Raw genomic sequence first — 56,605 nt, 5'->3', positions numbered from 1 at the left:
ATGCGGCTCATGAAATTAGGACGCAGCCCGGTGGAGCGCAATTGGCCGATCACCTTGCCCTCTTCAAAGCCGCTCTGCTCGAACTGGAAGATGTCAGTCAGGGTGATCACATCGCCCTCCATGCCCACCACTTCGGTGATGTTGACCACCTTACGGGTGCCATCCCGCTGGCGGTCCACATGCACCACCAGGTCAATCGCCGATGAGATCTGCTCACGAATGGCGCGCACCGGCAGGTCATAGCCCGCCATCAGCGTCATCGTTTCGATGCGCGAGATGGTGTCGCGCGGCCCGTTGGCATGCGCCGTGGTCATTGAGCCTTCATGGCCGGTGTTCATGGCCTGCAGCATGTCGAGCGCCTCGCCGGCGCGAATCTCACCCACAATGATGCGGTCGGGGCGCATACGCAAGGCATTCACCACCAGTTGCTGGGCGTTGATCTCGCCCTTACCTTCAATGTTGGCTGGGCGCGTTTCCAGCGTCACCACATGTTCCTGGCGCAGCTGAAGCTCTGCCGCGTTTTCGATCGTTACAATGCGCTGGTCGCTGGGGACAAAGCTTGAAAGCACGTTCAACAACGTAGTTTTACCGGAACCGGTACCTCCGGAGATCACAATATTGAGGTTGGCTTCCACACATGCCTTCAAAAAAATGACTGACTCAGACGTCAGCGAGCCGTACTCTATCAATTGGTCCACCGTAATGGGATCCTTGGAGAACATACGGATTGTCAGCGTCGGCCCCACCAGCGAGATCGGCGGGATAACCGCGTTCACACGCGAGCCGTCGGGTAGACGCGCGTCCACATACGGGCTGGCTTCGTCAACACGGCGCCCCAGCGGCGCCACAATGCGGTCAATGATGCGCATGACATGCTCATCACTTTCGAAAGTGATCGGGGTGCGATGCAGCTTACCGGCGCGCTCCACATACACATTCTTGTAGCCGTTCACCATGATTTCGGTCACGCTGCGGTCATCCAGCAGAGGCTGCAACGGGCCAAAGCCAAGAATTTCGGCAACGATCTGCTCGAACAGGCGCTGGCGTTCGGGGCGTGACAGCACCGTGTTCTCTTCCAGCAGGATCTGCTCAAAGAGTTCCTGGATCGTGCGCCGCACCTCATCACGTTTGATATCCAGCGTGGGGTCCAGCTCGGACAGCAGCTTGTTTTGCACACGCGTCTTGAGGTCCATGTAGCTGCCGCGGCCGCCTCCGGCCGCGGCCGGTTGGCTAATGCGACGGGCGCGCAGGTTGCTCGGGCGCGCCTGGTTACCGCCCAGATCACCTGTGGGGTCTTTTTTCTCAGGGGGTGCGGCAGGGGCTTGGCGCTGCGCTTCTTCTGCAGACTGGCCGCGCTCCAAACGTCTCATCAAGGACATGCTTCAGTTCTCCTGCCTACCTAGCCAACCTCAAGCTGGTTGGGCACTTTCGCTTTCAGCCTGGTCACCAGCATGCTGGCCAGATCGGCAACAGCCTTTGCTACGGGAGTACTGCTGTTGCGCAGCACGAAGGGTTCGCCACGGTCCATGGCGGGCACCACGATCTTTTCTTCCAGGGGGATGATCGCAGCCACTTCTTTTTTGAAGTTATCACGCACGCGCTCTGCCGTAATGCTACGGCGTTTATCAAAGCGATTCATCACCAGAACGATCTGGTCCTTGGAAATTCCCAGCCCCTCGGCCAGGTCAAGGAAGAGCCGCGCGTTCTTGATGGAAGGTATGTCTTGAGTGATCAAGAGCACCACCATGCTGGCTGCATCCAGGGCAGCCAAGGTCAGGTCATTTAATGTCGAGCCGGTGTCCACCAGGACATACGGGTACATGCGGCTCAGGTAGCTCACCACCGCTCCAAACTGTTCGCCGCCCACGGCGTCCGCTTGCTCAGGGCGCATGGGCGCGGCCAGAATGTGCACGCCGGATGCCTCATGGTGCACCAGCACCTCGCTGACCACTTCGCGGTCCAGCTCATCGGCACGCGGCGCCAGGTCAGCCACATTGTTACGTCCCTGTTCATTGAAAAAGAACGAGAGATCGCCAAACTGCAGATTGCCGTCAACCGCCACCACTGTCTGACCCTGCTGGCGCATGCTCACCGCCAGATTGGCCGTCAGCGTGGTTTTGCCGGTGCCACCCTTGGGGCTGAATACGGTGATGACATGGCCCTGGTCGCCCGGTAGCAGCGTGCCGCTGCCGCCCGCACCGCCCGCCTGTCCACTGAAGCCGCTCGAAGTGAGCTTCTCTTTCTCGTTCCAGGCCACCCGGCCGGCGCGGCGGATGGCGGCGGTGAGCTCGTCTACATCTATCGGCTTGGTGAGGAAGTCACGCGCCCCGGCCAGCATGGCGCGGCGCATATAGTTGGAATCACCCTGCACCGACAAGATGACGATCTGGGTATGCGGGACTTTTTTGCGAATGGCTTCTGTGGCACTGATGCCGTCCATATCCGGCATGTTGATATCCATCAACACAACATCCGGCTGGGTTTCGATCGCCAGGTCTACGCCTTCAAGCCCGTTGCGCGAGGCACCAACCACTTCGATCTGAGCATCGAACTGCAAAAGTTTGCGAATGTTCTCGCGTGTCTCGGCGACATCATCCACAATAAGGACGCGTATTTTTTCTTCAGCCATCCTTTTTGTCCTACATGCCTCTGCCTAGCGTTAGGGCTGAGCAGGCAGAGTTTGCTGTTGCCGCTCGTCTTGCTGGGAGGGTGAAATTAGCAAATCAATACGCGGGCTCAACCCAAAGGGCAGCTTGGTGGGCACAGGAATATTGTAGGTATTCAACAGGAATTCTAGTGTTACAGCCTCCGTGGTGATTAGGCTGTCATCGCCCGTTGCTCGCAGCGCCAGGTTCAGTTGGGCGCCGGTGTAAATCAGATAGTTCAAGGTCACCGCATCCTGAGGCGTAACGACCAATGTAATGATGTCAGGCGGGGCCGCCGCGGCCGGCACTTCAACTTCGGCGCCAGTATTAGGGTCAATAGTCGTGGTAGTTGGCTGCTCAACTTCATTGCCAGCGCTATCCGTATACAGATGATTGCCCACATGAAGGACCACAATGTCCTGCAACAGGGTTTGGCTTACCAAGCGCGGACGCTGCGGCTCAGAGGGTACCGAATAGAAGGGCTGACCAGTCTGTTCATCCACAAAGCCGGTACCCAATTGTGCGCTGGGACCGCCATTCACAACCTGTGCCGTCAAAACATTAAGCAGTTCATCAACCTGCAGGCTCGAGCTGGCTTCTTCGCCAGTGTTTTGCCCACCGGTCACCAATGCACTGCCCGGCTCAATAATTCCCGCCGTGTTGTTTGGCGTCTGAGTCTGAAAAGACTGATCCAGTTCAACCAGCAGCAGGGTGGCGATCACGTTGACGTGGTCGCCGGCCCGCAAACCATAGGCGAGGCTGGAGAAGCGATCGATCGGGATCGGGAAAGCCACCATGCCCGAAGGGATGAGCAGCGCAGTGTCAGAGCCGCCCGCCTCCACCACTTCATTGTCCTCAGCCAGCATACTGGCGTTGAGCGGCGTGCCGGGTGTCAGGTCATAGCGCGAACGGCGGCCGGCCACATCCGTAATGCTGGTGAACATACCTTCAATGGTCTGGTCAGCCGGATAAGCCAGCAGGCCCAGGTGCTCGGCCGTGATCAGTGCGCCGCGGGCGATGGGCTGCACGACGATGACAATGTCTACGGTGCTGGCAGGTTGCTCCTGGCCGCCGTTGGCGTTATCCAGATTCAGTACTGCATATAGTGCCACCAAAGCCAGGATCACCAGGATGGCCAGCACGATCAACAGTCTTCCTACACGCATAGTTAAACCCTTTCGCCGCCTCTAAATAAGCCCGCAGGCCAGGCGCAGAAGTAGTCTACATGATAACAAGCCAATTTGCCAATCCCGCCCTGGGGCTATGCATTTAAGCCGCGCCATGGGCGAGAGACGAATGCAGCCCTGGCAATCGCCAGGGCTGCATTACAAATGAAAGGTCTCCGAAACGATTAGATGTTGGAGATGATGTTGCTGAATACGTTACCAATAGATCCGCCGAGCAGGGACACGATCACGATGACCACAATGGCGACCAGCACCAAGATCAGCGCGTATTCTACGAGCCCTTGACCCTTTTGAGAGTTGAACATTAGGAGTTCCTCCTTTCCTCACAGCTACCCTGCCAATGCAGGGTGAATAAATTATAGAAATGAGGGCTTTTTTACGCAATAGAATTTGAGTACTAATGCGCTTTTTCTAAGGAACGGGCGCCTTGGCCTCAGCCGGCACTACAAAAGCAAAGCGGGCACCCTGCCCTGGGGCGCTATCCATGTCAAAAGTGCCACCCAACAGATCCATACGCTCACGGATGGCTTTTAGCGTCAGTTCAGCCTCCGCCGGCACGGCATGGGCGTCAAAACCGCGGCCGTTGTCTTCAACACTTGCACGCACCTGGTGCTGGCTAATGTCCAACTGAACTTTGATGCTGGTGGCCTGGCTGTGCAGGGCATTGTTGCTCAGCAACTCCTGCACAGCGCGGAACACGACGACTTCAATATAGGGCTCCAGGCGGCGCTCAGACCCGGTGACGCTCACCGCAATCTCCGTACCCAGCTTCTCAGCCAAATAATCCGCATAGCGCTTGATCGTCGGAACCAGACCCAGATCATCCAGCATCATCGGGCGTAGGTCAAAAATAAAGTCGCGCACCTTTTGGAAGGTGCTGGAGGCAGCCGACTTCAGGCTGTTGAGCTCCTGGCGGGCCTGTTCCTGGTCCACCTCGAACAAGCGCAGCGCGATCTCAGTCTGCAAAATGAAGTTAGAGAGCGCCTGAGCCGGCCCATCATGCATCTGGCGTGACAGGCGCTGGCGCTCCTGCTCCTGCGCCTGGATCATGACTTCGATCGAGCTTTGGGTATTGCGTGCGCTCTCCTGCGGCTTGGTTTCTGTAGCGCCGGTGTCCTTGACCTTCTTCAGCACCTGTAACTGGCGTTCCAGGCGCGCTTTGTCGCTGTGTAATTTTTCAAACTGGCCGCGCATCACCACCAGGCGCTGCTGCGCCTCCAGCGCGGCATCGTATGCCACGCGGATATCCGGCGCGGGCACATCATCGATCTGGTTCTGGATCTGTTGCAGGTGGGCTGTGATGGTGGCGTTGCGCTGGGTGAGCTTGTCCAGCTCGCCCTTGCTTTGCGTCAGAAGCAGGTCGATCTCAGCCAGCTCGCGCTGGGTCTGGGTGATCTCCAGGTCCAGCTCTTCCATGGCAGAGCCGCTGCTCATGGAGCCTGCAAACGCTCCATCTTTCTCAGATATGGCCACACTCGCTCCAGGGTGAGGTCTTCATGCCTACAATCTTACCCAGCCACGCCGCAGTGCGTACACGGCGGCCTGCGTGCGGTCCTCTACATTCAGTTTGCGCAATACCGCGGTCACATGGTTCTTGACGGTCTGGTGGCTGATATCCAGATGAGTGGCGATCTCCTTGTTGCTCATGCCTCGCGTCACGCATTCCAAGACTTCCATCTCCCGGCTGGAGAGCGGCTCGAACGGATCGCCCGGGTCGCTATAGGCGCGGCCGGAGACTTCGCTGCGTTCCCCCAGCCAGCGCTGCAACGCGCCCTGGTCCATCACCTGCTCGCCCACCACGAAGCTGCCGTTGGCCACCGCCCGTACGATCTCGACCAGTTTGGCCGGGTCAATATCCTTGACGCAGTAGGCCGCCGCCCCTGCCGCCATGGCATGAATGACCTGTGAGCTGTCGTCATAGGCGGTAAGCAGAACCACGCGCGTGCTGACTTTCTTATCACCTTTGAGTTGGCGGGTCAGTTGCTGGCCGTTGATGTTGGGCAGGTTTACATCCAACACCGCCACATCCGGCATCAGCTTCTTGATGAGCGTCAGCCCTTCGTGGCCCTCGGCGGCTTGCCCAATCACATGCAGGTCCTTCTCAAGCGAGAAAGAATCGATAAGCCCCTGCCGGAAGATGGGATGGTCTTCAACAACCACGACATTGATTTTTGACATTGTGCTGTTTCGTTCGCTCACAAGTATCGATTCAAGCGCAGTATAGCATAGGCATGATTTGCAGCCTTAAGGCGCTCCAACCCAACGGTAGACGCTCAGCCGCCCCAACCCAGCTTCATCTGCATAGGCTTGCGCTCGATACAACAGTTCCTGCCCTGCGGGAAGTTGGTCGTACCAGTGAGGGAACGCCACCAGATACTCCACGCCGGCCTGATCAAGATAAGCGGCCAGTTGGGTCTCATCCTGCATGAACGGCACAAGCTCTGGCGTAACGAGGCCAGCCAGGTCCATCAAAAGCCGCGGCGCAAAGTAGCCCAGCGCGCCAATATCATGCGCGGCCAGGCGCGCGTCGGTGGCGGTGTTGGCCGCCACCCAGCGGGCCGTGGCCACCATCTGGGTTTCGATGAAGGCAACATCGCGCTGGAAGGCTCGCGCCCCCAGCGCGTAGAAGGCTACCGCCACCAGGGCCGCGCTTGCCAGCCACGCGGCGGCCAGCCTGCGCCGCCAGGCTGGGTTGCGCATATGTGTCAGCGCGCTGGCCGCTCCGGCCACCGACAGCACAAGGTAGACGGGCAACACCGGCATGGCGTAGCGGCCGTACTGGTACACCACCGGCAGGCGCAGCGCAAACAAGAGCAGGAAGCCCAACACCCAGGCTACCCAGGCCAGTCGCAGCCAGGTACGCTGCCTGATCGCATCCACTACGAGCAACACAAAACCCGGCAACGCCACCAGGCCCAAGCCGGTCAGCGGTGCGGCAGCCTGCGCCGCCCAACGTAGCCACACGGGCTGTGCCAGTAAGGCCGCATACTCGGCTTGCTTGGCATACAGCGTGCTAGGCCACCAGGTGCCAGACAAGCTGTGATTGAAAAATAAATACGGAACAAGAAAGAGAAGAAGGCCCACCGCCAATTGCAGCAAGCTCCTCAACCTGTTTCGCCGCATAGCCAGCACGGCAACCGCCAGCGGCACCAGCAGGGTCAGCCCTTCGGGCCGCACCAGCATGGCCAGCCCAGCCAGCGCGCCTGCAGCCACCGCGTGCGCTACGGGTCGCAGCGCCAGGTGTAGTGCCGTCAAGCACAACGCGGCAAACAGCACCGTCTCCATGCCTGACAGCGCCGCCCACACCAGGTGGTATTCAAGCACCAGCAGTGCGCCAACCCACGGAGCCCAGCGTGCCTGCTGCGGCGCCAGTTGTGCAATCACCGCCATGCCCATCACGCCAGTCAACCACAGCGCCAGCCAGCCCAGCAACCAAGCCCACAGGGTCGGCGCCAGGCCAAGCCAAGCGCCCGGCGCCAGCAGCAGCACCCACACGACGCTGGTCGCCGCGCTCGAAGGCTGCCCAGGGATAAAAGCCCACTCGCCATACTGCGCCAAATTGCGCGCATAGGTCGCATGGATCCAGGCATCATCCAAGGGAAAGCCCGGCCCATGTTGCAGATTGCTATACAGGGCGTACCCCGCCATGCTCAGCGCGGCCAACACGCTAAGAATGAGCGCCTGCCTACGGAAGGCGGAAGATGCGCGTGCCATCCACTTCATCCAAGTATTGCAGGCTACTCAAGAGCGGTCCAGCTTCATAGATATCGCTCCAACCGGGCTGCCCCGCCTTCAGCAACAGGATGCTGGCGCCGTATTGCCGCGCCGCCTGCATGCCGGCCTGCAGCCCGCCATGCGGGATGACGATCGCAGGCCTGCCACTAACCAGGCTAAAACCTGGCGGGTTATTCACCATGACAATCTCATCTTCTCCCACGCCCAGCGCACTCAAACGTGCGTGCAAAGCTGCGGCATTCTGCGCACTCGCATCCCAACCACCGGCCAGCACGCGCTGCTGCACCGCATACGCGCTAAGCGCCAACGCCACTATCAATATGCCGATCGAGAAGATGTGCCCGGCCCGCGTTACCTGCCAACCGCGCGCCGCGCTGCCCCACTCCAAGGCCGCGTGCAAACCCGCCGCCGCCAATGCCCACACCAGCGGCTGCAAAACCGCCGCAGCGTGGAAGAAGCCGCCCCGCGCCCCAGAGAACGGGAACACAAAACTGAACACCAGCAGCAAGGCCAGCCAGGCCGCCGCGCCCAGGCGTACGGCGAAGTGACCGCGCAAGCGCCATGCACCCCATACCACCAGCGGGGCCAGCGCCACCAGCCCGCTCACCACCACCGCGCTGGCCAGGTTCTGGCCCAACGCGGAAAGCCGCGCCGCCAGGATAGCGCCGATGCCGCTGGCTACCCACGCGTCGAAGGTCAGCAGGCTGGCCGGGAAGCTGAACAGCTCGTCATATTCGGTTAGCCACAGGCTGCTGCCCGCGCCGTGCGCCAGCGGGCTGCTGAAGGCCAGCCAGTTGCGCACGAACCACGGCAGCATCACCAGCAAATAGCCCAACCCAGCCTGGCTGGCAGCCCCGCGGCCTTTCATCCGCCAGGCTGCGACGAAAGCCAGCAGCAGCCACAGCGGGCCTTCGGCGCGCGCCAAGTGCAGAAGGCCAGCCAGCACACCCAGCATCACACTCCACCAGGCAGGCTTGTCCTCGCGCGTCATGCATATAAAGAAGGCTGCGCCCAGGAGCATGCAAATGGCAAAGCTATCCGTGGTGGTGAGGAAGGGCAGATAGAAACCAGGCAACAAAGCCAGCGCGCCCGCCAGCCGCGCCGAGCCGCGCCGCCCGGTCAGCTGCATGCACAGCTTGGCGGTCAACGGCGGCAGCAGGGCGGCGACCAAAATGAACAGCACCCGCCCGGCGCTGAAGCTCTCACCAAACAGCGCTGCGCCCAGCGCCGCCAATAGCGACGGCAGCGGCATCCAGTACGCGTGCGATGGATGCGGCAAGCCGGCCGGCGCATCCAGATAGTTCCACAGCACCGGCTCGGTGAAGCCGCGGCCGGCGGCCAGCTGCTGCCCGGTCAGCAAGTAATATTCCGCATCCATATAGCCGGGGCTGCGCTGCAGGCTCGCCGCAACCACAAAGACCAGCAGCCCAGCCAGCCCCAACGTGAGATAGCTCTTCGTCTTCATGGCTTCAGCGCGTAGAGCACGTAGTCGCCGTTGTAATTCTGCACTACGGGTAATTGTGCCAACGCGGCCTCCAACTGGCCCATATCAAACGCATGAAAGCGCTCAGCATCGTTGTATACGAACTCTGCGCCAAGGCGGTAATACAGCACGAATTCGTAGCCTGCTGTGCGCCAACTGTCGATCACCGCTTCGGGAGAACCAAGCAGTGCGAGGTCGTGTTGCCAGCGATCGATCACCTCGTCGGGGTCACACAACGGTGCGCAGGCCAGGCCGCGCGCCTCCCACAGCATCAGCGTGCGCCCCTCTTTCGGCAGGGCATCCATCACCAGCGCATACAGACCCAGATTGCGTTCCGAATAGCCTTGCTCGTTCAACCCTCCGCCCCACAGTTCAGCCACGCCGCGCTCGGCCAGCTCCAGGCTGCTTTGCACTGCGCTCAGCCCCAGCGCCAGCACGGCCAGCGCGGCAGCAATGCGCGGCAGGCGCACCGCGCCCAGGCGCAGCCCGCCCACCGCGCCAAAGCCATACGCCGCCAGTATCGCGAACGAGGGGAACAGACTGAAATACAAATGCGTGTGAATGGCATGCCCGTTCACACGGCCAAGCAGCCCCCATACCAGCATGCCACCCAGAGCAAACCAGGCCGCGGTCTTGCGCAGGTGGGCATGCGCCCGCGTCCATGGCACCAGCGCCAGCAGGCCGAACAGCAGCAGCAACGGCCCCACCGAGACGTCATAAGCGGCCGCATTGCCCACGCGGCCGTACTCCACGCCCAGCCAGGTGGCCCGCCAGGGCAGCAATATTACGTCCAGCCAGTTGCCCTGCGGCGTAGCCGTCTGCACCAATGCAATCCGCAGCGCGTCCATTTCGCCGCCAGGCAGCAGCAAGGGATAGAAGGGGTTTCCGGTGGCGAAGAAGTTTCGCGCCAACCAGGGCAACGCCAAGGCCAGCGCAGCTGCCAGATAGCGCAACCCTTCACGCCAACTTGCCCCGCCGGCGAACATGATCGCCAGTAAACCTAACGGAGCCAGGATGCCGGCGGTGTACTTGGTCCCAAATGCCAGCCCGCAAAAGACGCCGGCCCAAACCAGCCAACGCGGCTGGCGCGTCTCTTGCCATAGGTCCAGGAACAGGAGCACGCCCCAGCCGAACAAGACTCCGGCCCAATCCATATACGCTGAGCTCAACGATGCAGCCAGCGAGGCGCCGCTTAACAGCGCTGCCACCGCCACCCAACCCAGCCGCGCCCCCCAGCGCTCAGCCACATGGCCCAATAAGCCCAGCAGCGCTAGCACGCCCAGCCCCCACGCCACCAGTGCACCATGCCCCACCCCCAGCGCGCCAGCCCAGGTCACCAGCATGTGTACCAACTGCGGCTGGCCCCAGTGCATGATCTCGGGCACATAGCCCACCTGGCCCTGCAACAGATAGATCTTTGGCAGGGTCAGGTGATAGACCAGCGCATCAAATACCAAGGGCGGTGCCAGCGCTACCGGCAGCGCGGCCAGCACCACCGCGCCGCTCAGCCAAGCAAGTATGCGGCCCAGCCGCCCGCTGGCTTGCCACAGCACTCCCAGCCCGGCCGCATCATGCCACCAGGCCAGCACCTCGCGGCGCAGCCACACCAGCAGGCCCAGCAACAACAACCAGGCCAGCCCTGTTCCTGTGCCCAATGTGGAACCCAGCAGTAGATAAGCCAGGCTCAGCAGCCCCAGGCCAGCTGCGGCCCGCACCGCCAACCGCGCCAGCGGCGCAAGCGGCAAGCTGGGCAGCAAGCGCAGCCCCAGGCCACCCGCAGCTGCAAACAGCAGCGCGGTGCACGCAAGGTCACGCGCCGCCAGCACAGCCCGCAGCGCGAACTCGGGCGTGAACGGGCGATGGAAGGCGTAGTAATACGCCAACCCAGTGGCAAACCACAGCAACACCGCGGCAGCCAGCAGCGGGCGCGCTTTCACGCTTTCACTCCCTGCGGGCGCAGCAACCACCAGCGCAACCAATAGAAATTGACAGCCAGGAAGACCGGCGCCGTCAGCAACAAGCTGAGATGCTCTCCGAACTGGGCCTGCTCTTGCTCCAGCGTGAAAAGGAACAAAGCCCAAATGCCTACAAACAGTATCGGCAGTAGCACCCACACTGCACGCGGCTGCCCGGTGCGGCGTTGCCACATGGCCAGCAGCCACACCACAGCCAGCAACAAGATCACATGGTTGGAGCTTGTGGAGGGCATGCCCACCAACGGGCTCAGCGCCAAGGTCACGCACAGCGTCCACAGCAGCCAGTCAAAACGTTGCCCCGCCGCGCTCACCCATTCATAGAAGAGCAACAGACCCAGCAATGCGCTCACCACCAGCCCGGCAGTGTGTCCTGTGTCTCCCCACCATGCGCTGAAGACGCTGATTAGCGTGCCCGGCGGGCTGTAGCCACCGTACAGCAAGACCTGCGCTACATTTTCAACCGCCCAGCTGGGCTGCAAAGCAAACGAAGCCGCCAGCAGCGCCAGCAGGCTCACGCCAAATGCAACCAGCAGGCTGCGCCGCTTGTGCGAGAGCGCCCAGGCACAGATCAACACCAGCGGCAGCAACACCATCTGCGGCTTGATTGTGCTGAGCGCAAAGGCCATGCCCGCCAAACCATCCCGCCCCCGCCGCATGGCATACAAGCCCAGCGCCATGAACATGCTCACCATCACAGCCGCATTGCCGTCCACCAGCGGCTTGGCGCTATGGAACCAGGTAAAGGCGAATAGCAGCAGCGCCACCAGAGGCCAGCGGCCGGGTCGCCAGCCGCTAAACCCCAGCGCGGCCAGCACCGTGGCCGCCACGGCGATCTCCTGGGCAGTAATCCACAACGCCCGCGCCAACGGGTAGTCCTCCACCATGGCGAAGGGTGCAAACACCAGCATGGAATAGAAGGGGTACGCAAACAAGGCCGCGTCCTCGCCCTCTTCGGCTGAACGGCCGTACATGCGGTCCTGAATGGCCGCGGTGGTCTCGGCGCTGTATGGGCTGTGTCGTTCCGAGATGAACAATCGCGTGCCTACCCAGCGCGGCAGAAAGTCATTGCCGCCCGGGCTCACCCGCGTGAAACGCAGGTTCACCGCCGTCAGGGCAGTTGCCAATACGGCCAGCACAGCAACACTCAATACAATGCGCGGCCAGGCAGTGCGCATGGTTACCGCTTGGCCATGGCCCACAGGTTGAGGCCAAATTCAAATGTGCCCACTTTGAATGTTGTGAAGCCTGCCCGCTCCAATTGCTCAGCCAGCAAGGGTTTGGTATAGCCGATGACATGCTCATCGATCTCTTCGCTGCTCACCAGGCCGACCCGCGCCATGAACTTTAGCAAACCATCCGTCCAGCCCGCCGGCGTAGTCAGGATCACCCGCCCGCCGGGCTTGAGCACGCGGTAGGCATCCTTAAGAATGCCAGCCAGGCTCTCCGGCTGGATGTGCTCGGCCACCGCCAACAGCGTGATCACGCTCAGCGATCCGTCGTCAAATGGCAGGCTGGGCGTTTCGTTCAGGTTGCGCACATGCCAGGTGATGCTTTCATCCGGCGCCGAGGGCGCCAGCTGGTCGACGGCAAATTTCTGCTCAAACTCTGTGTGCGTCAAAAAGTACGGAAAGCTGCCGCAGCCAATATCCAGAATGGCGCCTTTGCGCAACTCATCAGGAATTAGCGAATTGGCTTTGTTGGCCCGCATCCGTGAAAGAAACGATTCCAGCAGGCCGTGGCCGCGTGTGACTGTGGTGTTGTGGGGGTCAGCGCTCATTCAGATTGTCCAAACAATCGTGTGTTCTCGTCTTCGTACAAAAGCTGCCAGCCTGCCGCCGGCAGCAGCTTGCTCAACGCCCACTCCGGCTCCAGCAAGACCAGCTTGACGCCGCGCTGGGCCAGCATATTGGCCCAGCCCGGCTCGGCATTCGCGATCTGCAGCCATTCGCCAAGCAGCTCATCGCCATACAAGTCAGTGCGCCCGTCAGCGAATACCGGGTACTCGGGCAGCGCCCAGATAAGGTAGCCGCCCCAATTATACGAGTTGAACATTTGCCCTTGCGGTTGCTGCGCTTTCATATACTCCACCGCCGCCACCGGCAAGCTGGCCCTGAACTGATGCTCGTTCAAATGCTTCGGCAGCACGCGGCTGGCCTTGGCCACCAAGGCGGCCAGCGCCAGCACCAGCAGGACTGCGTGTAAGACCCCTTGCAGGCGCGTCGGTCTCGGCCTGAAGCGCAGTTTCTTCTCCAGTTTCACAACACCGTTGGGCATGTTGCGGCTCAACACGATCGGTGCAGCCAGTGCAAACAAGGCAATGTTACGCGCCGCCAGCAGGCTCATGCCGCCAAGCGTCGCTACCAATAGCAGGTCATACACTGCTGGTCGCCGCGGCGCAAAGATCAGCGCCAATCCAGTCAGACCCAGCAGTGCCGCAAAGGGCCACACCCGCGCTTCGTGAAAATTGGGCGATTGCCACTCCTGGATGTATCCGCGCAGCACACCCATCTCCACCGTATCGAAGGGATAGCGCAGCATTACCGGTCCGGAGGGGTTGGTGCACACCGCCAACAGCATGCCGCCCGCTGCCAGCGCCAGGTACTGCCCCCACTCGCGCCACGCGCGTTTTGCGCTGCCGGTTTGCTTGCGTACCGGCCACCAAGCGGCCAGCCGCTCCACGGTAAAGATGCCCAGCAAGATAAAGCCCACCGCAAAGCCCGGGTGGCTGTTGGTCCACGCAAGCATCACCAGCGGCAGCCACAGCAGGCGGCGCGGCTGGCCACGGCGGGCCGCTTCCAGCAACCACAGGCACAGCGCGCTGAACACAAAGCTCCACAAATACGGCCGCGCCGCCCAATACACCGCCGAGCTGGTGGCCGCCAGTAGCAGTACCGCGCTGCGCAGGAAAAGGCCGCCGCGCGGCAGCGCCGCATACACGAACGCGAACGCCAGCGTAACCAGCGCCGCCACCCACAGGTTGAGCCCGACAAACCCGCCCCACGCATGCACCAGGTACAGCTGCGCCTCGCTCAGCCAGGCGGCGCTGGGGTACAGCCACTGCGTCCCCGCCCGCGTGTGCGAGTACACATCAACCTTGGGCACGCCGCTTTCCACGACCTCCTGCCCGGCCCGCAAATGCCACCAGGTATCCGTATCAGTCGAAATGCGCAACGCCATCGCAAAGATGGCGATAAACGTCAGCGCTACAACCATGCGACGAAAGGACATGCGCGCAATAGTAATTCATCCACCCTTGTTTCATGTTAAGTGAAATTGACTAGCGATTATTTGAACAGCAAGCTTGTTTTCGATTTACCATTGCCCGCATGCCGCGCAAGTCTTCGGTCCCCTGGCTACTCATCGCCTTGTTCGCCCTGGCACTGTTCGCCCGTCTGCTGCCCGGCCCGCGCACCATTGACGATGCTTACATCACGTTCCGCTATGCGCGCAACATCCTTGAAGGCTTCGGCTTTGTCTACAATCCCAGCCAGCCGGTGCTCGGCACCACCACGCCGCTGTTCACTTTCCTGTTGGCCCTGCTGGCCCTCCCCTTTGGCGCCGCCAACGCCAGTTTCCCCTTGCTGGCGTTGGCTGTGTCTGCCATCGCAGATGCCCTGACCACCGTGCTGCTGTATGCACTCGGCCGGCAACTCGGCAGCCGTCCGGCCGGTGTTGCCGTCGCCCTCATATGGGCCATCGCCCCCTTCAGCGTTACCTTTGCCATCGGCGGGCTAGAGACTAGTGTCTATGTCTTGCTCCTCGTAGGCATGCTGTGGGCGTATCTGAACGACCGTGTGCCGTTGGCCGCCGGGCTGGGCGCCGCCGCCATCCTCACCCGGCCGGATGCGGTGCTGCTGGTCGGCCCGCTGCTGGCCTGGCATGCCATGCGTTCGCAGCCCAATTTTCTGCGGAGGGACTTCTGGCGCGCCAACAGCAAAGCCATCCTCGTCTTCGCTTTGCCCCTGCTGGCGTGGGGCTTGTTCGCCTGGTTGTACTTTGGTAGCCCACTACCTCAGTCCGTGGCCGCCAAAAGCACAGCCTATCGGCCTGAAGTGTTGGGCGTGCTTTCCAATTTTGTCAATCATTTCGCCACACCTTTTTTGGAGCACCTCACTTTCGGCTCGGCCTGGTTGCGCGCGGGGCTATGGCTGTACCCCTTCTTGTTCATTGCCGGGGCCTGGGCTGTGCTGAAGCAACGCCCGGAGGTTTGGCCCTTTGTGCTCTTCCCCTGGCTGCACTTCATAACTTTTTCCATCGCCAACCCGTTGATCTTCCGCTGGTATCTCACGCCGCCACTGCCGTTTTACATCTTGTTCATTGCTCTGGGCGTACATACGCTGGCCATGCGCATCAAAGCGCGCATCAGGATCGGCGACGCCCCACCGGCCCGCGCCTTGGCGGTCTTGCTCATCCTGCTGCCGTTCCTCTCCACCCTGCACGGCTGGACCCTGCGCCCTGCGCAGCCGCCAGCGCGCCCGGCCCCGCACATGGCCTGGATCGAGCTAGAGCTGCTCTACGCCCAAGCCGCTGAGATCGTGCAGTCCGCTATCCACACCAGCGCTGAACGGATCACGGTGGCCGCTGCGGATGTGGGCGTGCTGGGCTACCAGCTGCCCGAGGCACGCATCCTTGATCTGGTGGGCCTAAACTCAAAAGAAACCTTGCCCTACTATCCGCTTGACCCCGCCTTGTATGGTGACTTCCAATACGCGGTCGCACCAGATCTGGTAATGGATCAACTGCCGGATTATGTGATCATCCTGGAGATCTACGGCCGTTCCGGCTTATTGCTTGATCCGCGTTTTCAGTCAGCCTACGAGCGCACCCACTTCTGGCCAACTGACATCTACGGCTCGGGGGGCTTGGCGCTCTACCAACGTTTGCCCTAGCTCAAAATTCCCTCTTGACAAACTAGCATATGTCATAGTACCTTTATTCAACAAGGTAGCTTGCATGACAACGTCCCCCAAACTTACCCCTTTGCGCAAGGGCTTGCTGGAATTTCTGATCCTGGTGATCGTTTCGGCCGGCAAGGTCTATGCCGCAGACATCCTGCAGCGTCTGAGCCAGACCGACTTCGCCACCCAGGAAGGTACGCTCTACCCGCTGCTCAGCAAGATGCGTCGCGATGAGCTACTGGATTACGAATGGCAGGAGTCGGACTCAGGCCCGCCGCGCAAGTATTACAAGCTGACCCCCGCTGGGCGTAAGCAGTTGACTGAGTTCAATGCCTACTGGAAATACCTGACCACACTTATCAATAAACTAGGAGAATAGACAGTGAAGAATTTAGTACTCATTACCCTTAGCGGCCACACCGCCAGCTTCAAAGCCAAGCAGGATGCTTACGACGGGCTGCGCCGCTATCTCGACCGGGCCAAAAACAGCCTGCAAGCCGATCCTGACCATGAGGAGGTGCTGCGCGATCTCGAGCAATCCATCGGTGATAAGCTCGCCGCCCGCCTGGGCAGCGCCGAGCAAGTCCTCACTCTTGCCGACATTGACGCTGTCCTGGCCGAGGTCGGTCCCGTAGCTGGCGAGCCTGCCTCAGCCCAAACGCCTCCAAAAGGCCGGCGTCGATTGGTGCGCATTCAAGAAGGCCAGGACATCCTTGGGATTTGCCAGGGGTTTTCGGCCTACTCGGATATCAATGTCGATTGGCTGCGAACGATCTTTATTGGATTGGCCCTTGTCACCGGCGGCGCGTTCATCCTCGTTTACTTCGCCGCCGCCTTCTTCCTGCCTGTGGTCGCTACTCGCGAAGAATACTTCGCTAGATATGGAAGCAATTCAGTACTGTGATGTAGACCCGACAAACAAAAAAAGACCTGCCTCTCGGCAGGTCTTTTGATTCGCTCTAGTTCTCGCCCAGATATTCTTTGAGCTTCTTGCTCACCACCGGGTGGCGCAGGCGGCTCAAGGCTTGCGCCTCGATCTGGCGCACACGCTCGCGCGTCACGCCCATCTTGCTGCCCACTTCCTCCAGCGTGTACGCCTGGCCATCCAGCAGACCGTAGCGAAGCTGCAGAATGCGCACTTCGCGCGGCGGCAGCCCGTCCAATACTTCGCCGAGATGCTGGCGCAGCAGGTTGTAGGTGGCCGAGTCGTCAGGAGCCGGGGCTTCGTGATCCTGAATAAAGTCGCCCAACACCGAATCTTCTTCGTCATCGGTCGGGGTTTCTAGCGAGAGCGGGCGGCGCGCCACCTGGATCATGTTCTCCACCTTCTTGGCGGGTACATCCAGAGCAGCGGCCAGCTCCTCCACCGATGGTTCGCGGCCCAGGCGCTGGGTCAGCTGGTGCTGCACGCGCAGCAGCTTGTTGATCTGGTCACCCATGTGCACCGGCACACGGATGGTGCGGCCCTGGTCAGCGATCGCCCGCGTCACCGCCTGGCGGATCCACCAGGTGGCATAGGTGCTGAACTTGTGGCCGCGGCGATAATCGAACTTCTTGGCGGCGCGGATCAGGCCAATATTGCCTTCCTGAATAAGGTCCTGGAACGGTACTCCGCGGCCCATGTACTTCTTGGCCACGCTGATCACCAGGCGGCTGTTGGCCGTGATCAGATGCTCACGGGCCGCCCAGCCATCCTCAATATTGAAGCGATACTTGCCACGCTGAGCCTCTTCCAACCGTCCGGAGGCCAGAATCTCGCGGGCAATCCGGCCCTTCTCGATCCGCTTGGCCAGGCTGACTTCCTCAGGAGCAGTTAGCAGGGGTACCCGCCCCACTTCCTTCAGATACAGGCCGATCATGTCATCGGTGTCGATATTGGCCAGATAGTTGTCGTCAGCTTCTCGCTGGCGGCGGCTCTCGCTCTCTTCCTCTTCGGCGTCATCGTCGCTTAATTCAGCGTCGGCCACTTGTTCCAGACCCTCAGGGTCATCCACATAAGCCACGCCGGCGCCCAACAGGGCGGCAAACGCCTCTTCCAGCTTGTCTACATCACGCTCAGCTTCAGGGAAGAAGTTGAGGATGTCATCAATCGTGACGTAGCCTTGCTTACGGCCTAGTTCAATTAAACGGACAACTGCAGGATGATCTCGGTCTTGATCGTGGTCGTTTTCAACGATGTCGCTAAGGAGTTTTTCGTTCAGCACTTACAGGCGCTCTTTCGATTGTGGGACTCACAAGGAACTGCGTAAACAAAGTGGCATAAAAAGCCAGCAACGGGTGCTGTTGCTGGTCTGTTTTAGCTTTCCAAGTGGACAGAAACTATACAGCGAATCAAACAGCCGAGTCAACAACGAAATCTTTTTAGGCTCCTCAAAGGCTTACATGAGCAAAATTCCACCTTTTTCGCACAGAATCCCAAAGAATGAGGACGCCCAAAAGGAGCCCTCTCATCTAGAGTATGATCCTTGCCATGCACTATGGCTTGCACGGCAAATTCACCGCCACTCCCGGCAACGGCCCGGCCCTGCGCCAGATCCTGCTGGATGCCGCCGAAGGCTTGCGCCAAAACCCGGCCTGCCTCATCTATATCGTAAGCGGGCAGCCGGGCGAACCCGATGCCGTCTGGGTCAGCGAAGTATGGACCAGCCAGGCGGCCCATCAGGCTTCGCTGCAAGATGAAGCCACCCAGACCCTGATCGCCCAGGCCCGCCCGCTCATCGCAGGCATGTCTGACCGGGTGGAATTGCAGACTCTGGGCGGCAAAGGGCTCTAGCTGGCCCACTCGCCTGCGCTTGACGCAATCCCCAACCACAAATTACAATCAAACCTTGCAGTGCCTAACCTAGCGCCGTCGGCCTAACGCCACCGGCGCTTTTTAAGGAAAACAGCACATTTCACAGGAGTAATTTGCATGTATGAATTAGGTTTGACCAGTTTTGAAGTCGGAGCCATCTGGGCCGTGTTTGGCGTTGCCATCCTCGGCCTGGCCTATGCGCTCTGGCTGCGCAAGGAAGTGATGGCGGCAGACGCCGGCACTCCCAAGATGCAAGAGGTATGGAGCGCCATCCGTGACGGCGCAAATGCTTACCTAGTTCGCCAGCTGCGAACCATTGTGCCTCTTATCGTGATCCTGACGGTGGCCATGTACCTCTCCGTGGCCATTGTGCCTCCCACCCCTGAAGCTATCGAGCGCTTCCATGGCATGAGCCTTGAGCAGGTCAGCACCATCATTGGTGTCGGCCGCGCCGTGGGCTTTGTAATGGGCGCCGTGTTCTCGCTGCTGGTGGGCCAGATCGGTATGCGCATGGCGGTCAACGCCAATGTGCGCGTAGCCTCTGAGGCGCGCTATTCCTTCGGCGGCGCGCTCAAGATCGCTTACCGCGCCGGCACCATCACCGGCATGCTGACCGACGGCCTGGGTCTCCTGGGCGGCACGGTCATCTTCATCTACTTTGGCATCGCCGCGCCTGACGCCCTGCTGGGCTTCGGCTTCGGCGGCACCCTGCTGGCGCTGTTCATGCGCGTCGGCGGTGGCATTTTCACCAAGGCCGCCGATGTGGGCGCCGACCTCGTCGGCAAAGTTGAGAACGACATCCCCGAAGACGACCCGCGCAACCCCGCCGTTGTAGCTGACCTGGTGGGTGACAACGTGGGTGACTGTGCCGGCATGGCTGCTGACATCTTTGAGTCCTACGAGGTCACCATCGTCTCCGGCCTGATCCTGGGTGTGGCTTTGCACGCCCTGACCGGCCACATTGAGTGGATCATCTACCCGCTGATCGTGCGCGGTGTGGGTGTGCTCTCTTCCATCATCGGCACCTACGCTGTCAAGGCTGGCAAGGAAGGCAACGCTGCCAAGGCCATGAGCGCCATCTTCAGCGGCTTCCTGTCCTCCGCCGTGATCTCGGTAGTGCTGTTCTTCGCCGCCGCCTTCTTCTACTTGAAGGATGCCGGCCTGCCCGGCGCCTGGTGGCTCACCCCCGCGGCCGTCGCCATCGGTGTGCTGCTCGCCATCCTGATCGACCGCATGACTGAGTACTTCACCGGCACGCACCAGAAGCCGGTGGATGAGATCAAGAAAGCAGCTGATACCGGCCCGGCGACCCTGATCCTTCAGGGTCTGTCCGTCGGCTACGAGTCCTCCGTGTGGGCTGCCATCGTCATCGCCGCCACCATCTTCTCGTCCATCCTGCTCTTCGGCGGCATCGGCAACACCCCCGCCGAGACGATCACCTACATCCTGTATGGCGTCGCCATGACCGGCATCGGCATGCTGACCCTGACGGGCAACAACGTGGCCATGGACTCCTTCGGCCCTATCGCAGACAACGCGAACGGCATCGGTGAGATGTCGTGGAGTGGCAAGACCGACGCCACCACCAAGAAGGCTCAGCGCATCATGGCTGATCTGGACGCGGTGGGTAACACCACCAAAGCCATCACCAAGGGTGTCGCCATCGGCTCGGCGGTCATTGCCGCCGTGGCCCTGTTTGGCTCTTACCTGGTTGATGTAAGCCGTGCCCAGGCCGCCGCAGGTGTGCCGCTGGCACAACAGATCCAATCCATCGGTATCCGCATTGACGTGCCCCAGGTGTTCGTGGGCATGCTCATCGGTGGCGCCCTGCCCTGGCTGTTCTCCTCCTACGCCATCCAGGCCGTTAGCCGCGCCGCAGCCCTCATCGTTGAGGAATGCCGTCGCCAGTTCGCCCGCGGCGTGCTCAAGGGCAAGGTCAAGCCTGACTACAAGCAGGCCGTTGACATCTCCACCGGCGCGGCCCAGAAGGAACTCGTTCCCCTGGCCGTCCTGGCGGTGGTCACTCCCATTCTGGTGGGTCTGCTGCTGGGTGTGAATGCCCTGGGTGGCTTCCTGGCTGGCATCATCCTCTCCGGCCAGTTGCTGGCAGTGTTCATGAACAACGCCGGCGGCGCCTGGGATAACGCCAAGAAACTGATCGAAGATGAGCCCAAGACCCCCAAGAAGAACCTGGGCAAAGGCTCTGAGCGCCACAAGGCCAGCGTGGTCGGTGACACCGTCGGTGACCCGCTGAAGGACACCGCCGGCCCGGCCCTCAACCCCATGATCAAGGTGGTCAACCTGGTCTCCGTCATCATCGCCCCCGTGGTGGTGCAGATCGAGAGCCTTGGCCCCGGTGAATGGGCCGCTGCTGCCGTCATGGTGGCCCTGCTGGGTTGGTCCATCCTCTCCAGCAAGAGCACCGCAAAGGTTGCCAAGAAGAAGGCCAACGCTCGTCGCTAAGCCTGCAAGCAAAACCAAAAAGCCCCGCTGCTTGCAACGGGGCTTTTTTTTTCTCTGCAACTCCTTGACAACCAGCCTTATTCTTGCCCATCCGCTCCAAATTGAGCTATACAGGCATCAGGGGATGGCAGTGCTTGCTTGCCACACATCATACGCGCGCCTTTAGCCTGAAAATGCCAAAAAGTTTTAACCAATTCGTCGGGAAGTTAAAAGTGCAAACTTTACGGGGGAAAGTATTAATCTCAAATGTAATCTTTTATTCGGGCTTGCTGAACGCCCGCACCGCCGGCACGATGAACACTACAAAGAAGCCCACCAAGACCAGCACATCCACGCCCACCGGGTGCAGGCGGCTGGCGGCCAGGAAGCCTGGCTCCGCTGCCCCAGCCAGCGCCACCTGGCGCAACGCATCAGTGGCGTACGCCATAGGGTTGACCCGCACCAGAATATTCATCCACACTGGCAGCCCGGCCAGCGGGAACAGCGCCCCGGACAGCAGGAACAGCGGCATCATCAGAAAATTAATGATCACGTTGTAGCCTTCAATACCGCGCAGCCGCGTCGAGACCAGCAAACCGAGCGCCGTGCACACCGCGGCCAGCACCGCCATGATGCCCAGCAGTACCGCCACCTGCCCCAGCGTCAGCGGCAGCCCCAGCAGCCAGGCCAGCGGCAGGGTCAGCACGCCTTGCAGCAGCGCGATAGTTGTTCCGCTGGCCACCTTGCCTAACGCCACCGCCAGGCGCGGCGCGGGCGAAACAAGCACCTCTTTCAAGAAGCCAAACTCTCGGTCATATACCACCGAGATGGCGGTGAACAGCGCTGTGAACATGATCGTCAGGCCGATCACGCCGGGATACACGAACGCCGTAAAACTCACCCCACCCAGCGGCGCCGTGCCCGATAGCAGGCCAGACAGCCCGCTGCCAAAGATCGCCAGATACAGCAGCGGCTGTGCCAGCGAAGTGAATATCCGCGAGCGGTTGCGCAGGAAACGGGTCAGGTCGCGCAACCATATCGTATACAGCGCGCTCACCGGCCACCTCGCCCGCCGCGGCCCATCCGTCGCCCCAGCGCTTGTGTGGTATCCGCCGTCTCCGACCGTATCGCCCGCCCGGTCAACTTGATGAACACATCCTCTAATGAAGGACGGCGCAGATTGATCGCCTGCACCGCAATCCCCGCTCCCTCCAGCAAGCCCACCAGTTGAGGGATCCGTCGCGGCCCATCGGCCACTTCCACCATCAGGCCGTCCGGCCCGGGCTGCGCTTCCAGCTGCGCCTGCTGGTGCAGCAGGGCGCTGGCCGCCTGCCCATCCGCCACGCGGATGTGGAGCACATCCCCGCCCAGCCCGGCCTTGAGCGCGGCCGATGTATCCAGCGCCACCAGGCGCCCGCGATCAATAATGGCTACTCGATCGCAATCCTCGGCCTCTTCCAGATAATGGGTGGTCAAAAAGACGGTCACGCCGCTTTCCCTGCGCAAGGTCGCCAGATAGTCCCATATGGCATTACGGGTCTGCGGATCAAGCCCCACCGTGGGCTCATCGAGGAACAGCACCTGCGGTTGGTGCAGCAACCCGCGGGCCAGCTCCAGCCGGCGACGCATCCCGCCGGAGAAGTTGCGCACCGGCTCGTGCTGGCGCTCGGCCAGTTCCACCAGCGCCAGCAGCTCCGCCGCCCGCTGGCGAAACAGCGGCCGCGGCATGCTGTAGATGCGGGCGTGAAAATCCAAATTCTCCCAAGCGGTCAGCTGCTCATCCAGGCTCGGCCCCTGGAACACCACACCGATCCGGCGGCGCACATCAGCCGGCTGGCGGGCTACGTCGTAGCCCGCTACGCGGGCGCTGCCGCGGCTGGGCCGCAGCAGCGTGGTCAGCACGCCCACCGTGGTGGTCTTGCCGCCCCCATTCGGGCCCAGCAGGGCGAACAACTCGCCTTGCATAACGGTCAGGTTCAGCGCATCCACCGCTACCAAGTCGCCATAGCTGCGCCCCAACCCCTGTGCTTCGATCACAATAGACATATAGCGAATGATACTGCTTATGCCTCAAAAGCTATGTCTGCGCAAGCAGGCATGGCTGTTGGAAGCACATTTCCTTGCATGTATGCCTCTAAAATGGCATACTACTTTTCCAAATCAGCATGGCAGCCACAAATTTACGCGACTATTTACAGGCAATCGAGCATCTCATCGATTCAAACCAGGTCGAAGACGCCCTGGCCCACTGCCGCCATGTGCTCAAAACCTTCCCCAAGAACATAGATACCTACCGCCTGATGGGCAAGGCCTACCTGGAGAGCAAGCGCCATAGCGAGGCCAGTGACCTGTTCCAGCGCGTGCTTTCTTCCATCCCTGATGATTTCGTAGCCCATATCGGCATGAGCATCATCCGCGAGGATGAGGGCCATCTCGATGCCGCAATTTGGCACATGGAGCGCGCCTTCGAGTCACAGCCTTCCAACAAGGCCGTGCAGGGTGAAGTGCGTCGCCTGTTCGGCATGCGTGAAGGCTATGAGCCGCCCAAGGTGCGCCTGACGCGTGGCGCCCTGGCGCGCATGTATTCTCACGGCGACCTTTACAGCCAAGCCATCGGCGAGCTGCGTAATGCGCTGGCCGAGGACGCCCAGCGCCCGGACCTGCAAACCCTGCTGGCCGAGATGTACTTCAAGAATAACCAGCACGCCGAAGCCAGCGAGATGTGCAACCAGATCATCCAAAAGCTACCGTATTGTCTGTACGCCAACCGCGTCATGGTGGATATATTGCGCAACGCCCAGCGTGATGTGGAAGCCAACCCCTATTGGGAGCGCGTAGAAGAGCTGGACCCCTACGCCGCCCAGGTCAGCACTCTCAAAGATGTCGCTCAGGTGCCTGCTGAGAGCGTGATGCTCGAAGCGTTGGAGCTCGACAGCCCGATGCTGCTGGGCGCACCCGCCCGCACGGCTGAAGCACACGAAGCCGCCTTTGAGAAAGAAGACCTGCCAGACTGGCTTTCGGTTGAAAGCGCGGACGCACAAGACGAGCCCGCCGCAGAAGAAGGTTCCGTGCTGAGCCAGCTGGAAGGCCTGGAGCCGGAAGCTGGCAGCGCCTTCATGGATGAGCTGCCAGACAACATGTCTTCAGACCAATCGCCATTCAGGACCGGCGCGCTGCAGCCCGATGAGATCCCAGACTGGCTGCGCGAGCTGCGCCCGGGCAGCACGCCTCCCGCAGCGGCTCTGCCGCCTGACGAGCCGCCCGGCAAACGCTGGACTGAAGAGTTCGCCCAGGCTGGTTTTAACCCCACTGGCCCGCTCAATCTCGAGCCGCAAGACGAGCCTGAGGCTGAACCCAGCCCGCCCGCCGCGCAACACGAGGAACCGACCCCCAGCCAACCTGGCGGCAAGCCGACCGGCTGGCTGCCCACCGGTGAGCTCAACTGGCTGGATTCTGGATTCAACGAGGATAACGAGGATGAGGAGCAGCCTGCAGCCGAGGCTGCCGCAGCCACTTCCGGCCAGGCTGAGCCTGAGGTTCCGCAATGGCTGGCAGAACTCAACGAAAACGAGTTGGAGCACACCCAGCCCACCCGTCCCGTTGCCAGCGCGTTTACTGATGCGCCCGCCTTTATTGACCCGGCTGGCGATGAAACGCCAGAAGCAGACGAGCCCGTTCAAGAACAGGCTGAGCCTGTCAAACACCCAACTGAACCTGCCGCCAACTGGCTCAATGACCTGCAAGCCAGCTCTGGCATGCAAGATGACCAAGATGATTCAGAGGCCGATGAGCCTCTGGCCGCCGATGCTGACAGCACCCAGCGCTTTGACTCCCTGGGCTGGCAAGACGCCGAGGATGCGCCGGTCAGTGAGCCGCCGGCCGGGCTCGCTGAGCCTGCTGAATCAGAAGCCGAGGCCGAAGACCCCCAAACTACCCCCGCCGATGACGAGCAGGACACGCTGAATTGGCTGGAAGGTTTGGCGGCGCGACGCGGCGCGGCCGAGGAAGAGCTGCTCACCGACCCCGAGCAGCGCCGCACCTCCAAGCCTGAGTGGTTGAGCGCCGAGCAGACAGCACCTACCCCTACCGAAGCTGTTCCCACTCCATTGAGCGAGAACCTGAACTGGCTTGATGAGCTGGCCGCCGCGGCCGACCCGGTGGATGCAGCGACTGAAGAGCCTACCGAAGAACCTGCCGAGCGCGAGGCGCTCAGCGGGCTGGAAGTCGACTCGCCTTTCAGTCAGCCAGACGAAGCCGAGCTCGCTGACAATGAAGTCGAGAAGACCACCCCCGGCTGGCTGCGCCAGTTCACCGGCTCACTCGAAAGCGCGGACGCCCCCAGCGAACCGATCGTACCGCGCCAATTGGACGATGCGCCCGACTGGTTGAGCGAACTGCGCCCGCAGGACGAACCACAGCCAACCGGCGAGCTACAGGCCGAGGCTGCGCCTGACACTGAGCCTGAAAGCAATGAGATCCCTGACTGGCTGAGCCAGCTCAGCCGCGAGCAGGACCAGGCTGCCAGCCTGCCGCCAGCCGCGGCGCAACAGCCCAGCACGCATTCGCAAGACGTACCGGACTGGCTGCGCCAACTGAGCGAGCAGGAAGCCAATGGCGGCACCGGCGGCCTGCCGCCTGCGCCCCCGCAGCCGGCCAGCGAGCCAGCCGAGGCTAGCGTTGAGTGGCCCGCCGAAGAGGCGCGCGAAGACGAGACGGCTCCACCGCCGGCGATCGAGCCCACCTGGGTGCCGGCCAGCCAACTGCCGGATACTCCGAGTGCGGCACAAGCCGCAGCTGAGCCGCCGGCTGACCTTGAAGCTGAAGATGAAGAAGTGGAATACGAGACCATCACCTTCTCCGGCAGCACTAACCAACCCGTGGCTGAAGAGCCAGACGAACCGGAAGAAGTCGAAGCCGAGACCGATCAAACTGAGTACGTCTCGTTGGCTGAAGAGGATGGTGATGACGAAGATACGTACGGCGGAGACGTGCCGTACGGCGGAGACGCGCCGCACGGTGAAAACGCGCCGCACGAACCAGAAGCTACTCCCGAGCCCAGCCAGCCTGCGCAACCTGAGCCGACCAGCCGCATTGAGCCAGACCCGCAGCTTGAGCCCGTTGTCGAACCTGTGGCAACTACCGAGCCTGCCTATGCGGGGGCCAGCGCTGCCGCAGTTGAGCCCCGGCGCCCGGCTCGCAAGCGCAGCCGCGGCCTTTCGCCCGAGGAGATCGATGACCGCCTGGCTGGCGCTCGCCAGGCGCTGAGCTACGGCAACATCAACGATGCCGCCGAAGCTTACAGCTACTTCCTGCGCCGCCGCATCCGCCTTGACGATGTGATCGCTGATCTGCGGGCCGCCTCGCGCCGCTTCCCACGCCAGGTAGCCGTTTGGCAAACCCTGGGCGATGCCTATATGCGCAACAACGAGCTGACCGAGGCGCTGGATTGTTACAGCCGCGCAAAAGCCCTGCTGTAGCGCAAGCAGCCCGTGCTTACTTGGTAAAATGCTCAGAATAAAATTCTGAGCATTTTTTGTGGAGGAACATTGGAACGCAGTCTAGTACTGGTAAAGCCGGACGGTGTGCAACGTGCGCTGGTGGGTGAGATCATTGCCCGCCTGGAACGCCGCGGCCTGCGCCTGGCCGGCGCCAAGTTCATGCAGGTCAGCACGGCCCTCGCCGAGGAACACTACGCCGAGCACAACGGCAAACCCTTTTACAACGGCCTGGTGGAGTACATCACTTCGGCCCCGGTGATGGCCATGGCCTGGGAAGGCCCCAACGCCGTAGCCGCTATCCGCCAGACCATGGGTGCCACCCGCCCCACCGAAGCCGCCCCCGGCACCATTCGCCACGACTTCGGCCTGGAAGTTGGCCGTAACCTTACCCACGCCTCCGACAAGCCTGAGACTGGCGAACGCGAAGTTGGCCTATGGTTCAAGCCCGAGGAATTGGTAAGCTGGACCCGCGAGATCGACAAGTGGGTGTTTGAAGGCAAGTAACAGTTCGTGAGCATCAAAAATAGCGGCCCGGTGGGCCGCTTTTTTTGTTTCGTGCTATTGCAAGTGCAACACGACCTTGGCTTCGGTCCAGAGATCTTCCAGGCGGTAATAGTCGCGCTGGGCGTGCGAGAAGAGATGCACCATCACGCTGCCAAAATCCGCCAGCAGCCAACCTTCACCGGGTTTACCCTCCAGGCGCGGCTTGAAGCTCACTTGCGGGCGAATTTCATCCACCAGTGCATCCTGTAGCGCTTTGAGGTTACGTTCGCTGGTGCCAGAGGCAATCACAAAGTAATCAGTGATCGGCGCCTGGTTGCGCAGATCCAATACCAGAATATCCTCGCCCTTCTTGTCTTCCAGGGCGTCTACGATTTTTCGAGCCAGTTCTAATGGGTCCAAATACTTATCCTTTGGTGTGCAATTGAATTCGCACAAGAGAATTATATACGGCGCCGCTGGGTTTTAGCTGGCTCTCGAACAGCACAAGCTGTTCGAGAAGGCCGCTGGCGGCTGGCACACCTTGCTGTGCCAATGCCGGCTGCAAACCTGCCAGCTGGGCGGGCTGCGCCTCACGGCGCACCCTCGCCAGCGTGAGGTGCGGCGTGAAGGCGCGTGGCTCGCGGGCGAAGCCGTGCGCCTGCAGCGCAGCTTCCACTTCGGCGGCCAGCTGCGCTAGCGCAGCTGGCGTCTGCAAGCCTGCCCACAGCACACGCGGGCGGCGTAGGTTTGGAAATGCACCCAGACCGCTGAACGATATGGGAATGGGCGAATAGCTTTCGGCGAGCGACTGCAACACAGCCTGGATGGCCGACACTTGCGCGGGCGAGATCTCACCCAGGAATTTGAGCGTGAGATGCATATTGCTGGCCGGCACCCAACTTAACGGCGCATCAGGCAAACTGTTGCGCAGGCCGACGCTAATGGCCGCTACTGCGGCGCGTAATTCATCAGGCAGCTCGAAGGCGATAAAGGCGCGCATCAACTGAAGAAGCGCAGCAGGCGCTCGTAATCCTCCGACGTGTCCACATCGAACACAAGCGAAGTGTCCAGCCAGGGGTACCAGGTCACCTGGTGCTTTGAGAACAGGGCGCGGCCACCTGTGTCGCCTTCCAGACTGTCAAAATCTGCAAAGGTGCTGCGGTCGAACAGTACCGGGTTGGTGCGCTTGCCATCCACCAAGGTGGCAATGATCGGCGGCCGCTGTTCAGCATAATGCTCCTGCAGCGCATCCAGCAGCCGCACCGGAAGTTGCGGCTGGTCCACCACCATAAAGATGGCCGCGGCGGCCTGGGGCGGCACAGCCGCCAGGCCGGCTTTCACTGAGCTGCTTTGCCCCTGAGCCCAGTGCGCATTGTGCACAATGCGCACTGGCAGTCCATCCAACACGGCCGACACCTCGGCCGCGGCCGCGCCGGTGACCACAACCACCGGGTCCAGCCGCGCCGCCAGGGCGGTTTCGGCCACCTGGCGCACGAAGGGCTTACCCTTCCAATCCAATAGCTGCTTGGGTTGACCAAGCCGCTTGGACTCACCCGCCGCAAGAATGACGCCGGCGATCTGCTCGCTCATTGCGCGCCTCGAGCGAGGAACTCGATCAGGAGTGGGTTCACCACTTCAGGACGGTCAAAGTGCGGGATGTGGCGAGCCTGGGCAATGGGGTGGAATTCAGTCTGCGGCACCAGATTAACGAAGGTCTGTGCGTGGCGGAAAGGGACAGTTTCATCCAGCTCGCCCCAAAAAAGCTGCACCGGCTTGCCGCTTTCACCCAGGCGTTGGAACAACAGCAGATCTTCATCCAGCATGCCGCTGCGCAACGAGGAGAGCAAAGCGCGCTTGAAGCCGCGGTACTTCATCTGCTCAAAATAGCGTTGTGAGAAAGAAACAATCGCCTCGGGCGCAGGCTGGTAAAAATCAGCCAGCATGCTTTCAAGCAGCGGCTTGCGCCCCATGCGTCCCAGCATGCCGAGCAGCACCTCGCCCACCAGCGGCAAGAAGACGGCCTTGACGGCGGGCGGCAGCCCCAGGTCAAAACCCGCCGGGTCTACAAAGCTCAACCTGTCTGCACGCTTAGGAAAGCGGAAGGCAAATTCTGCCGCCACCACGCCGCCCATCGAGAGCGACACCAGGCTGGCCTGCGAGATCTTCAGCTCATCCAGCAACTCAGCCTGTTGGCGCACGAACAGCGCCTTGTCGTAGCGCGCCTCCGGCCGGTCAGACCAGCCACGGCCATATAGGTCATAGCGAATGACGCGGAAGCCGGCTTGGGCCAGCGCCGCGAACGTAGGATCCCAGATAAAGCTGGGCATTGAGAAGCCATGAATAAGCACCACCGGCTTGCCACTGGCAGGCCCGGCGCTTTCGTAATATGTCTTGCCGTCTGAGAGCTGAACCAGCGCGCCGGGTAGGCCAGCCCGGTTTTGGCGGCCCAGCCGTTCCCGCTCGCCGTAGAGCACGCGCTCAACGAATGACATCAGGCTAGCTGGGCAGTTTACCCAGGGCGCGCAGCACACGCTCGGGCACCAGCGGGAACTGGTCGATCCATACGCCGGTGGCATCGTAGACCGCGGCGGTGACCGCAGGCGAGAAGGGGATGTAAGGCATCTCAGCCATGCCGCGCACGCCCCACGGCCCATTCGGGTCGGGGAACTCCAGAATGAGCGACTGCACGCGGTCGGGCACATCCATCACAGTCGGGATCAGATAATTTGAGAAGAAGGGGGTCTTGGTGTATCCGCCCTCTTGAATGAAATTCTCCATCAAGGTGTAGCCAGCGGCCTGCACCACGGCGCCTTCGATCTGGCCTTCGATCTGCTGCAGGTTGATCGCCTTGCCCACATCGTCAGCGCAGATAACATCGGTGATATGCACTTCGCCGGTTTGGGTGTCCACTTCCACCGCCACCGCCTCGGCCACATAGCCATAGGCAAACACAGGATCGCCCTGCCCAGTCTGGGCATCCAGCAGCGTTGTGGGCGGCGGCACATACTTGAACTCGGCGATGGCCGGGCGCTCTTCGTCCTGCCAGCGCTGCAGCGCGGCATCCGCCGCGCCGCGGATGGCATTGCCCGCCATGAAGGTCAGACGCGAAGCGGAAGCCGAGCCCGAGTCGCCCGTGACGGCGGTATCCGCCACCACCATCTCGACCATGTCCACCGGCACGCCGACCGCATCGGCCGCCATTTGGCGGAAGGCGGTGTGCGCCCCCTGGCCTACATCGGAGCCGGCCTGGTGCAGCACGACTCGTTCGATCTCGGCCTGGCCGTGGATCTCGATCGTGGCGTACGCCCGTTCGGGAAAGCCAAACGAGAAGCCTACGTTCTTGAAGCCGCAGGCAATGCCCACGCCGCGCTTGATGTGCGCCGGGGCCGCCGGCAACTGCGGCCAGGCAGCCGGGCTGCGCTGCCAGACGCCGGCCTGTTCTTGCCAGCCGGCCGCCCGCGCACACGCGTCCACCACTTTGTCCAGCGAGACGCCGGGCGGCTGGCTGACGCCGGTGGCCAGGATGTCGCCATCCAGCGCCATGTTAAGCATGCGCAGCTTGACGGGGTCCATGCCCAGCGCGTCGGCCAGTTTGTTGATCTGCGACTCGGACGCGAACGCACCCTGCGGCCCACCAAAGCCACGGAAAGCGCCATTGGGAATATTGTTGGTGTACACCGTGCAAGCGTCAACATGCACGTTGGGGATCACATACGGGCCAGTAGCCAGCAGCGTTGCATTGCCCAGCACTTTGACGGAGGTGTAGATGTACGGTCCCGAGTCGGCGATGACTTCCGACTTGGCGGCAATGATCTTTCCATCCTTGGTGGCGCCCCACTTGGAGCGAATAATGTAGGGGTGGCGCTTGTGATGCCCGATCATGGACTCATAGCGGCTCCAAATGATCTTGACCGGGCGATGTATGCCGCGCTGGTGTAGACGCCAGGCGGCCAGGCCCAGCACGATTTGGATGGACATGTCCTCACGCCCACCGAAGGCGCCACCGATCGCAGGGTGAATGACACGCACCTGCTCGTCAGCCAAGCCGAGCGCATGAGCAATGGCCATGCGCTCTTCGTGCGCCCATTGGCCGGCCACTTCAACGGTGACGCGCCCCTGCTCGTCGATATAGCCCAGCCCGGCTTCGGGTGCCAGGTAGGCGTGCTCTTGCACCGGCGTGCGGTACTCACCTTCTACGATCACGTCGGCCTGCGCAAAAGCAGCCTCAATGTCGCCGCCGTAACGCACGCGGTAGCGGTGATAGGTATTGTCGCTATCGGGATGGATGCGCAAGGCATCTGGCTGCATGGCCTCTTCAGGGTCGGTGAGCACAGGCATGTCCTCATACTCGACCTTGATGAGGCTGCGCGCCGCGGCGGCGATGGCTTCGGTCTCGGCCACAATGAAGGCGACCTGGTCACCTACAAAGCGCACACGCTCGGCATACGGCTTGCTGGAGCCCGGCCCGCACAGCACCGGCTGGTCCTGCACCATCAGGCCGTATTCGTTGACCGGCACATCCTTGGCGGTGAAGATGGCGACGACGCCGGGCAAGGCTTCGGCCTCGGCGGTATCGATGGAATGGATGATGGCGTGCGGCCGCCCAGCGAACAGCACCTTGGCGTGCAATTGGTCAGGCTTGTTGATGTCGCCCGGATAGAGGGTCTGGCCGGTCACTTTGCCGTGGGCGTCAATGCGCCCGTGTGACTGGCCGATGGCGCTGGTTCTTAGCCTGCTCATTTATTCGTAGCGTCCGCGCGTCATGGTGGCCACTTCTTCGTTCAGAGGGCCGCCTGCCAGCGAATAGACGATCGAACCCAAAATGGAGAACACCAGATACAGGATCAGCGTGAGCACCAGCGTAAAGACGCCTTTGAAATAAGGACTGGCAAGCAGATCAGGATTGGCGCGGGCGCCTTCCGCGAGCGTATGGTTGTTGGCCAAAGCCCAGGCCACGATCAAGTCAGTGAAACCATAAGCAACCACCGGCAGCACGATCAACAAAATGCAGCCAATGCCGCGCCAGATGGGGTGCACGCGCCAGGGGAAGGGATCACGAGTAGGTTTGCGCAATAACATTATTGGATCTCCGTAGTGGCGGCGGCTTGCACCGCATCCAGAATCTTATAATAGCCAGTGCAGCGGCACAAATTGCCCGCCAGCGCCTCTTTCGCCTGTTGGCGGGTGGGTTGCGGATGCTCATGCAGCAGCATGGCCGCCGACATTACGAAACCTGGAGTGCAATAACCGCACTGCACAGCAGCATGGTCAATGAACGCCTGCTGCACGGGGTGCAGCTCGCCGTCTTCATTTGCCAAGCCCTCAATGGTGACGATGTTGGCGCCGTTGGCCCGGGGGGCAGGCACCAGGCAGCTCATCACCGCCTTGCCATCCATGAACACGGTGCAAGCGCCGCACTCCCCTTCTGCGCAACCTTCTTTGGTGCCGGTGAGCAGCGCGTCCTCGCGCAGCAAGCGCAGCAAGGTCTTCTCGTGGCCTGCTTCAAAGGAATACTGTGTGCCATTGATGTTAGTTTTGATGGCCGTGGCATCGAATAATCGATCAATCGATTGACCGATTGGCTCACCGTTTGGCTTCGCCAGCAAGACCGGACTTTCAGGAATACGCTCTGGCGGCTGCGGCTGGGCCAGCTCTTCGAGCAGGCGGGCCGTGGCCACACGCACCATCTCGCGGCGGTAATCAGCCGAGCTGCGGATATCGCCAATGGGCGTGGCCGCGGCCTGGGTCAGCTGTGCCGTCTGGACGATCGTCTCTTCGGTGAGGGGCTTGCCAGCCAAGTAGGCTTCGGCCTCGGGTGCACGAATGATCGTCGGGGCCACCGCACCCAGCGCAATCGTAGCCCGGCTGACCGCGCTGCCATCCATCGTGAGCACGATGGCCGCATTGATGACCGAGATGGCCTGGGCGCGGCGCAGGGTCATGCGCATGAAGGCACCGCGCTGGCTGGCTGGGTCAAGCGCCGGGAAGTTTATATCCACCAGCATCTCGACCGGCTGCATGACGGTCTTGCGCACGCCGGTATAAAACTCGGCCAACGGCACACTGCGCTCGCCGGACTGTGAGCGCAGCACCACGCTAGCGCCCAACGCGATCAGCGGCGGGATGGTGTCGTTGGCTGGGGAGGCGGTGATAAGATTGCCCGCCACGGTGCTGCGGTTGCGGATCTGCGGCGCTCCCACCTGGTAGGCGGCCTGCGCCAGCGGCAGCGCCTGCTGGCGCAGCAGCGGGCTGGCAGCGCAATCGTTGTGCGTCACCAGAGGGCCGAGGTGGATGCGGCCATCGCCGCCCTGTGTGATGGCGTTGAGCCCGGGGATGCGCGTGACGTCGATCAGGGTATGCACGCCCTTGCGGGCGCCCAGTTCATATTCAACGATCAGGTCAGTTGCGCCGGCTACAATGCGCGCCGCGCTGCCATGCTGCGCCAGAGCAGCCAAGGCATCTTCAACAGTGTGAGCGGTGATGTAATGAGACCACATGTGGCCGATATTATAAGCACTCAAGCATCAGCGAGCTTTGAAGCTTAAGCAGCAATAGAAGCTTGCGCCTGCTCGGCCAGCTCGCGCACCACCACCAGGCGGGGTTCGTCCTCGGGTAAGCCGGTGCCGGCCAGCATCAGCGTGTTCTCGGCGGCTTCCAGGATGCCGCTGGCCTCGCGGCCGTCCATGGCCAATAGCGGCGCAGAGCCCCAGCCGCCGATGGCGACCCGCGTGCGGCCAGCCGGCCAGCGCGCCAGAACCAGCCAGGCGCCGTCGGCCACGAAGCTCTCCAAACGGGCGGCGGTGCTGAAGCTTAGGGCGGCCACGGCCGGCTCGCCCGCCGTGGCACGCAAGGCCAGCCAATTCCCGTAGCTTTGGGCGGCGCCGTCCTGCAATTCAAGCTCGGCGTCCAGGGCCAGCATAGCGGCGGCCAGCAGCGAGCCGCCGCTGGCGGCGAGCAGTTGCGGCAGCGCAAGCTGGCTGGCAGCTAGCTCGGCGTCACGCGCAATCGCGTCATACAACGCGGGCTGCAAGCCGGCAGATTCGGCCAGCGCTTGCAGGCTGGCTGCGGCGCCAATGCGCAGGGTGTTGCCTTTTAGGGTTACTTCGCTCATGCTATTCTGAATCCGGATACACGCGCCAACCGAGCTCATCCAGCGCAACGCCTTCCAGATCCTCCGGAGGCAGGGCGACCATCAGGGCTTCGCCTTCGGCCAACAGCTCACCGCTGGCATCGTAGATGGCGGTACGGGCTTCAGCCACACGGCCGCGGTCTTTGACCGCAATACCCGTGATACGCAGGGGCTGCTCTACCGGAACATGCTTGCGGAACTTGGTGGTGAGGCGGGCGGTATACATGAAGCGATTATGGTCTTGCAGCATAAACACGCGGCTGACCGCCTCGTCCATAATGGTGCTGATGACCCCGCCGTGCACAAGGCCAGGGTAGCCTTCATAGACCCTGGGCACAGTGTAATTGCACACTACCCCGCCCTCCTGTACCGGATCAGCATACATTTCCAGCTTGAGGCCGATCGGATTCTCCATGCCGCAAGCGAAGCAATTACGCGAGTTGGGGAGCTTATTAGCCAGCATTCACTCCGCCTTCGTTTTCCATTCTGAGTTGAAGAAAATCCAGATCCTCTGGAACGTCCACGTCATGGGAGAGCGATGGCAACTCAACGATATGCAACTGCGCTCCGGCGGCGCCGGCCCTGGCGCTGTGCGTGGCGAACGAGCCTTCGCCAAACGCATACTCGATCAACCCAGCTGGGTTAATGTAAAGAGCATTGGTGCCCTCATGATGATGGTCAGGAGCGATCACCACGCCGGGCGCCTCGCTGCCGGCTTGCAGCATGGTAGCCACATCAGCCGGGCTGAGCTGCGGCAGGTCTGCCGGGACCACCAGCACGCTGGTGGCAGTATAGGTCTGCGCCACGGCCGTGGCGCGCTGCAAGGCTACGTTGAGGTGCGGCGCGCCGTCCTCCTGCAGCGTGCGGGCGCCGCGCTCGCGCGCCAGCGCCAGGGCCGCGGGATCTCGGCTCACCACCAGCACTTCGCCCAGCGCTTCGACGCTCTTGAGCGCATCAATGGTGTGCAGCAGCATGCGCTCGTTGAGCGCAGCGCGGTCATCTTCGGAGAGCACCGAGGCCAGACGGGATTTGCCGCGGCGCAAGGGTTTAACGGGAACAATCGCCCAAATTGACATGCACGTTCCTTTGGCTAGCTAGTGGGGTCATGCACTGAGCAGGTTACGACCAAAAGCGAGGACTTCGTTGGCCAGTTGAACACGGTGTGCGCGTTCCTTCATCACAGTGGCAGTTGACATAGGGATTATACCGAGCGCGGCGATGGCTTCGGTTTGCTCAACATCCACCTCATCGAATACAAATCCGCGTAGCAAGCTACCGTAGTGCTGCGCCACCGCAAGCGCGCTAGGCACGATGCCCAACTCGCTGAACATCTTGGCCGCCGGGCCCTTGATGGCCTGCCCGCCCACAATGGGCGAGACGGCGATGATGGGTTTGGCGGCCAGGGCGGTCTGCAAGCCGGGCACCGCCAGGATCGGCGCAACGCTCACCCAGGGGTTGGATGGGCACACGACCACCAGGTCGGCGGCGGCCGCAGCTTCCAGCACGCCGGGGGCGGGCTGCGCCTGCGCCACGCCGTCAAAACGGAAGCTGCTCACCACCGGCTCGCAGCGGCGGGCGACAAAATATTCCTGAAAGGCCAGTTCGCCTTCATTCGTGCTCACGAAGGTGCGCACGGGCTGGTCGCTCATCGGGAGCACGCGGGTGCGGATGCCCCACGCCGCGCAGAAGTCTGCGGTGATGGCGCTGAGCGCATCGCCGGCGCGCAGGCGGCGCGTGCGCTCCAGGTGGGTGCCCAGGTCACGGTCGCCCAACCAGAACCAGGTGGGGCCGCCGAGCAACTCCACGCTGTTCATGGCCTGCTGGGTCTCGCCTACGCGGCCCCAGCCGGTTTGCGGGTTGGCCAGGCCGGCCAGTGTGTAGCAAACCGTATCCAGGTCAGGACAGATGGTGAGGCCAAAGTGCTCAAAGTCATCCCCTGTATTGACGATGATCGTCAGGTCTTCAGGTGGCAATACTTGTGCCAGGCCATCAGCCAGTTTGGCGCCACCCACTCCGCCAGCCAGTGCAAGCACTTTCATGGCGTTACTGGCTGGCGCGCACAAGGGCGCGGAACAGGCTTTGCATGCGGGCATCCTGAGGCAAACACTCAGGATGCCACTGCACGCCCACGGCGAAGGGATGCTCCGGAAGCTCGATTGCTTCAATCAGGCCATCCGGCGCACTGGCGACTGCTTTGAAGTCTGCCGCCAGTTCTTTGATGCCCTGGTGATGCAGGCTGTTGACCTGCACGATCGGCTCGCCCAGAATTTCGGCCAGGCGGCTGCCTTCGCTCACCTGGACCGGATGCGCCAAATAATCCCACGGATGGTCCGGAAAGTTGGTGTGCTGCAATGCGCCTGGCAGCTGGTCAGGAATATGCGTGTATAGCGTGCCGCCAAAGGCTACGTTGGCAATTTGCAAACCGCGGCAGATGCCCAGAAAAGGCTTGTTGTCTTGCGCGGCCTGGCGCACCATCTGAATTTCGATCTCATCACGTTCTGCATCCAGGTCATACAGCTTCTGGTGCGGCTCGCCGTCAAAGCGATGGATCTCAATATCGCCACCGCCAGTGAACACGAGCCCATCCAACCCCCCCAACAGTTCACTCAACTTATCCAGCGGCAGATTGAGCGGGATCAGCACGGGAATGGCCCCGGCACGCACCAGCGCTTCACTGTAAGGGCGCGGGGTTTGAATGACATCGTTCTGATACAGGTCAGAACGCCCGTTGCGGGTGGTAACACCGATCAAAGGGCTAGGCATGGGCACATTCTACTTGCACTACACCCAGCACGTGACTTCATTCACGCTGTGGCGCTCCCGCGGCTTGGGCTCGCCCGAAGGGTAGCCGAGCAACACTACGCCCTGCGCCTGCCAGCTATCCGGCAGCGCCAGCGCGTAGCGCGCTGCCTCCGGAGCGAACAACGGCGCACACACCCACACGCCGCCCAGGCCTTCGGCGTGAGCGGCCAGCAACAACTGCCCGCCAGCCAAGGCCACGCTCTGCATCGCCATGGCTTGCTCGCCCTGGGTGCGCGCCGGGTCGGCGTACGTATTCAGCACGCTGGTATCCAGGCACAACAGCATCGCGGCCGGCGCCTCTTGCAAGCGCACCTGCGAGCGGGCCAACTGGGCCGCGATCTGCTCAGCGCTCAAGCCTTCGGCCTGCAACGCGGATTCAAACTCTTGCCCCATGGCGGCCGCCAATTGCTGGCGGCTGTCTTCGCTCTCCAGAATCACAAACCGCCAAGGCTGGCGGTTGTGAGCGTTAGGCGCGTGGGTAGCCGTCTCGATCAGGCGCTCGAGCAACGCCCGCGGCACTGCCTGCTGCGTAAAGCGGCGCGTAGAGCGCCGCGAGCGCAGCCAGGCCTGCAGATCGGCAGCGGCTAATTCTGGGGCGGCCACAGCGTGATGCTGTCCGTGTGTACGATGAATTTCATGCGTTCCACGCCAGGGAAGAGCTTGAAATCCTGCCCGGTGTATTTGCGTGAGAGCTGATGGGTGTGCTCAACCGCCTCCACGGTGGTGATCTCCACCCGGCCGCGCGCCTGAAAGTACATATGGGGATTCTTGGGGTCAGGGATCGCTACTGCGATGTTTGGATTCTTGCTCAACAGCTTGTACTTGGCGGATCTATCCGTCGTATTGAACAGAATGTGCTCACCATCCGTGTTGAACCACACACAGGTCAGTTGAGGCTGGCCGTCCTCAGACGCGGTGGCCACCCAGGCATATGCCTGGGTCTCATCCTGCAGGAGATAACGGTACTTTTCGGGAAGCAGGGTTGCAATGCTCATATCAGCCTCCGCTGGTGAAGATCTTTTTCGGCTTGATCTTATAGATCACGCGCACCTGACCGGGACGTTTGGGAAAATCCTTGCCGTCGTAGATGTGGGAGAGCTTGTTGATGTGCTCGTAACCGCCCTCTTCGGTCACTTCATCCACCATGCCGCGGATCAGAATGTAGCGATAAGGGTCCTTGGGGTCAGGAATGCTGAGGGCTACATTGGGACGCGCCGTCATGTTCTTGTCCTTGAGGCGGCCGCGGGCGGTATTGACCACAATGTGCTCACCTTCGACGTTGAACCAGACAGGGCTCACCTGGGGTGAACCATCTTGCAGCGTGGTCGCCAAGAACACGAAGGCACGCGTTTCATCCTTGAGAAGGTCTTGGAAATTTTCGGGCACTTTGTTCATGGGTATGCTCCTTTGCAAGCAATGATAGTTAGATGATCGGCTGCCAGCCTATCTTACCGAAACTCGTCGCGCTCACGCGGGCGCAGCAGTTCGCCCAGGCTAGCCTCGCGCAGGGCGTAGGGGAAGCCGCGCACATGCACGGCCGGGCAACCTTCAGCCGCCTGGCCCATGGCCAGGCTGGCGGCGGCGGCCAGCTCGTCGGCGGCGGCCAGCTGCGTCACGCGCAGCGGACGGCCCGCCAGGTCTGGCGTGCCGCGCAGGTCCACCAGGCCGGGCAACCCGCTCAGGCCGATGGTGGCGCCCAGCGTGCCCTCGCGCCAGGCGCGGCCATGCGAATCAATGATGAGTACGCCAATGCTGGCATCACCCAATTGCGCAGCGCTGGCGGTTTGCAGGGTGGCACGCAGGCGGCCGGCGCTGGCGTCCGGGTCCTCGGGCAGCAAAAGGTGCGCATCCTCATCTGAGCCGGGCAAGTTGGAGTGGTCTATACCGGCGTTGGCGCTAACGAATCCCAGACGGTGTTCAACGATCAGCAGGCCTGGGCGGGCGCGCAGCACTTCGTTGCTCTCGTCAAGGATCAACTGCACCAGCCGCGGGTCTTTCTCGGTCAGTGTGGCGAGCTCCAACGCACGTTCACTCGGCGTCACTTCGCTAAGGGCGCGATAGCGGCCCTCGGCCTTGGAGACGATCTTCTGCGCCAGCACCACTATGTCGCCATCCTGCAGGGTCAACCCCTGGCGCAGGATCGCAGCCAGCAGCAGCGCAGCCAGGTCATCACCCGGCTGCACCAGCGGCAGGCCCAGGAGTGGCGTAAGTACGAGCGGCTTCACGGTCTAGGGTTTGGGGATGCCGGCAACCTTGATGGTGCCGTGGCGCGATTTGTAGTGCTTGTTCATGCTCACCAGAATGCTGGTCAGCCCTTCTACCGTGATGGCATTGTCGAGCTTACCAGCGTAATAGCCGTTCAGACCTGCGGCCTGCACCAGTTCCAGGGCGGCCTCGGCCGCGGTCATGTCATCGGCACACACCAGCACATCGCTATCCAGTGGCTGCGCAATGTTCTTGCGCAGCCCGGCCGCGGGCACGGTTTGAAAGGCGGCCGCCACGCGCACGCCCTCCCCCAGCAGGTCTTGGGCCTGGCGGGCGGCGGCGGGGGCCGCCGGCGGCGTCAGCGCAGGAAAGCTGAGCCGTGCTGTGGCATCCAGCAGGATCTTGCCTTGCAGCGCATCTTTCACCGCAGCCAACGCGGCCTCGTGGGCGTCTTGCTCGACAGTGAGGATGGCGAGCTGGGCGGCGGCCACGGCGGCCGCATTCTCCATGCCGCTGATTGCGTCGCGGCCAAGCTCAGCATTGAGTTCGGCCGCGGCGGCCTGGGCCTTCTCCGCGGTGCGCGAACCGACGATGACATGATGCCCGGCGTGCGCCCAGCGCAGCGCCAGGCCTGCGCCCAGCGCTCCTGTGCCGCCGATGATTGCAATGGTTTTAGGCAAGTTACTGTCTCCGCAAAATAATCAATTAACCGATTGGTCTTGATTAATTGATTTTATCAGCCTGCAGCGACCCTTATAATCTGCAGACAATGTCCGGCTCCCAAGTCATCATTGAAAACTTCCACAGCATAGCCCTGGAGCATAATCCGCTCGGCGACCCTGTGGCTCGCCGCGTGCCGGTCTACCTGCCCGCAGGCTACGACGAGAGCCAGCACTATCCGGCCATTTACCTGCTGGCCGCCTTCGGCAGCCGCGGGCTTAAGTTCCTCAACGATGACCTCTGGGAAGAGAACATCCAGCAGCGCCTCGACCGCCTCATCGCCTCTGGCGCCATGCAGCCCACGATCGTGGTCATGCCAGACGCCAGCACGCGCTACGGCGGTTCGCAATATCTGAACTCCGACGCGCTGGGCCAATACGAAGACAGCATTTTGGAACTGGTCAGCTTCATTGACCGCATGTACCCAACCCTAGCGGCCCCCGGCGCACGCGCCCTCGTCGGCCACAGCTCCGGAGGCTATGGGGCATTGCGGCTGGCCATGCGCCAGCCGGCCACCTTCGGCCTTGCCGCCGCCCACAGCGCCGACCTGAATTTTGAGCTGGCGTACCGTCCCGATTTTGGCGACTTGCTGCGCTATTACGAAAAAGCTGGCCCCGAAGGCTTACAAAACCTATTGGCCGAGCCTGCTCTCGCGCTGCAACGCGGCGCCCCGCACACGGCCCTCAACTTGCTGGCCATGGCGGCGGCCTACTCCCCCAACCCGCACGCGCCGCTGGGCTTTGACCTGCCCAGTGACCTGCACACGGGCGCCTGGCTACCCGAGGTCTGGCAGCGTTGGCTGGCACACGACCCGCTGCACATGCTTGCCACACACGCGGATGCGCTGCGTTCGCTGCGCTTGCTCTACATCGATTGCGGCAGGTACGATGAGTATAATTTGCTCTACGGGGCGCGCTTGTTCACCGAACAATTGCGCCAGCAGGACATCGCATTCCAATACGAAGAATACGAAGGTGGCCACCGCCACATGAAACATCGCTACGACACATCCTTCACTGCAGTCTCTGCAGCATTCGCATCCTGAGAGGAAAAGACCCCATGTCAGACCCACGCAGCACCGCCTTGCAATACGCCAAAGACAACCGCGCCCGCTTCCGCCAGGAGCTGGCTGATCTCGTTGCCATCCCCAGCGTCTCAGCCGACCCGCAGTACAAGCCAGACATCCAGCGCGCCGCAGAGTGGCTGGTGAACAAGCTCAAGAGCATGGGCATCGAGAACATCCAACTGCTGGATAACGGCGGCCACCCACTGGTCTTCGGTGAATGGAAAGGCGCCGGCCCCGACGCCAAGACCATGCTGGTCTACGGCCACTACGATGTCCAGCCGGCCGACCCGATGGAACTGTGGGACACGCCCGCCTTCGAAGCTGTGGAAAAAGGCGATCTGCTCTACGGCCGCGGTACCTCTGACATGAAGGGTCAGGTCATCGGCAGCCTGGCGGCCATCGAGGCCGCCTTGCACGCCGGCAACATTCCCGTCAACATCAAGTTCATGATCGAGGGCGAAGAGGAAACCGGCTCGCCCAGCATGGACAAGTTCATCAAGAAGCACGCCGACACCTTTGCCGCAGATTTTGCCCTCAATCCCGATGCCGGCATGCTCAGCCCCACCCAGCCCACGATCACCTATGGCCTGCGCGGCATGTCGTACTTCGAGCTGCACGTCACTGGCCCGGCCCTGGACCTGCATTCCGGCTTCTTCGGCGGCACGGTGCGCAACCCGGCCAACGAGCTGGCCCGCGTCATCGGCAGCATGCAAGACGAGAACGGCCGCGTCACCATCCCCGGCTTCTACGACAAAGTGCGTGAGCTGGAGGAAGAGGAGCGTGCCGACTTCCGCCGCTTGCCTCAGAACGATGACTTCTATCTCAAACAGGCCGGCTCCAAGGCCCTATGGGGTGACAAGAACTTCAGCGCTTACGAGCGCGCCACGGCCCAGCCCACGTTGGATGTGAACGGCCTGCTCTCCGGCTACACCGCCGAAGGCCCCAAAACCGTGTTGCCCGCCAAGGCCATGGCCAAGTTCTCGTGCCGCCTGGTGCCAGACCAAGATCCGTTTGAGATCGAAAAGCTGGTGCGCAAGTACATTGAAGACACCATTGACCCCAGCGTAAGCTGGGAGCTTAAGCTGCTTTCGGATGCCGTGCCCTCCATTTCTGAGCGCAACTCAGCCGCGGTGCAAGCCATGGCCAAGGCGCAGGAGAGGGTGTGGGGCGTCAAGCCCATCTTCCGCCGCGAAGGCGGCAGCGTGCCTGTGGTGGGTCACCTGCAGGGCCAGCTGGGCATTGAATCCATCAATGTGGGCTGCGGCCTGCCGGACGACCAGCTGCACTCCCCTAACGAGCGCATGCACATCCCCGGCTGGGAGAAGCAGATCGATTCGTTCATTCACTTTATCTACAACCTGGCTGAGTAGTGGCTGGCGCCAAAAAGGCAGACGCCAGCCGAGGCGTTCGCTTTGCGAACGCCAGTGACGCCGCTACTAGAGCCCCTAAGCCCCTGTATGGCGGCCAGGCCGTCATGGAAGGCGTGATGATGCGCGGCCCGCGCTTCATGGCGGTGGCCATGCGCGATCCGCGCGGCAAGATCGTGCTGCACAGTGAAGCGCTGAGCCCGATCTACACCAGCCCCTGGGCTAAAGTGCCCTTCCTGCGCGGCCTGCTGCTGCTGTGGGATGCGCTTGGCCTCGGTAGCCGCGTGCTGGGCCTCTCTGCCAATGTGCAAGCCGAGAGCGAAGAAGAGAAAATTGAAGGCGCGCCGCTGGTCATCACCATGCTGATCTCGTTCAGCTTTGCCATCGGCTTGTTCTTCCTGCTGCCCGCCGGCCTCGGCCATCTGGCCGAGCGCTACCTGGCGCTCAGCCCGCTGGCCGGCAACCTGCTCGAGGGCTTGATTCGCCTCATGACCCTGCTGGGCTACCTGTGGGCCGTTGGGCGCATGGATGAGATCCGCCGCGTCTTCGGCTATCACGGCGCTGAGCACAAAACCATCCACGCCTACGAAGCAGGCGTCAAACTCACGCCGAAGAACGTGGCCAGGTTCCCGCTGGAGCACCCGCGTTGTGGCACAGCCTTCCTGCTCAGCGTGATCGTACTTTCCATTCTGGTATTCACGCTGATCGGCCCGCTACCGTTGCTGCAGCGCCTGCTGCTGCGCGTACTGCTTATACCCGTGCTGGCCGGCATCGCCTACGAGTACCTGCGCTGGACGGCCAGCAACATCCGCAATCCGATCGTGCGCCTGTTGGTCGCCCCGAACCTGGCCCTGCAACGACTCACCACCCGCCCGCCAGACGTCAAGATGCTGGAAGTGAGCATCGCTGCTTTCAGCGAGATGCATAAGCTGGAGACCAGCAAGGCGCCCAAGCCGAAGGCGTTGGTCATAAAGCCTCCCAAGAAGAAGACGGCAAAGAAAACGACAAAGCGCACGACGAGCGCAAGAACCAAAAAGCTCCCAAGAAAAAACTAGCTCGTGCCCCCAACAAGGCAGCTATCGCTGCCTTGTTTTGCTTTTATCTTGCTTTCATCATGATCTGCAAACTGCCCTAGGTACAATCCAACGTATGAGACCCGCATCCCTGACACCCACGCGCCGCATAATACTTGCGCTGCTTGCCCTTGCCCTGGCCGCGATAGCCTGCGACTTTGGACGCTTCAACCCGGCCGGCGTTGGCCGCAGCCAGCCTGACTACGAAACCCGTGAACTCTTCCCCGGGGCGGTGTATATGCGCGTGGTGCGTCAAAGCCCGCGCCCTTTGGTTTTCCATGTCGTCACGATTGACCTGATGTCTGGGATTCGCAACATGGTCACTGAAGGCAACCCGGATACGCAACGCGTGGCGGCCCAGACCACCTCCAATTTCCTGCAACAGAACAACCTCATGCTGGCCATCAACGGTGATGGCTTCACTCCCTGGTTCGATCTTGGGCCGCTGGGTTCAAAGCCCGACCCGGGTGACAGGGTCAACCCGCTTGGCTTCGCGGTCTCGCGCAGCACGGTTTATTCCGAGGCGGCCAAGGGACATCCCATCCTGTATCTGTATGAAGATGGCAGCGCCGACATCAACGTATTGGAGAACAAGCTGCACAATGCCATCTCCGGCTTTGACCTGCTGGTCTCGGTGCAAGAGATCGTGCCCGGACTCAGGAACTCCGGGCCGGAGCCGCGTACTGCGATCGGTTTGAACCAGTACGGCACGCAGATGGTCATCATCGTGGTGGACGGGCGCATGCCCGGCTACAGCGAAGGCGTCACCGAGCAGGAGCTGGCCGGCCTGATGATGGAGCAGAATGTATTCACCGCCATGAACATGGACGGCGGCGGCTCCAGCACGCTGGTGATCCGCGGCGCGGACGGCCAGCCGGAGTTCCTCAACACGCCCATCCACAATGGTGTGCCGGGCCGCGAGCGCCCGGTGGCCAACCACCTGGGCTTCTACTTCCCCTAGCCGCACGCCAGTACAATCCTCCTATGAGCGAAACCTTACCCTGCGCCCAATGGCGGTTATTGCGCCACGCGCCGGCCAGCGGCACGCGCAACATGGCGGTGGACGATGCCATTCTGGAGCTGGCACGCAAGGGCGAAGCCCCGCCCACCCTGCGCCTGTATGACTGGGCGCCGGGCACGCTGACCCTAGGCCTGGGCCAGCCGCTGGCGGATGTGGACACCGGGCGCCTGGCCGCCAACGGCTGGGGCATGGTGCGCCGCCCCACCGGCGGCCGCGCCATCCTGCACATTGACGAACTCACCTACTCGGTCATCGGCGCCAACGACGAGCCGCGCCTGACGGGCGGCGTGCTGGAAAGCTACCGGCGCATCTCCGGCGCGCTGATGCAGTCGCTCAAGGTGCTGGGCCTGCGCGTGGAGCAGCAAACCGGGCACCAGCTGCCCGGCAACGCCGAACTGGGCCCGGTGTGCTTTGAAGTGCCCTCCGATTATGAGATCACCCTGGGCGGCAAGAAGCTCATTGGCAGCGCCCAGGCGCGGCGCAAAGGCGGCATGCTGCAGCACGGCAGCCTGCCGCTGTATGGCGACATTGCCCGCATCACCGAAGCGCTGGTCTACCCCAGCGAAACTGAGCGCGAGGAGAGCGCGGCCCGCGTACGCCAGCGCGCCGCCACGGCCGAAGAAGGCCTTGGCCGCACGCCTACCTATGCTGAGGCGTCCGCCGCGTTTATCGCGGGATTTTCTGAGATGCTGAATATTGATCTGGTAGAAAGCCAACTTACCCCCGAAGAAGAAACGGCCGCGGCGGAGTGGGAAGCGCAGCGCTACGCCAGCGCGGCGTGGATGGAGCGAGCATAACAAATGCGCCCTAGCGGGCGCATTTTTTTATTCAAAGATCACTTCAGGAAACCCGAGCTGCAAGAAGAAGCGATACAGAAAGTTCTCGGCATTGATCTGGGCCTGATCCAGGATGCCATCTGCGAGCGCAGCTTTCTCGATCTCATCTTCGGCGGCCTGGCGGGCAACGGTTTCCAAGCTCTGGTCGCCGCGGGTCAGCACGCCTTGCTCGCGGTCGTAGACGTATGACTTGTCATTCTCCAAGGTGGCGACGAAGATCTCAGCGGGCGGAAGTTTCACATATAGCACGCCATCTTCGATGCGCATGTCTTCGGGCTGCAGCTTCTGCAGGTCCACGCCGGCGATCACCGTGCCGTGGGCGACGAACAGGAGCCGGTCGCCCACCAGGAAGCCGAACAGACCCTGGCGCGTTTCGGCGGTGATGATCTTCTCCACCGAGTACTGGATGGTTTCCAGGCGCGCCATGCTGCGCACCTCATGCACGATCGTCACCGGGTCAGGGATGACGGTGGGCGTGGGATTGAGCACATTGGCCACCTGGGTGCTGACCGACTCGGAGAGCTGCTGGACGGGGTTGAGCGTGGCATTGGCCGCGCCGCGCACCACATCCAGGATCTGGAGCATGCCCCAGCCCACAATGCCTATCAGCACCAGGGAAGCCACCACCGGTAACCAACTGCGAACTCGTTCCATAGTGAGTTGATTATATAATGCGCGCATGAAAGTTGGCGTGCTGTTGCTGCATCTCAGATTCGTGGGCAGCGACTCGCTGAAGGCCAAGCGCAGCCGCCTGCTGCCGCTGCTGGCCCGCCTGCGCCGCGAGTTCAACATTTCGGCGGCCGAGGTGGATATGCAGGACAGCTGGCAGGATGCCGTGGTGGCCTGCGCGGTGGTGAATACGCGCGGCGGGGCTGCCGAGCGCAGCTTGCAGGAGGTGGTGACCTGGGTGGAGCGCAATTGGCATGATGCTGAAGTGGTGAGTGATCAGATCGAGTTGGTGTAATTTCACCGTATCTGGTTTCCCCCTTTCGATTTCATCAAAACTACTATCTCAAATCAACTTCCATGATGGCCCTTCGCTGCGCTCAGGGCGACACGGTCTTTGAAAAAGAGCGCCCTTGCGGGCGCTCTTTTTTGTTAGCGGCGGCGAGTGGTTTTCTTCGCCACCTTCTTGCGCGGCGTTTTGCGCACGGGCATGGATACGTAATCCGGTGTGGTGAGGCCGGCGATCAGCGTAAGCAGGAAGCCGGCAGCCGCCACCCAAGTGCCATAGCGCACCTGCGTATCAGCATTGTCATCCTGCACCACCATCAGGGCAGCGATGGCCAAGGCCGCCAGGCCCAAGCCACCCAAGCCGATCTGGGCGTTGCGTGTGACATAGAACAAGCCCAGGGCAGCACAGACGGCGGCGACCGCCACCAGGATCTTGTGCAGCTCGGCGCCATCCATGCGGAAGAGGCCAGGGCCGGTGATCTCACCGTCGCCACAGCTGGCGAGCGGCAGGACCATAAGTGCGAATAAAGCGATCAAAGAACCAAGTCGTGAAAGTGTGGTCTTTTCCATATGGTTCCTCCTTCTGATGGGATAACGAAACAGATGCAACTGAGTGACGCATAAAATTTCTGCTCAATCACGTTCAACAGCATTGTGATGTATATAGAAGCGAGTCTGCTCCAACTCTTGTTGATTGCGAATCACTCTTTCGTAGTAATTGCGTTGCCAGACTACGAAATCGGGCCTGCTTAATTTTTCTCTAATCAGTCTTGTGACAGCTGATTTATACGAACGCACAATCGCACCGAGAGAACCAGGAGTAACTTGCAGTCTATCTTGCCGTAGGGGCGCAGCATGCTGCGCCCCTACCTTAGTTTTGGAGTCTCCATTGATTAGCAGGATGCCATGTACATGGTTGGACATCACGATAAATTCATCCAAGCTCACACTTAAAAAGTGCGCTGGAATTGTATTCCAACAGTTATGCGCAATCTGCCCAAGATCGCCAAGAACAACTGTGTCTTTCTCCACGCTCCCAAATAAAGGCGCCTGTTTGTGAGTGGCTATGGTGACAAAATACGCGCCAGCCCAAGCATAGTTGTATCCGGGCAAACGGATAGACTTTCTCCCCCTGCGCATCCAACCCTATTCCCCTACGACATGGCGGGCGATGACCATGCGCATGATCTCGCTGGTGCCTTCGCCGATAGTCATGAGACGGGCATCACGATAGATGCGCTCGACCGGATACTCGGAGCTGTAGCCGTAGCCACCGTGGATCTGGATGGCGTTGCGGCAGACGGTCTCGGCGACCTCGGTGGCGAAGAGCTTGGCCATGGCGGCTTCCTTGGCGAAGGGCTTGCCGTTGTCCTTGTTCCAGGAGGCCTGCCACACTAGCAGGCGGGCGGCGTTGAGTTGAGTTTCGGCGTCGGCCAGCATCCACTGGATGGCCTGGTGGTTGGCGATGGGCTGGCCGAAGGTGTGGCGCTCTTTGGCATAGCGCACCGCCTCTTCGAGCGCGGCGCGGCCCAGGCCTACTGATAGTGCGCCGATGCCGACGCGGCCGCCATCCAACGTGGCGAAGGTGTATGCCAACCCCTTGCCCTGTTCGCCAACGAGATTGCCGACGGGCACGCGCACATTCTGGTAACTGAGCGCATGGGTGGGCGAACCGTGCAGGCCCATTTTCTTTTCCGCCGGGCCAATGGAGAGGCCGGGCGTATCGGTGGGTACAAGGATGAGGCTATGGCGCTCGCCGGTGCGCACGAGGGTGACGATGAAGTCAGCGATGGAGGCGTTGGTGCACCACATCTTGCTGCCATTGATGACCCAAGTGTCGCCTTCCAACACGGCTTGGGTCTGCACCCCGCCGCTAAGGTCGGAGCCGGCGCCGGGCTCAGTAAGCGCCAGGGCCGCCAGTTTGCTCTTGCCGCTGGCGGCCACGGGCAGGTATTTCTGCTTGAGCTCCTCAGAGCCGAAGAGAGCCACGGGTGCGCAGCCGAGGGCGCTATGGGCGCCGATGCTGAGGGCGGTGCTACCGCAGCCCCAGCCGAGCTCCTCGACCGCCAGGACGATGCTGAGGGTATCGAGCTCGGCGCCGCCGTAGGCCTCAGGGATGTGCATGCCCAGCAGGCCGAGGGCGGCGCCTTTGCGGGCAGCCTCCCAGTTGAACTCGCTGCGTTCATCCACTTCACGGGCTTTGGGCTTCACCTCTTTGGCGACGAAGTCGTGGACGGCGGCTTGCCATTGCTTGTGCTCCTGGCTGAGTTCAAAGTTCATCTGGGCGGTCTCCTTAAGGATGGTGGCCTTAATTGTAGCTGGTGTATAGCGCTGGCGTTTTTGCCCGTACAGGGGGCAACTTCGCAAAAGATGTTGTTCGTTTTTGGCCTGGGGGTGGGGTGTGCAACCAAAAAGATATCTGGAAACTTGACAACCACCTCAAATCAACTCTATGAATGCCCTTCGCTACGCTCAGGGCGACACGATCTCTCAAATTGTCCACTTTCTTCCAGTTGCTGATACACCACTATGCCTTAGTTTGGGGGCTAGAGGGCTTTTGGCAAGCATGCGTCAAGCTGTTGGACAAGAGATCTACATTGGGCGCTGTTTTATACTTACCGCATGGATGTGCGCATTGAAGCCAGCTGGAAGGACAAGCTGGCCGAAGAATTTGAGAAGCCGTATTTTGGGCAGCTGGCCGAGTTCGTGCGGGCGGAGTACAAGCAGTTCACCATCTATCCGGCGGGCGGCAAGATCTTCAATGCGTTTGACGCCTGCCCGTTTGACAAGGTAAAAGTAGTCATTCTGGGGCAGGACCCGTATCACGGCCCCGGGCAGGCCAACGGCCTGTGCTTCTCGGTGAGCGAGGGCATTCCGCTGCCGCCCTCGCTGCAGAACATCTACAAGGAACTCAGAGACGACCTCGACGTTCAGCCGCCTGCCAGCGGCGACCTGGAGCGCTGGGCACGGCAGGGCGTGCTGCTATTGAATGCGACCCTGACCGTGCGGCGGGGTGCGGCAGCCAGCCACCAGGGCAAGGGCTGGGAGGAGTTTACCGATGCGGCCCTGCGCCTGCTCTCGCAAGAGCGCGAGCACCTGGTCTTCATCTTGTGGGGCGCGTATGCGCGCCGCAAGGGCGCATTCATTGACCGCATGAAGCACCTGGTGATCGAGTCGGCCCACCCTTCCCCGCTTTCGGCGCACAATGGCTTCTTCGGCAGCAAGCCGTTCTCAAAGACGAATGAGTATTTGACGAAGTATGGGCTTGAGCTGGTACAGTGGTAACCCATTTACAAACATTTAGGGAGCAAAAATGCGCTTTTCTCCAGTTCCAAGCGAATCCCGCGAAAAGATAAATGAAGCGGGAAAAATCCTCGCATCAGATAACCCGACTCAGCAAGAGCGAACTTGGGCGCTCGACTTAGCAGAACGTTGGCGAGCATGTCATGCATACCCAATAAACACATTTCAAGCTACTCTTCGGGATAAAACAAGGAACTTTCAGGGTGAGCCTATTGTCGCGCAACGGCTCAAACGCATGCCAACGATCATCGACAAGCTAAGACGGTATCCATCAATGAGCCTATCCCGTATGCAGGATATAGGTGGAGTTAGAGCAATACTGGGTAGCTTTACAGATGTAGAAAGACTGGCACATCAGTATCTAAAAAATCAGAATTTCACACATGAGCTGAGCACAGTTCGAGACTACATAACAAACCCTCGTGATGAAGATGGCTATCGCAGCTTGCACTTGGTTTACAAGTATCGGAACCCTAGAAACCCAGATTTCGATGGTCTCCGACTTGAAATGCAATTGAGAACCAGGCGTCAGCATATTTGGGCAACAGCAGTTGAAACAATGGGGTTTGTTTTGAAGGAGCCATTAAAATCCCGAAGGGGCAGTCAAGCGTGGATTGATTTCTTTGCCATCTTAGCATCGGCTTTTGCACATCAAGAGGGTACCCCTCTTGTGCCAAGGTTTGCACATCTCAATTACGATGAAACGATCAAAGAGCTCGCTAGGGTCGAAAAGGATTTAGGCGCCCTAATAATGATTAGTGGAGTTTCAGCTGCAGCAGAGCATATTCTGAAGAATCAGAAAGGTTCCTCTTACCACCTGCTTGTCCTTGATACAAACAAAAGGACAGTAAATGTTAAGGGCTATGACCGTGATAGTTTTGCTGCTGCCGAAAAAGACTACTCTTATTTCGAGAAAAGAATACAGGACGGAGAAGATTTGGAGCCCGTTCTTGTGTCTGCTGGGCCGATAGATAGACTTCGAAGCGCATATCCCAACTTCTTTTTGGACATCCGCGACTTAGAAAAAGCAGTCCGCGAGTTGTTAAGTTAAGGCCTCACTAACACTTCTACGCTGTGATCAACGCGATGGCCAGCAACGCCAGCCCTACTCCGACAACTTGTAAGCGGCTGAGATGCTCTTTTTCGATGAGGCGGGCGAGCAGCACGGTGATGCCCGGGTAGAGCGAGACCAGTACGGCGGCAATATCCAGGCGGCCGGTTTGCACGGCGCGCAGGAAGAGAAAGTTGCCCAGCATATCCAGCACGCCGGAGGGGATGAGGATAGCCATGGGCAGCTTGCCGGGCAGCAGCGGGCGGCGGGTGGCGAGGGCGATGGCGGCGAGCAGCAGGCTGGAAGCCAGCCGGCTGGCGGCCAGCGGCCAAAAGGTGACGTCTGCGCTGATCTGATCGAGCGTCGTGAAGAACAGGCCAAAACCGAGGCCGGCGATGATGCCAAGGCCCAGGCCGGAACTGCGATTCTTGTCGCCGCCGCGCGGTGACACCAGCCAAATGCTGAGCAGCGCCAATGCAAAGCCCCACAGCTGCTGCTGCGGGGGAATTCCGGCGCTGAGCGCTGTGACCAGCACGGGCACCATGGCGCCCATAGCGGCGGCCACCGGCGAGACCACGCCCATGCGCCCCACGGCGAAGCCGTGCAGCATGGACATGAAGCCCACCGTGCCCACCAGACCGCCGAGGATGCCCCAGCCCAGATCAGATAGTGAGGAGAGCGGCTCGTTGATGGCAAAGGCGCCCACCAGGGCGGCGAGGAAGCCGATGGGCAGCGAGATCAGTAGAGTATGGAAAGCGCCGATGCGGCGCGCACCGAGCCCGCTAATAAAATCTCCGCTGCCCCACGATAAGGCAGCGGAGAGGGCGTAAGCGACAGAAGTGGCTAACGCGTTCATTTATCCTGACGGCGGGATGTTGTAGTTGCTGCTAAACACATTGTCGGGGTCGTATTGCTGCTTGAGGCGGGCCAGGCGCTGTAGGGTGGCAGGCGGGTAAATAGAGGCAACATCCTCCGCCGTGGCGGTGTGGAGGAAGTTGATGTAGCTGCCCTGCCCCAAGGCGGCGACTGATGCCCAATGGCTCATCTGGGCGGCCACTTCCACCTGCGGGGTATCGCCGGGGAAGAAGCTGCCCATGAACATCATGATCTCGCTGTCACGCAGGCTATAGGCAGTCTCATCAGCCGGCACGCGCTGCACCGCGCCGCTCATGTGGCGCAGCTGGAAGACGCGCATGCCCGGGAGGCTGTGCTGCGCCAGAATGGCATCCACAACTTCGTCACTCAGGGTCTTGAAGAAGGTATTGCGTACCGTAATGATCATGCCTTCGGGCGGGTGCGCCTCTTCCAGCACTTCGGCATAGGCCACTTCTTTGATATCCACCGCAGCCGGTGTGCCCAGGCTGAGCAACGGCGCCAGGTGCGGCTCGGCCTCGGCGGCCGGGCCGGCAAAGCAGGCCAGGATCATGGCGGCGGGCTGCATGCCGGGCGCAAAGGCCGGCATGAGGGTCAGCGAGGTCGTCAGATCCTCGCTGGAGTCGCGCACGGCATCACGCCAACCGCGCAAGAGCGCGGGCAAATTATCCTGCGGATAGTTGATGGTGGCGAAGGTGATCTTGCCTACCGGCTGGGCGATGAAGTCGAATGAGGTAATTACGCCGAAGTTGGCGCCAGCGCCGCGGATGCCCCAGAACAGCTCGGCATTCTTGTCTTTGCTGGCGCGCAGCAACTGGCCATCGGCCGTGACCAGCTCGACACCGACGAGATGGTCGAGGGCGAGGCCAAACTTGCGCACCATCCAGCCGATGCCGCCGCCGAGGGTGAGACCGCCCACCCCTACCGTGCGGGTATCGCCGGATGAGATCGCCAGCCCGTGCTGGCCCAGCACGGCGGCCACATCGCCCCATACGGCGCCGGCGCCAATGCGCACCGCGCCGCTGGCGGCGTCGAGCACTTCGATGCTGTTCAGGTTGCGCAGGCTGATGACCACGCCGCCGCGGTTGGTGCTTACGCCGGCGGTGTTGTGCCCGCCGCCGCGCACGCTGACCTGCAGCCCTTGGCTGCGGGCAGCCGCCAGGGCAGTGGCTACGTCTTGCGGCGTGCGCGGCTGCAACACGGCAGCAGGCGCGCCCGGGCCGCCGTAGGTGTTGGCGGCAGCGGCATAGCCGTCAGCGCCGGGGAGAATGATCTCGCCGCTGAACTTGCCTGCAAGGGTTTGGGGGTCGAAGGCCATAGGTTTCCTGTTATTTCTTGCGCTTGGTTGCTTTCGGCTTGGTCTTGCGCGGCTCCAGCATGCTACCGCGGCAGTTGTCTGCGCCGCAGCGGCACAGGTAGAGCTTGTCCACATCCGGGGCATCATCCTTGCTGCGGGTCAGGTTGTAATCGTAGAAGAACTCCTCGCCCTTCTGAATGGTGCGGGTGGCTTCGATATAGATGCGGCCCTTGTCATCCACCGCCTCGCAGTTAGGATCGCAGGAGTGGTTGATGAAGCGGGCATCGTTGCCATTGACGCCGGCGTCAATGGTGGTCTTTTTGTCCACGTTGAAGAGCACCACAATGCTCTTGGGGCCGGCGTTGGCGTAACGCTCATCGGCTTCTTTGGGGCTGATACGTTCGCCCTGATACTCAATGATGCGCGTGCCTTTGCGGATCTTCTTCAGCGCAAAACCGCCATAGCGGTGGATGGGCGACTTGCGCACTTCCATATACTGATTGGTCATGTTCACCACGATGCTTTCTATTGAATTTGCGATGGAATTTAACCACTAAATTTAACGCTGTACCTTGCGAATATGCTCCACCGCGTCTGGATTAACCAGGGAAGACGTGTCGCCGGCATCCAAGCCAAGGTAGGCGGCACGCACCATACGGCGCATCACCTTGGCGTTGCGGGTCTTGGGCAGGTCGGGCACGAAGTGGACGGCCTTGGGCGCCAGCGGCTTGCCGAGGGCGGCGGCCAGCAGCGAGCGCAGCTCGGTGGCGAGGGCGTCATCGCCGGCGGCCGCCTGCGGCGCCAGCACGCAGAAGACGACCAGGGCGCTGCCCTTGAGCTCATCCGGCACGGCGATGGCGGCGGCTTCGACGACGGCGGCGTGCGCCACCAACACCGACTCGACCTCGGCCGGGCCGAGGCGCTTGCCGGCGATCTTGATCGTGTCATCCGAGCGGCCGAGGATGTACCACTGGCCGTCTTCATCGCGAGCGGCCCAGTCGCCATGCACCCATACGCCGGGCCAGCGTGACCAATAGGTTTCTTCATAACGCTGCGGGTCTTGCCAGAAGCCGCGGGTCATGCCGATCCACGGCGCTTTGATGACCAGCTCGCCCACCTGGCCGGTGACCGAGTTGCCATGTTCGTCGTAGACATCTGCGGCGATGCCCGGGCACGGGCCGGCAAAGGCGGTGGCTTTGAGGGGCAGGATGGGATTGCCCATCACGATGCCGCCGGAGATCTCGGTGCCGCCGGAATAATTGATGATGGGCCGCTTGCCCTCGCCCACTACGTTGAAAAGCCACAGCCATGGGTCAGGGTTCCACGGCTCGCCCGTGGAAGCGAAGAAGCGCAGGCTGGCAAGATCGTGCGCTTTGGGCAGCTGGTCGCCGAGGGGCATGAGCGTGCGCACCAGGGTGGGCGAAACGCCCAGGGTGGTGATGTGGTGGCGGGCCACCTGGGCCCAGGTGCGGTCAGGCTGCGGGAAGTCAGGCGCGCCATCGTATAGAAAGAAGGTTGCACCCAACAACAGGCTGCCAAAGACCAGCCAGGGACCCATCATCCAGCCCATATCGGTCATCCAGTAGATGAGGTGGCCCGGGCGTACATCGGTGCCGAAGGCCATATCCTGGGCGGCCTTGACCGGAAAGCCGCAATGGGTATGCACGGCGCCCTTGGGTCGCCCGGTGGTACCGGAGGTGTAGATGATCATCAGCGGGTCTTCCGCACTGGTGATCTCGGTGGGCGACTGGGCGGCCTGGGTACTGACCAGTTCATGCCACCAATGGTCACGCCCCTGTTGGAACGGCACGGGCAGCTTGGCATGATCGAGCACGATGATGTGCTGCAGATCGGGCAACTGAGCGGCGGCCGCATCGGCTGTGGATTTCATCTCGACCGGTTTGCCGCGGCGCGGGAAGCCATCGGCGGTGAAGAGCGCCTTGGCGCCGCCGTCCGCCAGGCGGCTGACCACCGCGTCGACGCCGTAGCCGGAGAAGAGCGGCAGGATGATGCCGCCCACTTTGGCAATGGCCAGCAAGGCCACGGCGATCTCGGGCACCATGGGCATGAAGATGCCGACGGCATCGCCTTTGCCAATGCCCAGCGAACGCAGGGCATTGGCGGCCTGGCAGACCTGGGCGTTCAGTTCAGCGTAGCTGAGCGTGCGTGACGCGCCGTCTTCGCCCTCCCAGACCAGGGCGGGTTGGCTGGCATGCGGCGTATCAATGTACTTATCGAGGCAGTTATGGACGATGTTCATCTGGCCGTCGATACACCACTGCGGCCAGGCGATGCCCTTGCTAAGGTCTACGACGTTGCTATAGGGCTTGTAGAGCTGAATGTGGAGGAATTTGAAGACTGCATCGGTGAACCAGGCCACATCGGCAGTGGAGCGCTGCATGAGCTCATCAAAGCTGGCGATGTTGTGGGCGCGCATGAACGCGGTCAGGCGGGCATTGTCTATATAGTCTGCGCTGGGCCGCCAGACAATGGGGCCTGAGGCGAAGTCTTCTGGCATGGGTTAATTGTAATGGGCGAAGGTGATGGGGATGTGAAAGGAGTACATTACCCAGTTCAGCTATTTCTTTTTTCTTCTTTCAGGGGCTCTGCCCCTGACCCCGCTGGGGGCACCAAAGTTGGTGCCCCCAAACCCCCTCCGCAAACGGACATCGGGGATTGCATTCGAGATCGGCTCCGCTATGCCCCTCGTTGAAAGTTGATACTCTATGCTGATTTTCTATACTTATGGTTACGCCTCAATAATGGCCCAAGCTGCTATTGCTTGACCGCTGTCAGCCAGAAGAAATAGTCGCCCACCCACAAATCGACATCAGTGAAGCCCAGAGCTTGCAGTTGCGTCTGCAGACCTTCGGGCGCGTGATAGACCTTGACGATGCGATAGGTATGTCCGTTGTGCAGGGTGCGGGTTTGTTCCATCTCATTTTCAACCGGGCCAGAGAGCTGCCTGCCGCCGCCCGGTTCATCGGCGATGAAGATTCGCCCGCCGGGCTTCACGGCCGCGGCGGCCTGCTGGATGAAGGCGGCAAGCCGCTCTGGCGGCACGTGCGAAATCCAGAACGCGAAGAATACAAGATCATAAACGCCCACAGGTTGCCAAGCGAACAGGTCGGCTTGCTGGTAGCGCACACGCGGGTTCTTGAGCTTGGCCTTGTTGGTGGCCAGCATCTCCGGCGCGCCGTCTACGGCAGTGATGTGCTCCGAGATGTCGAGCAGCTCCTGCGTCCACAAGCCCGTGCCGCAGGCCAGCTCCAGGGTGTGATGCACCTGCGGCACTTCATGCAGGCGGCGGGCAATGTACTGCCATTCGGTGTCCACTTCGGGGATGCCGGGGCCGGTGTAGCGCCCGGTTTGCTGCACTGATTCGTCGTACTCCTGGGCGCGGGCGTTGTAGTAGGCCAACTGTTGGGCAAAAAGCTCATCGGACATGAGGGATATTTTAGTAGAGATTGGAGGGTGAACCGTGTGCGGGCTGAGAATCACCAACGGCTTGACTCGCCGGCCGATACAAGATATATTCCCTATCAAATAGTTTCCAAAAGCAACTAATGCCCGAGAAGAAGACCGCCCCCAGCGAAGTACTTGAAACCATCCCGATGGTGATGCGCATCATCCGGCGCAATTTCCGCGCCCGGCGTGACCCCGATCTGACCCTGCCGGAGTTCCGCGCCCTGGCCTATATCAACCGCAACGCCGGTTGCGGGCTGACCGAACTGGCCGAGTTCGTAGGCGTGGAGGCCCCCGCGGCT

At 61.4% G+C, this 56,605-nt stretch carries 57 protein-coding genes (2 of these 57 running past the window's edge); 16 read left to right on the top strand and 41 right to left on the bottom strand.

What is annotated here, in order from left to right; genetic code table 11:
- From KIT08_09325 to KIT08_09270, 12 genes are all read right to left on the bottom strand, one after another.
- A protein-coding gene (locus KIT08_09325; protein ID UYN90806.1) for a CpaF family protein crosses the window boundary here: on the bottom strand, positions 1-1,193 show its 5' portion. 64 nt of this gene lie to the left of the window's left edge; the window shows 1,193 of its 1,257 coding nt (coding positions 1-1,193); the start codon lies at positions 1,191-1,193; the stop codon falls past the left edge of the window.
- 206 nt (positions 1,194-1,399) lie between these two features.
- The gene (locus KIT08_09320; GenBank protein UYN89286.1) at positions 1,400-2,629 is read right to left on the bottom strand and encodes a response regulator; all 1,230 of its coding nucleotides are present in this window, start codon (positions 2,627-2,629) and stop codon (positions 1,400-1,402) included.
- Between the two features lie 30 nt (positions 2,630-2,659).
- The gene (cpaB, locus tag KIT08_09315) at positions 2,660-3,811 is read right to left on the bottom strand and encodes a Flp pilus assembly protein CpaB (GenBank protein ID UYN89285.1); all 1,152 of its coding nucleotides are present in this window, start codon (positions 3,809-3,811) and stop codon (positions 2,660-2,662) included.
- A gap of 185 nt (positions 3,812-3,996) precedes the next feature.
- Positions 3,997-4,137: a Flp family type IVb pilin gene (locus tag KIT08_09310; GenBank protein UYN89284.1), complete on the bottom strand. Its 141-nt coding sequence runs from the start codon at positions 4,135-4,137 to the stop codon at positions 3,997-3,999.
- Positions 4,138-4,243: 106 nt separating this feature from the next.
- Positions 4,244-5,266 (bottom strand): sensor histidine kinase, encoded by a 1,023-nt coding sequence (locus KIT08_09305; GenBank protein ID UYN89283.1) that lies wholly within the window; start codon positions 5,264-5,266, stop codon positions 4,244-4,246.
- Between the two features lie 66 nt (positions 5,267-5,332).
- Positions 5,333-6,010, bottom strand: coding sequence for a response regulator transcription factor (locus tag KIT08_09300; GenBank protein ID UYN89282.1), 678 nt, complete (start codon positions 6,008-6,010; stop codon positions 5,333-5,335).
- Positions 6,011-6,076: 66 nt separating this feature from the next.
- A complete protein-coding gene (locus tag KIT08_09295; protein ID UYN89281.1) occupies positions 6,077-7,546 on the bottom strand; it encodes a hypothetical protein in 1,470 nt (489 codons plus the stop codon).
- The gene (locus tag KIT08_09290) at positions 7,518-9,032 is read right to left on the bottom strand and encodes a glycosyltransferase family 39 protein (GenBank protein UYN89280.1); all 1,515 of its coding nucleotides are present in this window, start codon (positions 9,030-9,032) and stop codon (positions 7,518-7,520) included. The genes KIT08_09295 and KIT08_09290 overlap by 29 nt, the downstream gene beginning before the upstream one ends.
- Positions 9,029-10,987 (bottom strand): glycosyltransferase family 39 protein, encoded by a 1,959-nt coding sequence (locus KIT08_09285; protein ID UYN89279.1) that lies wholly within the window; start codon positions 10,985-10,987, stop codon positions 9,029-9,031. Before KIT08_09285 ends, KIT08_09290 begins: the two co-directional genes overlap by 4 nt.
- Positions 10,984-12,201 (bottom strand): DUF2029 domain-containing protein, encoded by a 1,218-nt coding sequence (locus KIT08_09280; GenBank protein ID UYN89278.1) that lies wholly within the window; start codon positions 12,199-12,201, stop codon positions 10,984-10,986. The genes KIT08_09285 and KIT08_09280 overlap by 4 nt, the downstream gene beginning before the upstream one ends.
- Positions 12,202-12,203: 2 nt before the next feature.
- Positions 12,204-12,803 (bottom strand): class I SAM-dependent methyltransferase, encoded by a 600-nt coding sequence (locus tag KIT08_09275; GenBank protein ID UYN89277.1) that lies wholly within the window; start codon positions 12,801-12,803, stop codon positions 12,204-12,206.
- The gene (locus KIT08_09270; protein UYN89276.1) at positions 12,800-14,254 is read right to left on the bottom strand and encodes a hypothetical protein; all 1,455 of its coding nucleotides are present in this window, start codon (positions 14,252-14,254) and stop codon (positions 12,800-12,802) included. The genes KIT08_09275 and KIT08_09270 overlap by 4 nt, the downstream gene beginning before the upstream one ends.
- Positions 14,255-14,352: 98 nt before the next feature.
- Here KIT08_09270 and KIT08_09265 point away from each other — a divergent pair, with 98 nt between their 5' ends.
- The 3 genes from KIT08_09265 to KIT08_09255 all read left to right on the top strand — a co-directional run bounded on the left by KIT08_09265 (position 14,353) and on the right by KIT08_09255 (position 16,828).
- Positions 14,353-15,915, top strand: coding sequence for a hypothetical protein (locus KIT08_09265; GenBank protein ID UYN89275.1), 1,563 nt, complete (start codon positions 14,353-14,355; stop codon positions 15,913-15,915).
- Between the two features lie 64 nt (positions 15,916-15,979).
- Positions 15,980-16,303, top strand: coding sequence for a PadR family transcriptional regulator (locus KIT08_09260; GenBank protein ID UYN89274.1), 324 nt, complete (start codon positions 15,980-15,982; stop codon positions 16,301-16,303).
- 3 nt (positions 16,304-16,306) lie between these two features.
- A complete protein-coding gene (locus KIT08_09255) occupies positions 16,307-16,828 on the top strand; it encodes a PspC domain-containing protein (protein UYN89273.1) in 522 nt (173 codons plus the stop codon).
- A 55-nt stretch (positions 16,829-16,883) separates the two neighbouring features.
- On the opposite strand, the gene KIT08_09250 is transcribed toward KIT08_09255, so the two are convergent.
- Entirely contained in the window at positions 16,884-18,101 is a 1,218-nt protein-coding gene (locus KIT08_09250) for a sigma-70 family RNA polymerase sigma factor (GenBank protein ID UYN90805.1), read from the bottom strand.
- A gap of 281 nt (positions 18,102-18,382) precedes the next feature.
- Between KIT08_09250 and KIT08_09245 the strand changes: the two genes are divergently transcribed.
- Together KIT08_09245 and KIT08_09240 are read left to right on the top strand one after the other, a co-directional pair.
- Complete coding sequence (locus KIT08_09245; protein ID UYN89272.1) at positions 18,383-18,697, top strand: antibiotic biosynthesis monooxygenase; 315 nt, start codon at positions 18,383-18,385, stop codon at positions 18,695-18,697.
- Positions 18,698-18,835: 138 nt separating this feature from the next.
- On the top strand, positions 18,836-21,181 hold the full coding sequence (locus KIT08_09240; protein ID UYN89271.1) for a sodium-translocating pyrophosphatase: 2,346 nt from the start codon (positions 18,836-18,838) through the stop codon (positions 21,179-21,181).
- Between the two features lie 256 nt (positions 21,182-21,437).
- Here KIT08_09240 and KIT08_09235 read toward each other — a convergent pair whose 3' ends face one another.
- Together KIT08_09235 and KIT08_09230 are read right to left on the bottom strand one after the other, a co-directional pair.
- Positions 21,438-22,217: an ABC transporter permease gene (locus tag KIT08_09235; GenBank protein UYN89270.1), complete on the bottom strand. Its 780-nt coding sequence runs from the start codon at positions 22,215-22,217 to the stop codon at positions 21,438-21,440.
- Entirely contained in the window at positions 22,214-23,206 is a 993-nt protein-coding gene (locus KIT08_09230) for an ATP-binding cassette domain-containing protein (protein UYN89269.1), read from the bottom strand. Before KIT08_09230 ends, KIT08_09235 begins: the two co-directional genes overlap by 4 nt.
- A 119-nt stretch (positions 23,207-23,325) precedes the next feature.
- Between KIT08_09230 and KIT08_09225 the strand changes: the two genes are divergently transcribed.
- Positions 23,326-26,637: a tetratricopeptide repeat protein gene (locus KIT08_09225; protein UYN89268.1), complete on the top strand. Its 3,312-nt coding sequence runs from the start codon at positions 23,326-23,328 to the stop codon at positions 26,635-26,637.
- Positions 26,638-26,706: 69 nt separating this feature from the next.
- Positions 26,707-27,162 (top strand): nucleoside-diphosphate kinase, encoded by a 456-nt coding sequence (gene ndk / locus KIT08_09220; GenBank protein ID UYN89267.1) that lies wholly within the window; start codon positions 26,707-26,709, stop codon positions 27,160-27,162.
- 54 nt (positions 27,163-27,216) lie between these two features.
- On the opposite strand, the gene rsfS is transcribed toward ndk, so the two are convergent.
- Genes rsfS through npdG form a run of 17 tightly spaced genes read right to left on the bottom strand, consistent with a single transcriptional unit; the run spans position 27,217 to position 39,957 of the window.
- Positions 27,217-27,561 (bottom strand): ribosome silencing factor, encoded by a 345-nt coding sequence (gene rsfS, locus KIT08_09215; GenBank protein UYN89266.1) that lies wholly within the window; start codon positions 27,559-27,561, stop codon positions 27,217-27,219.
- Positions 27,562-27,565: 4 nt separating this feature from the next.
- The gene (gene thpR / locus KIT08_09210; GenBank protein UYN89265.1) at positions 27,566-28,141 is read right to left on the bottom strand and encodes an RNA 2',3'-cyclic phosphodiesterase; all 576 of its coding nucleotides are present in this window, start codon (positions 28,139-28,141) and stop codon (positions 27,566-27,568) included.
- Positions 28,141-28,731, bottom strand: coding sequence for a nucleotidyltransferase family protein (locus KIT08_09205; GenBank protein ID UYN89264.1), 591 nt, complete (start codon positions 28,729-28,731; stop codon positions 28,141-28,143). Before KIT08_09205 ends, thpR begins: the two co-directional genes overlap by 1 nt.
- Positions 28,728-29,633, bottom strand: a complete 906-nt coding sequence (locus KIT08_09200; GenBank protein UYN89263.1) for an alpha/beta fold hydrolase — start codon at positions 29,631-29,633, stop codon at positions 28,728-28,730. Before KIT08_09200 ends, KIT08_09205 begins: the two co-directional genes overlap by 4 nt.
- 4 nt (positions 29,634-29,637) lie before the next feature.
- On the bottom strand, positions 29,638-31,881 hold the full coding sequence (locus tag KIT08_09195; protein ID UYN89262.1) for a molybdopterin-dependent oxidoreductase: 2,244 nt from the start codon (positions 31,879-31,881) through the stop codon (positions 29,638-29,640).
- On the bottom strand, positions 31,882-32,220 hold the full coding sequence (locus KIT08_09190; GenBank protein UYN89261.1) for a hypothetical protein: 339 nt from the start codon (positions 32,218-32,220) through the stop codon (positions 31,882-31,884).
- Positions 32,220-33,638: an FAD binding domain-containing protein gene (locus tag KIT08_09185; protein UYN89260.1), complete on the bottom strand. Its 1,419-nt coding sequence runs from the start codon at positions 33,636-33,638 to the stop codon at positions 32,220-32,222. The genes KIT08_09190 and KIT08_09185 overlap by 1 nt, the downstream gene beginning before the upstream one ends.
- A 44-nt stretch (positions 33,639-33,682) precedes the next feature.
- Positions 33,683-34,252, bottom strand: coding sequence for a hypothetical protein (locus tag KIT08_09180; protein UYN89259.1), 570 nt, complete (start codon positions 34,250-34,252; stop codon positions 33,683-33,685).
- A gap of 1 nt (position 34,253) precedes the next feature.
- A complete protein-coding gene (locus KIT08_09175) occupies positions 34,254-34,733 on the bottom strand; it encodes a PaaI family thioesterase (protein ID UYN89258.1) in 480 nt (159 codons plus the stop codon).
- A complete protein-coding gene (gene cofC, locus KIT08_09170; GenBank protein ID UYN89257.1) occupies positions 34,723-35,346 on the bottom strand; it encodes a 2-phospho-L-lactate guanylyltransferase in 624 nt (207 codons plus the stop codon). The genes KIT08_09175 and cofC overlap by 11 nt, the downstream gene beginning before the upstream one ends.
- 27 nt (positions 35,347-35,373) lie before the next feature.
- Complete coding sequence (locus KIT08_09165; protein ID UYN89256.1) at positions 35,374-36,309, bottom strand: 2-phospho-L-lactate transferase; 936 nt, start codon at positions 36,307-36,309, stop codon at positions 35,374-35,376.
- A 4-nt stretch (positions 36,310-36,313) separates the two neighbouring features.
- A complete protein-coding gene (locus KIT08_09160) occupies positions 36,314-37,033 on the bottom strand; it encodes a gamma-glutamyl-gamma-aminobutyrate hydrolase family protein (GenBank protein UYN89255.1) in 720 nt (239 codons plus the stop codon).
- Positions 37,034-37,051: 18 nt separating this feature from the next.
- Positions 37,052-37,675 (bottom strand): nitroreductase family protein, encoded by a 624-nt coding sequence (locus KIT08_09155; protein ID UYN89254.1) that lies wholly within the window; start codon positions 37,673-37,675, stop codon positions 37,052-37,054.
- Complete coding sequence (locus tag KIT08_09150; protein UYN89253.1) at positions 37,657-38,067, bottom strand: pyridoxamine 5'-phosphate oxidase family protein; 411 nt, start codon at positions 38,065-38,067, stop codon at positions 37,657-37,659. The genes KIT08_09155 and KIT08_09150 overlap by 19 nt, the downstream gene beginning before the upstream one ends.
- A 1-nt stretch (position 38,068) precedes the next feature.
- Positions 38,069-38,467, bottom strand: a complete 399-nt coding sequence (locus KIT08_09145; GenBank protein UYN89252.1) for a PPOX class F420-dependent oxidoreductase — start codon at positions 38,465-38,467, stop codon at positions 38,069-38,071.
- 53 nt (positions 38,468-38,520) lie between these two features.
- Entirely contained in the window at positions 38,521-39,297 is a 777-nt protein-coding gene (cofE, locus tag KIT08_09140; protein UYN89251.1) for a coenzyme F420-0:L-glutamate ligase, read from the bottom strand.
- Positions 39,298-39,300: 3 nt separating this feature from the next.
- Positions 39,301-39,957 (bottom strand): NADPH-dependent F420 reductase, encoded by a 657-nt coding sequence (npdG, locus tag KIT08_09135; protein ID UYN89250.1) that lies wholly within the window; start codon positions 39,955-39,957, stop codon positions 39,301-39,303.
- An 89-nt stretch (positions 39,958-40,046) separates the two neighbouring features.
- Between npdG and KIT08_09130 the strand changes: the two genes are divergently transcribed.
- The 5 genes from KIT08_09130 (at position 40,047) to KIT08_09110 (ending at position 45,321) form a co-directional block, all read left to right on the top strand.
- Positions 40,047-41,042 (top strand): hypothetical protein, encoded by a 996-nt coding sequence (locus tag KIT08_09130; GenBank protein UYN89249.1) that lies wholly within the window; start codon positions 40,047-40,049, stop codon positions 41,040-41,042.
- Between the two features lie 14 nt (positions 41,043-41,056).
- Positions 41,057-42,433, top strand: a complete 1,377-nt coding sequence (locus tag KIT08_09125; GenBank protein ID UYN89248.1) for a dipeptidase — start codon at positions 41,057-41,059, stop codon at positions 42,431-42,433.
- Positions 42,433-43,485, top strand: coding sequence for a DUF1385 domain-containing protein (locus KIT08_09120; GenBank protein ID UYN89247.1), 1,053 nt, complete (start codon positions 42,433-42,435; stop codon positions 43,483-43,485). Before KIT08_09125 ends, KIT08_09120 begins: the two co-directional genes overlap by 1 nt.
- A 94-nt stretch (positions 43,486-43,579) precedes the next feature.
- Positions 43,580-44,464, top strand: coding sequence for a phosphodiester glycosidase family protein (locus KIT08_09115; GenBank protein ID UYN89246.1), 885 nt, complete (start codon positions 43,580-43,582; stop codon positions 44,462-44,464).
- Positions 44,465-44,487: 23 nt separating this feature from the next.
- Positions 44,488-45,321, top strand: a complete 834-nt coding sequence (locus KIT08_09110; GenBank protein UYN89245.1) for a lipoate--protein ligase family protein — start codon at positions 44,488-44,490, stop codon at positions 45,319-45,321.
- Positions 45,322-45,348: 27 nt separating this feature from the next.
- Here KIT08_09110 and KIT08_09105 read toward each other — a convergent pair whose 3' ends face one another.
- Entirely contained in the window at positions 45,349-46,014 is a 666-nt protein-coding gene (locus KIT08_09105; protein ID UYN89244.1) for a DUF4230 domain-containing protein, read from the bottom strand.
- A 25-nt stretch (positions 46,015-46,039) separates the two neighbouring features.
- Here KIT08_09105 and KIT08_09100 point away from each other — a divergent pair, with 25 nt between their 5' ends.
- The gene (locus KIT08_09100) at positions 46,040-46,324 is read left to right on the top strand and encodes a DUF503 domain-containing protein (GenBank protein UYN89243.1); all 285 of its coding nucleotides are present in this window, start codon (positions 46,040-46,042) and stop codon (positions 46,322-46,324) included.
- Between the two features lie 134 nt (positions 46,325-46,458).
- Here KIT08_09100 and KIT08_09095 read toward each other — a convergent pair whose 3' ends face one another.
- The 3 genes from KIT08_09095 to KIT08_09085 form a co-directional block, all read right to left on the bottom strand.
- Entirely contained in the window at positions 46,459-46,884 is a 426-nt protein-coding gene (locus KIT08_09095) for a hypothetical protein (GenBank protein UYN89242.1), read from the bottom strand.
- 63 nt (positions 46,885-46,947) lie between these two features.
- Positions 46,948-47,346, bottom strand: a complete 399-nt coding sequence (locus KIT08_09090) for a hypothetical protein (GenBank protein UYN89241.1) — start codon at positions 47,344-47,346, stop codon at positions 46,948-46,950.
- 114 nt (positions 47,347-47,460) lie between these two features.
- The gene (locus KIT08_09085; GenBank protein UYN89240.1) at positions 47,461-48,594 is read right to left on the bottom strand and encodes an acyl-CoA dehydrogenase family protein; all 1,134 of its coding nucleotides are present in this window, start codon (positions 48,592-48,594) and stop codon (positions 47,461-47,463) included.
- Positions 48,595-48,936: 342 nt separating this feature from the next.
- Between KIT08_09085 and ung the strand changes: the two genes are divergently transcribed.
- Positions 48,937-49,599, top strand: a complete 663-nt coding sequence (ung, locus tag KIT08_09080; protein UYN89239.1) for a uracil-DNA glycosylase — start codon at positions 48,937-48,939, stop codon at positions 49,597-49,599.
- Positions 49,600-49,627: 28 nt separating this feature from the next.
- Complete coding sequence (locus KIT08_09075; GenBank protein ID UYN89238.1) at positions 49,628-50,668, top strand: RelA/SpoT domain-containing protein; 1,041 nt, start codon at positions 49,628-49,630, stop codon at positions 50,666-50,668.
- 16 nt (positions 50,669-50,684) lie between these two features.
- Here the strand turns inward: KIT08_09075 and KIT08_09070 are convergent, their stop codons facing one another.
- The 5 genes from KIT08_09070 to KIT08_09050 all read right to left on the bottom strand — a co-directional run bounded on the left by KIT08_09070 (position 50,685) and on the right by KIT08_09050 (position 56,285).
- The gene (locus tag KIT08_09070) at positions 50,685-51,524 is read right to left on the bottom strand and encodes a DMT family transporter (protein UYN89237.1); all 840 of its coding nucleotides are present in this window, start codon (positions 51,522-51,524) and stop codon (positions 50,685-50,687) included.
- Positions 51,525-52,859 (bottom strand): FAD-binding oxidoreductase, encoded by a 1,335-nt coding sequence (locus KIT08_09065; protein UYN89236.1) that lies wholly within the window; start codon positions 52,857-52,859, stop codon positions 51,525-51,527.
- A 10-nt stretch (positions 52,860-52,869) separates the two neighbouring features.
- Positions 52,870-53,346 (bottom strand): SET domain-containing protein-lysine N-methyltransferase, encoded by a 477-nt coding sequence (locus KIT08_09060; GenBank protein UYN89235.1) that lies wholly within the window; start codon positions 53,344-53,346, stop codon positions 52,870-52,872.
- A gap of 51 nt (positions 53,347-53,397) precedes the next feature.
- Entirely contained in the window at positions 53,398-55,356 is a 1,959-nt protein-coding gene (locus KIT08_09055) for an AMP-binding protein (protein ID UYN89234.1), read from the bottom strand.
- Positions 55,357-55,613: 257 nt separating this feature from the next.
- The gene (locus KIT08_09050; protein ID UYN89233.1) at positions 55,614-56,285 is read right to left on the bottom strand and encodes a class I SAM-dependent methyltransferase; all 672 of its coding nucleotides are present in this window, start codon (positions 56,283-56,285) and stop codon (positions 55,614-55,616) included.
- A gap of 119 nt (positions 56,286-56,404) precedes the next feature.
- Here KIT08_09050 and KIT08_09045 point away from each other — a divergent pair, with 119 nt between their 5' ends.
- A protein-coding gene (locus KIT08_09045; protein UYN89232.1) for a winged helix-turn-helix transcriptional regulator crosses the window boundary here: on the top strand, positions 56,405-56,605 show its 5' end (the start). Its footprint extends 267 nt past the window's final position; only the first 201 of its 468 coding nucleotides appear in the window; its start codon is at positions 56,405-56,407; the stop codon falls past the right edge of the window.

It is taken from the genome of Anaerolineales bacterium (assembly GCA_025808555.1).
Classification (GTDB): domain Bacteria; phylum Chloroflexota; class Anaerolineae; order Anaerolineales; family UBA11579; genus JAMCZK01.
Note: the sequence above shows the minus strand (reverse complement) of the source record. Positions and strands in the feature narration are given on the sequence as shown.

Excerpts from the sequence above, each read along its gene's own strand:
- KIT08_09320 (UYN89286.1), bottom strand. The coding sequence starts at position 2,629 with ATGGCTGAAGAAAAAATACGCGTCCTTATTGTGGATGATGTCGCCGAG.
- cpaB (UYN89285.1), bottom strand. The coding sequence starts at position 3,811 with ATGCGTGTAGGAAGACTGTTGATCGTGCTGGCCATCCTGGTGATCCTG.
- KIT08_09310 (UYN89284.1), bottom strand. The coding sequence starts at position 4,137 with ATGTTCAACTCTCAAAAGGGTCAAGGGCTCGTAGAATACGCGCTGATC.
- KIT08_09305 (UYN89283.1), bottom strand. The coding sequence starts at position 5,266 with ATGAGCAGCGGCTCTGCCATGGAAGAGCTGGACCTGGAGATCACCCAG.
- KIT08_09300 (UYN89282.1), bottom strand. The coding sequence starts at position 6,010 with ATGTCAAAAATCAATGTCGTGGTTGTTGAAGACCATCCCATCTTCCGG.
- KIT08_09295 (UYN89281.1), bottom strand. The coding sequence starts at position 7,546 with ATGGCACGCGCATCTTCCGCCTTCCGTAGGCAGGCGCTCATTCTTAGC.
- KIT08_09290 (UYN89280.1), bottom strand. The coding sequence starts at position 9,032 with ATGAAGACGAAGAGCTATCTCACGTTGGGGCTGGCTGGGCTGCTGGTC.
- KIT08_09280 (UYN89278.1), bottom strand. The coding sequence starts at position 12,201 with ATGCGCACTGCCTGGCCGCGCATTGTATTGAGTGTTGCTGTGCTGGCC.
- KIT08_09275 (UYN89277.1), bottom strand. The coding sequence starts at position 12,803 with ATGAGCGCTGACCCCCACAACACCACAGTCACACGCGGCCACGGCCTG.
- KIT08_09270 (UYN89276.1), bottom strand. The coding sequence starts at position 14,254 with ATGTCCTTTCGTCGCATGGTTGTAGCGCTGACGTTTATCGCCATCTTT.
- KIT08_09265 (UYN89275.1), top strand. The coding sequence starts at position 14,353 with ATGCCGCGCAAGTCTTCGGTCCCCTGGCTACTCATCGCCTTGTTCGCC.
- KIT08_09260 (UYN89274.1), top strand. The coding sequence starts at position 15,980 with ATGACAACGTCCCCCAAACTTACCCCTTTGCGCAAGGGCTTGCTGGAA.
- KIT08_09245 (UYN89272.1), top strand. The coding sequence starts at position 18,383 with ATGATCCTTGCCATGCACTATGGCTTGCACGGCAAATTCACCGCCACT.
- KIT08_09240 (UYN89271.1), top strand. The coding sequence starts at position 18,836 with ATGTATGAATTAGGTTTGACCAGTTTTGAAGTCGGAGCCATCTGGGCC.
- KIT08_09230 (UYN89269.1), bottom strand. The coding sequence starts at position 23,206 with ATGTCTATTGTGATCGAAGCACAGGGGTTGGGGCGCAGCTATGGCGAC.
- KIT08_09225 (UYN89268.1), top strand. The coding sequence starts at position 23,326 with ATGGCAGCCACAAATTTACGCGACTATTTACAGGCAATCGAGCATCTC.
- thpR (UYN89265.1), bottom strand. The coding sequence starts at position 28,141 with ATGCGCGCCTTTATCGCCTTCGAGCTGCCTGATGAATTACGCGCCGCA.
- KIT08_09205 (UYN89264.1), bottom strand. The coding sequence starts at position 28,731 with ATGAGCGAGCAGATCGCCGGCGTCATTCTTGCGGCGGGTGAGTCCAAG.
- KIT08_09200 (UYN89263.1), bottom strand. The coding sequence starts at position 29,633 with ATGTCATTCGTTGAGCGCGTGCTCTACGGCGAGCGGGAACGGCTGGGC.
- KIT08_09195 (UYN89262.1), bottom strand. The coding sequence starts at position 31,881 with ATGAGCAGGCTAAGAACCAGCGCCATCGGCCAGTCACACGGGCGCATT.
- KIT08_09190 (UYN89261.1), bottom strand. The coding sequence starts at position 32,220 with ATGTTATTGCGCAAACCTACTCGTGATCCCTTCCCCTGGCGCGTGCAC.
- KIT08_09185 (UYN89260.1), bottom strand. The coding sequence starts at position 33,638 with ATGTGGTCTCATTACATCACCGCTCACACTGTTGAAGATGCCTTGGCT.
- KIT08_09180 (UYN89259.1), bottom strand. The coding sequence starts at position 34,252 with ATGAGCGAAGTAACCCTAAAAGGCAACACCCTGCGCATTGGCGCCGCA.
- KIT08_09175 (UYN89258.1), bottom strand. The coding sequence starts at position 34,733 with ATGCTGGCTAATAAGCTCCCCAACTCGCGTAATTGCTTCGCTTGCGGC.
- cofC (UYN89257.1), bottom strand. The coding sequence starts at position 35,346 with ATGTCAATTTGGGCGATTGTTCCCGTTAAACCCTTGCGCCGCGGCAAA.
- KIT08_09165 (UYN89256.1), bottom strand. The coding sequence starts at position 36,309 with ATGAAAGTGCTTGCACTGGCTGGCGGAGTGGGTGGCGCCAAACTGGCT.
- KIT08_09160 (UYN89255.1), bottom strand. The coding sequence starts at position 37,033 with ATGCCTAGCCCTTTGATCGGTGTTACCACCCGCAACGGGCGTTCTGAC.
- KIT08_09150 (UYN89253.1), bottom strand. The coding sequence starts at position 38,067 with ATGAGCATTGCAACCCTGCTTCCCGAAAAGTACCGTTATCTCCTGCAG.
- KIT08_09145 (UYN89252.1), bottom strand. The coding sequence starts at position 38,467 with ATGAACAAAGTGCCCGAAAATTTCCAAGACCTTCTCAAGGATGAAACG.
- KIT08_09130 (UYN89249.1), top strand. The coding sequence starts at position 40,047 with ATGTCCGGCTCCCAAGTCATCATTGAAAACTTCCACAGCATAGCCCTG.
- KIT08_09125 (UYN89248.1), top strand. The coding sequence starts at position 41,057 with ATGTCAGACCCACGCAGCACCGCCTTGCAATACGCCAAAGACAACCGC.
- KIT08_09115 (UYN89246.1), top strand. The coding sequence starts at position 43,580 with ATGAGACCCGCATCCCTGACACCCACGCGCCGCATAATACTTGCGCTG.
- KIT08_09110 (UYN89245.1), top strand. The coding sequence starts at position 44,488 with ATGAGCGAAACCTTACCCTGCGCCCAATGGCGGTTATTGCGCCACGCG.
- KIT08_09105 (UYN89244.1), bottom strand. The coding sequence starts at position 46,014 with ATGGAACGAGTTCGCAGTTGGTTACCGGTGGTGGCTTCCCTGGTGCTG.
- KIT08_09100 (UYN89243.1), top strand. The coding sequence starts at position 46,040 with ATGAAAGTTGGCGTGCTGTTGCTGCATCTCAGATTCGTGGGCAGCGAC.
- KIT08_09095 (UYN89242.1), bottom strand. The coding sequence starts at position 46,884 with ATGGAAAAGACCACACTTTCACGACTTGGTTCTTTGATCGCTTTATTC.
- KIT08_09085 (UYN89240.1), bottom strand. The coding sequence starts at position 48,594 with ATGAACTTTGAACTCAGCCAGGAGCACAAGCAATGGCAAGCCGCCGTC.
- ung (UYN89239.1), top strand. The coding sequence starts at position 48,937 with ATGGATGTGCGCATTGAAGCCAGCTGGAAGGACAAGCTGGCCGAAGAA.
- KIT08_09075 (UYN89238.1), top strand. The coding sequence starts at position 49,628 with ATGCGCTTTTCTCCAGTTCCAAGCGAATCCCGCGAAAAGATAAATGAA.
- KIT08_09070 (UYN89237.1), bottom strand. The coding sequence starts at position 51,524 with ATGAACGCGTTAGCCACTTCTGTCGCTTACGCCCTCTCCGCTGCCTTA.
- KIT08_09065 (UYN89236.1), bottom strand. The coding sequence starts at position 52,859 with ATGGCCTTCGACCCCCAAACCCTTGCAGGCAAGTTCAGCGGCGAGATC.
- KIT08_09060 (UYN89235.1), bottom strand. The coding sequence starts at position 53,346 with ATGACCAATCAGTATATGGAAGTGCGCAAGTCGCCCATCCACCGCTAT.
- KIT08_09055 (UYN89234.1), bottom strand. The coding sequence starts at position 55,356 with ATGCCAGAAGACTTCGCCTCAGGCCCCATTGTCTGGCGGCCCAGCGCA.
- KIT08_09050 (UYN89233.1), bottom strand. The coding sequence starts at position 56,285 with ATGTCCGATGAGCTTTTTGCCCAACAGTTGGCCTACTACAACGCCCGC.